This is a genomic window from Streptomyces sp. NPDC037410 (assembly GCF_055602235.1).
The window spans coordinates 52,209-108,485 of record NZ_JBVJWR010000014.1 but is presented as its reverse complement, the minus strand read 5'-3'; the positions used below and the strand labels follow the sequence as shown (position 1 = coordinate 108,485).

The 56,277-nt window shown below is 72.6% G+C and carries 47 protein-coding genes, 1 tRNA gene and 1 pseudogene (1 of these 49 cut by a window edge); 25 read left to right on the top strand and 24 right to left on the bottom strand.

The features are described from left to right. Window positions 1-343 carry the final stretch of an SDR family NAD(P)-dependent oxidoreductase gene (locus tag ACZ7HT_RS23520; RefSeq protein ID WP_471169081.1) on the top strand. The gene continues 407 nt to the left of window position 1, outside the view, so the window shows 343 of its 750 coding nt (coding positions 408-750); the start codon falls outside the window, past its left edge; its stop codon occupies window positions 341-343. A 26-nt stretch (window positions 344-369) separates the two neighbouring features. Beyond that, on the top strand, window positions 370-717 hold the full coding sequence (locus ACZ7HT_RS23515) for a MerR family transcriptional regulator (RefSeq protein WP_471169320.1): 348 nt from the start codon (window positions 370-372) through the stop codon (window positions 715-717). A 156-nt stretch (window positions 718-873) separates the two neighbouring features. On the opposite strand, the gene ACZ7HT_RS23510 is transcribed toward ACZ7HT_RS23515, so the two are convergent. Then, complete coding sequence (locus tag ACZ7HT_RS23510; protein ID WP_471169078.1) at window positions 874-1,503, bottom strand: winged helix-turn-helix transcriptional regulator; 630 nt, start codon at window positions 1,501-1,503, stop codon at window positions 874-876. A gap of 84 nt (window positions 1,504-1,587) precedes the next feature. Here ACZ7HT_RS23510 and ACZ7HT_RS23505 point away from each other — a divergent pair, with 84 nt between their 5' ends. From ACZ7HT_RS23505 to ACZ7HT_RS23495, 3 genes are all read left to right on the top strand, one after another. Continuing rightward, complete coding sequence (locus ACZ7HT_RS23505) at window positions 1,588-2,799, top strand: pyridoxal phosphate-dependent aminotransferase (RefSeq protein WP_471169075.1); 1,212 nt, start codon at window positions 1,588-1,590, stop codon at window positions 2,797-2,799. Between the two features lie 77 nt (window positions 2,800-2,876). Then, window positions 2,877-3,335 carry a hypothetical protein gene (locus tag ACZ7HT_RS23500; protein ID WP_471169072.1) on the top strand — a complete coding sequence of 153 codons (459 nt, stop codon included), beginning with the start codon at window positions 2,877-2,879 and terminating at the stop codon, window positions 3,333-3,335. Window positions 3,336-3,348: 13 nt separating this feature from the next. Next, complete coding sequence (locus ACZ7HT_RS23495) at window positions 3,349-4,038, top strand: DUF2293 domain-containing protein (protein ID WP_471169069.1); 690 nt, start codon at window positions 3,349-3,351, stop codon at window positions 4,036-4,038. 47 nt (window positions 4,039-4,085) lie between these two features. Here the strand turns inward: ACZ7HT_RS23495 and ACZ7HT_RS23490 are convergent, their stop codons facing one another. From ACZ7HT_RS23490 to ACZ7HT_RS23480, 3 genes are all read right to left on the bottom strand, one after another. Further along, window positions 4,086-4,904 carry a chaplin gene (locus ACZ7HT_RS23490; RefSeq protein ID WP_471169066.1) on the bottom strand — a complete coding sequence of 273 codons (819 nt, stop codon included), beginning with the start codon at window positions 4,902-4,904 and terminating at the stop codon, window positions 4,086-4,088. A gap of 208 nt (window positions 4,905-5,112) precedes the next feature. After that, entirely contained in the window at window positions 5,113-6,393 is a 1,281-nt protein-coding gene (locus ACZ7HT_RS23485; protein WP_471169063.1) for an SWIM zinc finger family protein, read from the bottom strand. Further along, complete coding sequence (locus ACZ7HT_RS23480) at window positions 6,390-9,260, bottom strand: DEAD/DEAH box helicase (protein ID WP_471169317.1); 2,871 nt, start codon at window positions 9,258-9,260, stop codon at window positions 6,390-6,392. Before ACZ7HT_RS23480 ends, ACZ7HT_RS23485 begins: the two co-directional genes overlap by 4 nt. A gap of 185 nt (window positions 9,261-9,445) precedes the next feature. Here ACZ7HT_RS23480 and ACZ7HT_RS23475 point away from each other — a divergent pair, with 185 nt between their 5' ends. After that, window positions 9,446-9,781 (top strand): hypothetical protein, encoded by a 336-nt coding sequence (locus ACZ7HT_RS23475; protein ID WP_471169060.1) that lies wholly within the window; start codon window positions 9,446-9,448, stop codon window positions 9,779-9,781. A gap of 95 nt (window positions 9,782-9,876) precedes the next feature. Beyond that, on the top strand, window positions 9,877-10,146 hold the full coding sequence (locus ACZ7HT_RS23470) for a DUF6343 family protein (RefSeq protein ID WP_453219516.1): 270 nt from the start codon (window positions 9,877-9,879) through the stop codon (window positions 10,144-10,146). Between the two features lie 13 nt (window positions 10,147-10,159). On the opposite strand, the gene ACZ7HT_RS23465 is transcribed toward ACZ7HT_RS23470, so the two are convergent. From ACZ7HT_RS23465 to rpsA, 4 genes are all read right to left on the bottom strand, one after another. Beyond that, the gene (locus ACZ7HT_RS23465) at window positions 10,160-10,528 is read right to left on the bottom strand and encodes a tetratricopeptide repeat protein (protein ID WP_471169056.1); all 369 of its coding nucleotides are present in this window, start codon (window positions 10,526-10,528) and stop codon (window positions 10,160-10,162) included. Window positions 10,529-10,590: 62 nt separating this feature from the next. Then, window positions 10,591-11,202, bottom strand: a complete 612-nt coding sequence (gene coaE / locus ACZ7HT_RS23460; protein ID WP_471169053.1) for a dephospho-CoA kinase — start codon at window positions 11,200-11,202, stop codon at window positions 10,591-10,593. Between the two features lie 31 nt (window positions 11,203-11,233). Continuing rightward, window positions 11,234-12,172 (bottom strand): PAC2 family protein, encoded by a 939-nt coding sequence (locus ACZ7HT_RS23455; RefSeq protein WP_471169050.1) that lies wholly within the window; start codon window positions 12,170-12,172, stop codon window positions 11,234-11,236. A gap of 166 nt (window positions 12,173-12,338) precedes the next feature. Beyond that, window positions 12,339-13,850, bottom strand: a complete 1,512-nt coding sequence (gene rpsA / locus ACZ7HT_RS23450; protein WP_471169048.1) for a 30S ribosomal protein S1 — start codon at window positions 13,848-13,850, stop codon at window positions 12,339-12,341. 346 nt (window positions 13,851-14,196) lie between these two features. Here rpsA and ACZ7HT_RS23445 point away from each other — a divergent pair, with 346 nt between their 5' ends. Together ACZ7HT_RS23445 and hrpB are read left to right on the top strand one after the other, a co-directional pair. After that, window positions 14,197-15,036 carry a class I SAM-dependent methyltransferase gene (locus ACZ7HT_RS23445; RefSeq protein WP_471169046.1) on the top strand — a complete coding sequence of 280 codons (840 nt, stop codon included), beginning with the start codon at window positions 14,197-14,199 and terminating at the stop codon, window positions 15,034-15,036. A gap of 127 nt (window positions 15,037-15,163) precedes the next feature. Continuing rightward, entirely contained in the window at window positions 15,164-17,710 is a 2,547-nt protein-coding gene (gene hrpB, locus ACZ7HT_RS23440) for an ATP-dependent helicase HrpB (protein WP_471169044.1), read from the top strand. On the opposite strand, the gene pgfA is transcribed toward hrpB, so the two are convergent. From pgfA to ACZ7HT_RS23425, 3 genes are all read right to left on the bottom strand, one after another. Further along, window positions 17,694-18,689 (bottom strand): cell envelope lipid trafficking protein PgfA, encoded by a 996-nt coding sequence (pgfA, locus tag ACZ7HT_RS23435; RefSeq protein ID WP_471169041.1) that lies wholly within the window; start codon window positions 18,687-18,689, stop codon window positions 17,694-17,696. The two genes, hrpB and pgfA, sit on opposite strands and share 17 nt — an antisense overlap. Window positions 18,690-18,700: 11 nt before the next feature. Beyond that, a complete protein-coding gene (locus ACZ7HT_RS23430; protein ID WP_116161564.1) occupies window positions 18,701-18,841 on the bottom strand; it encodes an SPW_0924 family protein in 141 nt (46 codons plus the stop codon). Window positions 18,842-19,021: 180 nt separating this feature from the next. Continuing rightward, on the bottom strand, window positions 19,022-20,842 hold the full coding sequence (locus tag ACZ7HT_RS23425; RefSeq protein ID WP_471169038.1) for a lytic transglycosylase domain-containing protein: 1,821 nt from the start codon (window positions 20,840-20,842) through the stop codon (window positions 19,022-19,024). Window positions 20,843-21,082: 240 nt separating this feature from the next. Between ACZ7HT_RS23425 and ACZ7HT_RS23420 the strand changes: the two genes are divergently transcribed. Then, on the top strand, window positions 21,083-21,979 hold the full coding sequence (locus ACZ7HT_RS23420) for a DUF4184 family protein (protein ID WP_471169035.1): 897 nt from the start codon (window positions 21,083-21,085) through the stop codon (window positions 21,977-21,979). A 337-nt stretch (window positions 21,980-22,316) separates the two neighbouring features. Here the strand turns inward: ACZ7HT_RS23420 and ACZ7HT_RS23415 are convergent. Together ACZ7HT_RS23415 and polA are read right to left on the bottom strand one after the other, a co-directional pair. Beyond that, window positions 22,317-22,646 (bottom strand): annotated as a pseudogene (locus tag ACZ7HT_RS23415) (serine hydrolase); the annotation flags it as partial. Between the two features lie 597 nt (window positions 22,647-23,243). Continuing rightward, window positions 23,244-25,958, bottom strand: a complete 2,715-nt coding sequence (polA, locus tag ACZ7HT_RS23410) for a DNA polymerase I (RefSeq protein WP_471169033.1) — start codon at window positions 25,956-25,958, stop codon at window positions 23,244-23,246. A gap of 122 nt (window positions 25,959-26,080) precedes the next feature. Here polA and ACZ7HT_RS23405 point away from each other — a divergent pair, with 122 nt between their 5' ends. From ACZ7HT_RS23405 to ACZ7HT_RS23365, 9 genes are all read left to right on the top strand, one after another. Next, window positions 26,081-28,363, top strand: coding sequence for an FdhF/YdeP family oxidoreductase (locus ACZ7HT_RS23405; protein ID WP_471169031.1), 2,283 nt, complete (start codon window positions 26,081-26,083; stop codon window positions 28,361-28,363). A gap of 61 nt (window positions 28,364-28,424) precedes the next feature. Beyond that, window positions 28,425-28,919: a PaaI family thioesterase gene (locus tag ACZ7HT_RS23400; protein ID WP_471169028.1), complete on the top strand. Its 495-nt coding sequence runs from the start codon at window positions 28,425-28,427 to the stop codon at window positions 28,917-28,919. Window positions 28,920-29,079: 160 nt separating this feature from the next. After that, entirely contained in the window at window positions 29,080-29,964 is an 885-nt protein-coding gene (locus ACZ7HT_RS23395; protein ID WP_471169025.1) for a trypsin-like serine protease, read from the top strand. After that, on the top strand, window positions 29,961-30,419 hold the full coding sequence (locus ACZ7HT_RS23390; protein ID WP_471169022.1) for a hypothetical protein: 459 nt from the start codon (window positions 29,961-29,963) through the stop codon (window positions 30,417-30,419). The genes ACZ7HT_RS23395 and ACZ7HT_RS23390 overlap by 4 nt, the downstream gene beginning before the upstream one ends. A 469-nt stretch (window positions 30,420-30,888) precedes the next feature. After that, window positions 30,889-32,127, top strand: coding sequence for a branched-chain amino acid ABC transporter substrate-binding protein (locus ACZ7HT_RS23385; RefSeq protein ID WP_471169020.1), 1,239 nt, complete (start codon window positions 30,889-30,891; stop codon window positions 32,125-32,127). 116 nt (window positions 32,128-32,243) lie between these two features. Next, window positions 32,244-33,176 (top strand): branched-chain amino acid ABC transporter permease, encoded by a 933-nt coding sequence (locus tag ACZ7HT_RS23380; protein ID WP_116161555.1) that lies wholly within the window; start codon window positions 32,244-32,246, stop codon window positions 33,174-33,176. Between the two features lie 5 nt (window positions 33,177-33,181). Then, complete coding sequence (locus ACZ7HT_RS23375; protein WP_471169314.1) at window positions 33,182-34,927, top strand: branched-chain amino acid ABC transporter permease; 1,746 nt, start codon at window positions 33,182-33,184, stop codon at window positions 34,925-34,927. A gap of 5 nt (window positions 34,928-34,932) precedes the next feature. Next, window positions 34,933-36,045, top strand: coding sequence for an ABC transporter ATP-binding protein (locus tag ACZ7HT_RS23370; protein ID WP_471169016.1), 1,113 nt, complete (start codon window positions 34,933-34,935; stop codon window positions 36,043-36,045). Then, on the top strand, window positions 36,042-36,758 hold the full coding sequence (locus tag ACZ7HT_RS23365; RefSeq protein WP_471169013.1) for an ABC transporter ATP-binding protein: 717 nt from the start codon (window positions 36,042-36,044) through the stop codon (window positions 36,756-36,758). Before ACZ7HT_RS23370 ends, ACZ7HT_RS23365 begins: the two co-directional genes overlap by 4 nt. Window positions 36,759-36,825: 67 nt before the next feature. Here ACZ7HT_RS23365 and ACZ7HT_RS23360 read toward each other — a convergent pair whose 3' ends face one another. Then, on the bottom strand, window positions 36,826-37,479 hold the full coding sequence (locus ACZ7HT_RS23360; RefSeq protein WP_351180898.1) for an ANTAR domain-containing response regulator: 654 nt from the start codon (window positions 37,477-37,479) through the stop codon (window positions 36,826-36,828). A 98-nt stretch (window positions 37,480-37,577) separates the two neighbouring features. Between ACZ7HT_RS23360 and ACZ7HT_RS23355 the strand changes: the two genes are divergently transcribed. Together ACZ7HT_RS23355 and ACZ7HT_RS23350 are read left to right on the top strand one after the other, a co-directional pair. Then, window positions 37,578-37,652, top strand: a tRNA-Leu gene (locus tag ACZ7HT_RS23355). Between the two features lie 109 nt (window positions 37,653-37,761). After that, window positions 37,762-38,550 carry a helix-turn-helix domain-containing protein gene (locus ACZ7HT_RS23350; RefSeq protein WP_471169010.1) on the top strand — a complete coding sequence of 263 codons (789 nt, stop codon included), beginning with the start codon at window positions 37,762-37,764 and terminating at the stop codon, window positions 38,548-38,550. On the opposite strand, the gene pyk is transcribed toward ACZ7HT_RS23350, so the two are convergent. Next, a complete protein-coding gene (gene pyk, locus ACZ7HT_RS23345) occupies window positions 38,551-39,978 on the bottom strand; it encodes a pyruvate kinase (protein WP_471169007.1) in 1,428 nt (475 codons plus the stop codon). A gap of 146 nt (window positions 39,979-40,124) precedes the next feature. Continuing rightward, entirely contained in the window at window positions 40,125-40,799 is a 675-nt protein-coding gene (locus tag ACZ7HT_RS23340) for an SIMPL domain-containing protein (RefSeq protein WP_471169004.1), read from the bottom strand. A 114-nt stretch (window positions 40,800-40,913) separates the two neighbouring features. Here ACZ7HT_RS23340 and ACZ7HT_RS23335 point away from each other — a divergent pair, with 114 nt between their 5' ends. Next, on the top strand, window positions 40,914-42,713 hold the full coding sequence (locus ACZ7HT_RS23335) for a bifunctional metallophosphatase/5'-nucleotidase (RefSeq protein WP_471169001.1): 1,800 nt from the start codon (window positions 40,914-40,916) through the stop codon (window positions 42,711-42,713). 23 nt (window positions 42,714-42,736) lie between these two features. Here the strand turns inward: ACZ7HT_RS23335 and ACZ7HT_RS23330 are convergent, their stop codons facing one another. The 6 genes from ACZ7HT_RS23330 to ACZ7HT_RS23305 form a co-directional block, all read right to left on the bottom strand. Continuing rightward, complete coding sequence (locus ACZ7HT_RS23330; RefSeq protein WP_471168998.1) at window positions 42,737-44,149, bottom strand: lysine N(6)-hydroxylase/L-ornithine N(5)-oxygenase family protein; 1,413 nt, start codon at window positions 44,147-44,149, stop codon at window positions 42,737-42,739. Then, complete coding sequence (locus ACZ7HT_RS23325) at window positions 44,146-45,516, bottom strand: pyridoxal phosphate-dependent decarboxylase family protein (RefSeq protein WP_471168996.1); 1,371 nt, start codon at window positions 45,514-45,516, stop codon at window positions 44,146-44,148. The genes ACZ7HT_RS23330 and ACZ7HT_RS23325 overlap by 4 nt, the downstream gene beginning before the upstream one ends. A 101-nt stretch (window positions 45,517-45,617) precedes the next feature. After that, window positions 45,618-48,104, bottom strand: coding sequence for an aminopeptidase N (pepN, locus tag ACZ7HT_RS23320; RefSeq protein WP_471168993.1), 2,487 nt, complete (start codon window positions 48,102-48,104; stop codon window positions 45,618-45,620). A 51-nt stretch (window positions 48,105-48,155) separates the two neighbouring features. Further along, the gene (locus ACZ7HT_RS23315) at window positions 48,156-49,145 is read right to left on the bottom strand and encodes an asparaginase (protein ID WP_471168990.1); all 990 of its coding nucleotides are present in this window, start codon (window positions 49,143-49,145) and stop codon (window positions 48,156-48,158) included. Further along, window positions 49,145-49,477, bottom strand: a complete 333-nt coding sequence (locus ACZ7HT_RS23310; protein WP_471168987.1) for a chorismate mutase — start codon at window positions 49,475-49,477, stop codon at window positions 49,145-49,147. Before ACZ7HT_RS23310 ends, ACZ7HT_RS23315 begins: the two co-directional genes overlap by 1 nt. 11 nt (window positions 49,478-49,488) lie before the next feature. Then, window positions 49,489-50,376 (bottom strand): helix-turn-helix transcriptional regulator, encoded by an 888-nt coding sequence (locus tag ACZ7HT_RS23305; RefSeq protein ID WP_471168984.1) that lies wholly within the window; start codon window positions 50,374-50,376, stop codon window positions 49,489-49,491. An 82-nt stretch (window positions 50,377-50,458) separates the two neighbouring features. On the opposite strand from ACZ7HT_RS23305, the gene ACZ7HT_RS23300 reads away from it, so the two are divergent. Continuing rightward, window positions 50,459-52,249 carry a glycoside hydrolase family 35 protein gene (locus ACZ7HT_RS23300; protein ID WP_471168981.1) on the top strand — a complete coding sequence of 597 codons (1,791 nt, stop codon included), beginning with the start codon at window positions 50,459-50,461 and terminating at the stop codon, window positions 52,247-52,249. A 54-nt stretch (window positions 52,250-52,303) separates the two neighbouring features. On the opposite strand, the gene ACZ7HT_RS23295 is transcribed toward ACZ7HT_RS23300, so the two are convergent. Then, window positions 52,304-53,071, bottom strand: coding sequence for a S1 family peptidase (locus tag ACZ7HT_RS23295; RefSeq protein WP_471169311.1), 768 nt, complete (start codon window positions 53,069-53,071; stop codon window positions 52,304-52,306). Window positions 53,072-53,262: 191 nt separating this feature from the next. On the opposite strand from ACZ7HT_RS23295, the gene ACZ7HT_RS23290 reads away from it, so the two are divergent. Continuing rightward, a complete protein-coding gene (locus ACZ7HT_RS23290; protein ID WP_471168978.1) occupies window positions 53,263-54,147 on the top strand; it encodes a hypothetical protein in 885 nt (294 codons plus the stop codon). A gap of 45 nt (window positions 54,148-54,192) precedes the next feature. Next, window positions 54,193-55,659 (top strand): ankyrin repeat domain-containing protein, encoded by a 1,467-nt coding sequence (locus ACZ7HT_RS23285; protein ID WP_471168976.1) that lies wholly within the window; start codon window positions 54,193-54,195, stop codon window positions 55,657-55,659. A gap of 11 nt (window positions 55,660-55,670) precedes the next feature. Here the strand turns inward: ACZ7HT_RS23285 and ACZ7HT_RS23280 are convergent, their stop codons facing one another. Next, window positions 55,671-56,096 (bottom strand): ribonuclease domain-containing protein, encoded by a 426-nt coding sequence (locus ACZ7HT_RS23280; RefSeq protein WP_471168973.1) that lies wholly within the window; start codon window positions 56,094-56,096, stop codon window positions 55,671-55,673. Between the last annotated feature and the right edge of the window lie 181 nt (window positions 56,097-56,277).

Below are 56,277 nucleotides of genomic sequence, written 5' to 3'. Positions count from 1 at the left end.
GACGACGATCGGTCAGCGCGGCTGGCCCGCCAACTCCGTCTATCCGGCGACCAAGAGCGCCCTGGAGACGCTGACCCGCTGCTGGGCGGTGGAGCTCGCGCCGGCCGGCGTCCGGGTCGTGGCGGTCGCGCCCGGGGCGATCGAGACCCCGATCGCGGACCACATGGGCCTCACCCCCGAGCAGCGGCGGGCGGTGCGGGCGTGGCAGCTCGCGCACACGCCGCTGGGGCGGGTCGGCAGGCCCGAGGAGGTCGCCTGGGCGATCACCGCGCTCGCCGCTCCGGACGCCGCCTTCCTGACCGGCACCGTCCTGCCCGTCGACGGGGGCGCACTGGTGGCGTGATACGACTGCGCGAGGAGGTGGCGCCCTTGCGCATCGGTGAACTGGCCCGGCGGACGGGGGTGTCGGCCCGCGCGCTGCGGCACTACGAGCAGGCGGGGCTGATCGCGTCGGCCCGCGCGGCCAACGGGTACCGGGTGTACGAGGAGATCGCCGTCGCGCGGGTGTCGAACATCCGGTACCTCCTTGACGCGGGGTTCACTCTGGACGACGTGTCGGCGTTCCGCACCTGCCTGGACGGGGACGTCTCGGCGGCCCGGCCGTCCGCCCGCGCCCTGGAGATCGCCCGCGAGCGCCTGGCCGTGATCGACGCGCGCATCGCGGCCCAGACGGCGGCCCGCGACCGCCTGGCGAGGGCGCTGGCCGCGCAGTCGTGACCTGACCTCAGGCCACGCGACCACCGACACCCCACCTCAGGTCCCCGCGACCACCGACACCCCACCTCACGTCCGCGCGACCACCGACACCCCACCTCACGTCCGCGCGACCACCGACACCCGACCTCAGGTCCGCGCGACCACCGACACCCGACCTCAGGTCCGCGCGACCACCGACGCGGCCCGCTCCAACGTGACACGGCCGGACGCCACCGCCTCGTCCAGGGTCAGTTCCCCCGCGGCGAGGGCCCGGCAGGTCGACGCGTCGGTCCGTAGGCGGGCGTCGGGGGCGTCCACCCCTCCGTCGCCGTGGGACACGCTCCCGTCGGCCCCGATCCGTACGTGGAACTCACCCTCGTCGAGGGTCACTTGGACGACCGACGCGCCGAGCTCCGCGAGCACCCCGAGCAGCGGGATCGCGTACCAGTGGGCGCGGACGGCGTCGGTGGGCCGCGGCTCCCCGAGCTCGGGCGCACCCCAGGCGGCGAGGGTGCGCAGGACGGGCAGCAGCTCGCGTCCGCGCGGGGTGAGCTCGTACACGTACGCCGAGGAGGGCGGGGGCAGTCGGCGGCGCGTGACGAGCTCGGCGCCCTCCATGTCCTTGAGGCGGCCCGCGAGCATGTCGGTGCTGACGCCGGGCAGGTCGGCGTGGAGGTCGGTGTAGCGGCGCGGCCCGGCGAGGAGTTCGCGGACGACGAGCAGGGTCCAGCGGTCGCCGACGAGGTCGAGGGCGCGCGCGGCGGCGCAGTGCTGGTCGTAGCTGCGGCGGCGTGGCTGACGTGGCATGCGACGCAGTCTAGACATGTTGTTGGACTTTCCAAGCTCGAACTTGGTAAAACCAAGCATCAACACTTCTGGGGAGGTCGGCGCATGGAGTTCCGGCAGTCGAGCAAGCTGAACGAGGTCTGCTACGAGATCCGCGGCCCTGTCATCGAGCAGGCCAACGCCCTGGAGGAGGCGGGCCACAGCGTCCTGCGCCTCAACACCGGCAACCCCGCGCTCTTCGGCTTCGAGGCGCCCGAGGAGATCGTCCAGGACATGATCCGGATGCTCCCCAAAGCCCATGGCTACACCGACTCCCGCGGCATCCTCTCCGCCCGCCGCGCCGTCGCCCAGCGCTACCAGTCGATGGGCCTGCCGGACGTCGACGTCGACGACATCTACCTCGGCAACGGCGTCTCCGAACTGATCTCGATGGCCACCCAGGCCCTCCTGGAGGACGGCGACGAGGTCCTGGTCCCGGCCCCCGACTACCCGTTGTGGACCGCGGTCGTGACGCTCGCCGGCGGCAAGCCCGTGCACTACCTCTGCGACGAGTCGGCCGACTGGTACCCGGACCTCGACGACATGGCGTCGAAGATCACCGACCGTACCCGGGCCATCGTCGTCATCAACCCCAACAACCCCACCGGCGCGGTCTATCCGAAGGAGATCGTCGAGGGCATCCTCGACCTCGCCCGCCGCCACGGCCTCATGGTCTTCGCCGACGAGATCTACGACCAGATCGTCTACGACGAGGCCGTCCACTACCCGGCCGCCTCCCTCGCCCCCGACGTGGTCGTCCTCACCTTCGGCGGCCTCTCCAAGACCTACCGGGTCGCGGGCTTCCGCTCCGGCTGGCTGGTCGTCACCGGCCCGAAGCAGCACGCGAAGAACTACCTGGAGGGCCTCACGATGCTGGCCTCCATGCGGCTCTGCCCCAACGCCCCGGCCCAGTACGCCATCCAGGCCGCGCTCGGCGGCCGGCAGTCGATCCACGAGCTGTGCGCCCCGGGCGGCAGGCTGCGCGAACAGCGCGACCGGGCCTGGGAGAAGCTCAACGAGATCCCCGGCGTCTCCTGCGTGAAGCCGAAGGGCGCGCTGTACGCCTTCCCGCGCCTCGACCCCGCCGTGCACAAGATCCACGACGACGAGAGGTTCGTCCTCGACCTGCTGCTGCGGGAGAAGATCCAGGTCGTGCAGGGCACCGGCTTCAACTGGCCGCGTCCGGACCACTTCCGCATCCTCACCCTGCCGTACGCCGACGACCTCGACGCCGCCGTCAGCCGCATCGGCCGCTTCCTGAGCAGTTACCGGCAATGACGTCCGGCCCCCTGAGCTGTCATGATCTACGGGTCTGAAGACCTCTGACGGCTGAGGAAACGGGAGGGCGGCCGGTCATGGATGCGGCGCTGATAGCCGTGGCGGGAACGCTGCTGGGCGTGGTCTTCACGCACTGGTTCCAGGCGCGGACCACCGAGCGCACGGCCGCGCTCGCCCGCGGCGAACAGCTCCGGCAGGAGCGGATCGAGACGTACAGCGCCTTCGCGGGCGCGGTCGTCGACTACCGGCACAGCCAGAACGACCGCTGGTTCCGGACCCGCACCCATCCCGGTTCGGAGGAGGCGGAGGAGTCCCGCCACGCCTCCTACCGGCAGCGGACCGCCGCCCGACAGGCCCTCTTCCGCGTCCAGTTGGTCTGCGACGACCCGGAGACCCGGCGCCTCGCCGAGGCGGCCTTCGTGGAGTCCCACTGCATGCACGAGGCCGTCGACGAGGCGGACCGCGCGCGCCGGTCCGAGCAGGCCAAGGAGGCGCTCGCCCTGTTCATCGCCGCCGCCGCGCCCGGCGTCCGCTGAGCGGGGACCGGCCGTGGACCTCGTCGCGCCCGTCGTCGTCGAGCCGCTCCGGCGCCGCCGCTGCTCGGAATGCCACCGGGGGCCGCTGGAACGGATGATCGTCGAGTTCAACGCGCCGGTCTGTCTGGACTGCGCCGACCTCGGCCATCTGGTCTTCCTCCGCCGGGGCGACACGGCCCTCACCCGCCGTGCCCGGGAGGCCAGCACGCTCTGGGCCGTGGTCGTACGGCACAACCGGCGCCGTACCCGGTACGAGCGTCAGGGCCTGCTCGTCGAGGAGGCCGCCCTCGCCGAGGCGGAACGCGCCTGCCTGGCGGACGCCGAGGCGCGGGCCGCGCGGCGGGCCCGGGACGCGGTGCGGCGGGCGGCCCTCGACGCCGAGATCACCGCGGTCCTCCTGGCGGAGATCCTGCGGCTCTTCCCGTCCTGCCCGGTGGACCGGGCCACGGAGATCGCCGTCCACGCCTCGGCGAAGGGCAGCGGACGGGTGGGGCGCACGGCCGCGGGCCGCTCGCTCGACCCCGGCGCGGTCACCGCCGCGGTACGAGCCTCCGTACGGCACGTCGACACGCCGTACGACTCCCTGCTGATGCAGGGGGTCGCCCGGCACCAGGCCCGGACGAGGATCGCGCCCGCCATCGAGGCGGTGCTCCGGACCTGGCGCCAGGACGTCGGGACCGCGAGCGGCCTGGAACGCGGCTGACGGCTCGGGCGTCGGCCCACGTCCACCGGGCCGCCGGGTCCCGGTCCTCAGATCTGGTCGCCGGAGCGGCGTCCACGGCGGTACAGCAGGGCGCCGCCGAGGAGCAGCGCGGCGCTCACGGAACCGGCGTAGCCCATGGCGTCCGAACCCGTGGAGGCCAGCGAGGCCGTGCTCGCCTCGCCCTGCGGCGCGGGGGCCGGGGCGGGGGTCACGGTCTCGGCCTGCGGCACCGGCACGTTCCGCACGGGGGTCTGCGGGCGCGGCGTGGGCGTCTCGATCGGCTGCTGGGGCTTGGCCGGGCCGTTCACCGAGGTGTTGCCGAAGACCGGGTTGAGGATGCCGACCACGTTGACCGAGTTCCCGCTGACGTTGACGGGGAGGTCGACGGGCAGCTGGAGGCCGTTCCCGGAGAGGACGCCGGGGGATCCTCCGGCATGGGTCTCGGCGGTGGCCCCGCCGCCGTTGGAGGAGCCGCCGTGCGAGGAGCCGCCCTGCGAGGAACCGCCGTGGGAGCCGCTCTGGGTGCCGCCGGCCTGCTCGCCGCCGCGCGGGGTGGCGGGCTGGTCCTTGTGGGAGCGGACGCCGCCGCTCTCGTCCCCGTAGCCCCCGGTCTCGCGCTCGGCGGAGCGGTTGGCACAGCTGTTGCCCATGGCCGGGTTGAGCAGGCCGACGACGCTGACCGTGTTGCCGCAGACGTTGACCGGCACGTGCACCGGCAGCTGAACCGTGTTGCCGGAACCGACTCCCGGCGAACCGACCGCGGCGCCCTGGGCGCCGGCGTCGGCGTGCGCGGCGCCCGCCGAGAGGGCGAGCGCGCCGCCCGTGACCAACAGTGTGGCCAGACCACTTCGGCGAATCTGCCTCATGGCTTCCTGCCTTCCGGAGGTGTGCACGGGCAAGTGCCCGTACCGGAATCAACGCGACAAACGTGCGTGCCGGATCCGCCCGTTGACGGGTTTCACCCCATCGAGTGGGAATCCGATCGAGTGTCTGGTCAACCCCGGTCGACGCCCGTCAGCACATGTCGACGCGTCCCTCGACCCTTTCAACGCCCTTCAACGCCCTCAACGCCCTTCAACGCCCCAGGAGATCGGTGAGGGCGCCCACCGGGTCCGGGTCGGGGGCACCGCGCGGCCACCAGTCCTCGCGGCCGGCGTCCGACTCGTACCCGTACCAGAGACCGTCCCGGCCGAGCCGGAGCTGGAGGGACTCCCCCGAGAGCCGGTTGCGCCAGGGCCGGAAGGCGGGGAAGTCGGCGGCGAGCAGTGCCGGTCTGGCCCGGTCGAACGGACCGGCCGGCGGATCCCACGGCTCCTCCAGGACGGCGAGGCCCGCCGCGCCGCCCTGCCGCCAGGCGGCGACGGCGCGGGCGAGGTCGGTGGGGGTGCGGTCCAGGGCGTACGCCAGGTCGCGGTAGAGCGCGCGCGACGAGGCCGTGAGTCCGGAGCCGGGGTGCGCGGCGGCCAGCCGGACCGCGTCCTGCCAGGGGGTGAGCGCGGCGACCGGGTCGTGGCCGGTGGCGAGGAAGGCGTGGGCGCGGGCGGCCGCTTCGGTGGCGAGGAGGTCGAGGGCGAGCGGATCCGGGGCGTCCGGGTCCGGCGGGAAGACGGCCGGGCGGCCGGGCCGGTCCGGGACGGGCAGTTCGGGCGGCAGCGGCGGGAGCCCGGGCCCGGTGGCCGCGTCGAGCGCGATGCGGGCGGGGACCGTGGGCATCGGCGGGGCGGCGGCACCCGTCTCCGCGGCGGCCCGGGCGGCGTTGCGCCGGGTCAGCTCGGCGAGGAGCTCCTGCTCGCCACGGCCGCGCATCAGGAAGAGGACGAACGGGTCCTCGTCGAGGAGGCGGGCGGCCTGGTAGCAGAGGGCGGCGGCGTGCTTGCAGGGGTATCCGTCGTCCGGGCAGGAGCAGTCGGGGACGAGGTCGCCCGGCGCGGGAAGCAGTCCGGTGACCGCCTCCAGGGCGTGCGGCACGTCCTTGTCGAGGAGGGCGGCGATGTGGTCGGGGCGGGCGGCGGCCTCGTCGAGGAACCTCTCCCAGCCGTCGTCGCCGAGGGTCCGCATCCTGATCTCGGTGCGGTACGGGCGGGGCCGGCTGCCGTGGACGTAGGCGACGACCCGGCCCGGGGTGACCGTGATCGCGTCGACGTGGCCGCGCCCCGCGTACGCCTTGCCGCGCGCGAGGCGGGCCGCGTCCAGGGCGGTGTTCTCCAGGGCCGTGACCCAGGCGTTCCCCCACCAGGTGGCGGCGAACCGGCCGTCGGGGGCCGAGCGTGGCGCGAGCTGCGGGAAGGTGCGGCGGCGGTCGTCGTGGCGGGGAGCGGCGCCCCGTGCGCCCCGCGCGCCCCAGGGGTGGTTCACGAGGGCCTCCTGAGGGACACCAGGTCGGCGAGCTCCCGGTCGGTGAGTTCGGTGAGGGCGGCCTCGCCGGAGCCGAGGACGGCGTCGGCCAGGGCCCGTTTGGCGCGGAGCATCTCGGCGATGCGGTCCTCGACGGTGCCCTCGGCGACGAGCCGGTGGACCTGCACCGGCTGGGTCTGCCCGATGCGGTAGGCCCGGTCGGTGGCCTGCTCCTCGACGGCCGGGTTCCACCAGCGGTCGTAGTGCACGACATGGCCGGCCCGGGTGAGGTTGAGGCCGGTGCCCGCGGCCTTCAGGGAGAGCAGGAAGACGGGGACCTCGCCGGCCTGGAAGCGGTCGACCATCCGCTCCCGCTCGGCCACCGGGGTGCCGCCGTGCAGGAGTTGGGCGGGGATGCCGCGCGCGGCCAGGTGGTCGGCGAGGAGCCGCGCCATCGACACGTACTGCGTGAAGACGAGCACGGACCCGTCCTCCGCGAGGATCGTGTCGAGGAGCTCGTCGAGCAGGGCGAGCTTCCCCGAGCGGCCGGCGAGCCGAGCGGTGCCGGTGCCGCGCGGGGCCTGCTCCTTGAGGTACTGCGCGGGGTGGTTGCAGATCTGCTTGAGGGAGGTCAGCAGGCTCATGACGAGGCCGCGGCGGGCCATGCCCTCGGCTCCCTCGATCCGGGTCATGGTCTCGCGGACGACCGCCTCGTAGAGCGAGGCCTGTTCCCGGGTGAGGGCGACGGGATGGTCGGACTCGGTCTTCGGCGGGAGCTCGGGGACGATGCCGGGGTCGGACTTGCGGCGGCGCAGCAGGAAGGGCCGCACGAGCCGGGCGAGCCGCTCGACGGCCTCCTCGTGCTCGATCTCCTCGTGGTTCTCCACGGCCCGGGCGTGGCGGGAGCGGAAGGCCTTGAGCGGACCGAGGAGCCCGGGGGTGGTCCAGTCGAGGAGCGCCCAGAGCTCGGAGAGGTTGTTCTCCACGGGAGTGCCGGTCAGGGCGACCCTGGCGGGTGCGGGAATCTCGCGCAGCGCCTTCGCGGTCGCGGAGAACGGGTTCTTGACGTGCTGCGCCTCGTCGGCGACGACCATCCCCCACTCCCGCTCGGCCAGCCGGGCGGCGCTGGTGCGCAGGGTGCCGTAGGTGGTGAGGACGAAGCCTCCCTCGGTGCCGTCCAGGTCCCGGTCCGTGCCGTGGAAGCGGCGGACGGGCACGTCGGGGGCGAACTTCCGCACTTCCCGCTGCCAGTTGCCGAGGAGGGAGGCCGGGCAGACGACGAGGGTGGGGGCGCGGCGGGCGCGGCGCAGGTGGAGGGCGATGAGGGTGACGGTCTTGCCGAGCCCCATGTCGTCGGCGAGGCAGCCGCCGAGGCCGAGGGAGGTCATGAGGTCCAGCCAGGCGAGGCCGCGGAGCTGGTAGTCGCGCAGGGTGGCGGTGAGGCCGGGCGGGGCCTGCACGTCCTCGGGGCCGGCCAGGAGCCGGTCGCGGAGCGCGGCGAGGGCCCCGACGGGGACGGCGGGGACGGACTCGCCGTCCACCTCGGCGGTGCCGGTGAGCGCGGCGGCGAGGGCGTCGACCGGTTCGAGCAGGCCGAGTTCGCGCTTGCGGGCCTTGCGGACGAGGGCGGGGTCGATGACGACCCACTGGTCGCGGAGGCGCACGATCGGCCGGTGGGCCTCGGCCAGGAGGTCCATCTCGCGCTCGGTGAGCGGATCGCCGTCGAGGGCCAGCTGCCAGTTGAACCGCAGGAGCTCCTCGCTGTCGAAGAAGGAGGTGCCGTCGGTGGCGGAGCCGGGCGCGGCATGGGCGGGGCGGACGACGGCGGAGGCGCTGAGCGAGCGGGCCAGCTCGCGCGGCCAGTGGAGGGCGACCCCGGCGTCGGCGAGCCGGGCGGCGGCCGGGCCGAGCAGTTCGTACAGCTCGTCCTCGGTGACGGCGAGGACGTCGGGCACGTCCCGCTCCAGGAGCCGGGAGAGCGGGGGCCAGACGCGGGCGGCCCGGCGCAGGGCGAGGACGGCGTCGATCCGGGCGCGGGGCCCGAAGTGCTCGCCTTCGCCCGCCCACAGCTCCGCGGCGTCGATGACGAGGGTGGGGTCGGCGAGGCTGTGGATCTGGAGGAGCGCGGCGGCGGCGTGCCGCTCCCCGCCCTCCGCCGCACCGCTCGGGGCGTCCGGGGCGTCCGGGGCGTCTGCGGTGTCTGCGGTGTCTGCGGTGTCGAAGAGCTCGTACGGCGAGAGGTCGAGGCGGAGCGAGACCCGCACCCCGGCGTCCATCCCGGCCGCCGCCTCGGCGGCCCAGGCACGCGCGCGGGGCAGGTGCTGCGGGGCGCGCGCCGCGAACGGCGCGCCGACCGCGTGGGCGGCGGCCGGGGTGCGGGGCAGGACGTCGGCGACGGCGTCGAGGAAGGCGCGCACGAGGGCCTCGGGCTCGGGCAGCCGCAGCGGACCGCGCCCCGGCACCGGAACGGCGTACCCCTCGTACGGCAGGGCGGCGGCGACGGCCCGCATATGGGCGATGTCCTCGGCGTCCAGCGGTCCGGCGCGCCAGGCGTCCAGGTCGTCGGGGGTCAGCCCGGGCAGCATCCGCCCGCGCGCGGCCAGGTGCAGGGCGTGGAGGGCGGCGGCGCCCCAGCCCGCGGTGGCGGGGTGCGCGGCCGGGTGGTGGCGGGCCGCGACGAGGTGCGGCAGGGCGGCTTCGACGGGCAGGGTCACGGCGGGTACGGAACGGGCCCGGGCGCCGCCGCCGTACCGCCGGGCGACGGTCAGCTCGACCCGCTCGGCCCCGCTCCCCTCCGGGTCAGGGAGCGCGCCGCCGTCGGGGGCCCAGAAGGCGACCCGGCCGTCGCGGGGAAGGGCGGCCGGCAGGAAGACGGCGGCGCCGGTCATCCAGGTGTGTGCCACGGCTCGGCCCTCCTTCCGCTGTCCGGCGTTTCCCTACTGGACCTCCGACCTTACGGGTGGGGTCTGACAACGGGCGTCGGCCGGTTCCCCCGGACGGCCCAGCACAGGATGCCGGGAGTCGCCGGGGGCGGCATGGTGGCCTGAAACGACACGACAGAAGAGGATCCGCCATGTCCGTTCGCCGGCGTCTCACGACCGCCACCGGGGCCGTGCTGCTCACCTTCGCCGTCGCGGGCTGCTCGGGCCTCGGCCGCAGCACCGTGGGCACGATCGAGTACGAGACCCAGCGTGAGCTTCTGGTGAGCGTGACAAGCCCCTCCGTGAACGGCTGCCACCGCCTGGCGCCCTCGGGCGTGACCAAGGTCCGGAACAACTCCCTGACCGACATCGTGATGTACCGGACCCGCGACTGTAAGGGCGGGAACTCGATCTACGTGGCCACCAACACCGCGAACTGGATCGCCCCCGACACCCTGCCCTGGCGCAGCTACAGCGTCGTCCACTAGCCGGAGCGGCGTACTGCGAGGCGCGTGTTCCGTTTCCCCCACCCCGGGTACATGCTGGAAGTGGCCTCGGGATTCCGAGGGGAGATGCGACCGCCATGCGTACCGGGAACGAGCCGGTGAACGCGCGGAGCGCTCTGCGCCTGCGGTTCTGGCTGAGCATGTGGGGGCTGCTGTGGGCGGCCTTCGGCACGACCGTGTTCGCCCTGCTTGAGCGTCCCGGCTGGGCGGCGGCCTGCGGAGTGCTGCTCCTGGTGGTCACGGTCGACCTCGCGGTGGTGGTGCACCACCTCCACCAGGGCCCGCACTGGCAGCCGGGCCGGAGCATCCCCCCGTACGAACCCGATCACGGCGGCCCGCGGCGCTGACGGGCCGGCCCGCTCAGTTCCGGGTGTCGAAGCCCGCCGCCTGGAGGTACTCCGGCTTCGGGTCGAGCGCGGCGGCGAGGCGGAAGTGGCGCATGGCCTGGGCGGGGTTTCCGGCCCGCTCGAAGGTGCGGGCCAGCGCGAAGTGCGCGAAGGCGTTGTCCGGCTCGCGCTCCAGGACCAGCTCGAATTCCAGCTGTGCCGGACGGAGCTGGGCCGCGGCGAAGAACGCCCGGGCGCGCAACAGGCGCGCCGCCGTGTTCTCGGGGTGGGCGGCGATCACCGAGTCCAGCAGCTTCACGGCCCCGCGAGGGTCCCGTGCGGCCAGCAGGTGCTCGGCGGCGCGGAAGTCGATGACGTGCGTTTCCGGGTTGCTGTCGGCCACGATGGCATCCTTCCCCTCGATCGGGTGGTTGAACACCGGATCGAGGCGACCGCATTCCGCCGCTACTCCCCGGCGGCGGCCTTCGCGCGGCGCTCCAGTTCCTCCCAGACCTTCCGCACCTGGGGCTCGAGCGTGTCGAGCGGTCCGTCGTTGTCGATCACGAGGTCGGCGACGGCCAGCCGCTGCGCGCGCGTGGCCTGGGCCGCCATCCGGGCCTCGGCCTCGGGCGCGGCCATGCCGCGGAGCCGTACGAGCCGGTCGAGCTGGGTCTCCGGGGCCGCGTCCACGACCACGACCAGGTCGTACAGCGGCGCGAGCCCGTTCTCGGTGAGCAGGGGTACGTCGTGGACGACGACGTCGCCGGCGCCCGCGCGGCTCTCCAGCTCGGCCGACCGGGCCCCGACCAGCGGGTGCACGATGGCGTTGAGGGTGGCCAGGCGGTCGGCGTCGGCGAACACGATGGAGCCGAGCCTGGGCCGGTCGAGCGTCCCCTCCTCGGTGAGGACGCCCTCCCCGAAGGCCGCGACGACGGCCGCGAGCCCCGGGGTCCCGGGCTCCACGACCTCGCGCGCGATCCGGTCCGCGTCGATCAGCACGGCCCCGTACGAGACGAGCAGCCGCGACACTTCGCTCTTGCCGGCGCCGATCCCGCCGGTCAGGCCCACCTTCAGCATGAGCGGCAGCTTAGGCCCTGCGCCGGCGGGGCTAGGCGTCGCCCTCCCGCTCCGCGAGGAAGCGCTCGAACTCACGGCCGAGCTCGTCGGCCGACGGCAGGTCGACCGGCTCGGCGACCAGGCTGCCGCGGGTCTCGGCACCGGCCGCCGCGTCGTACTGGTGCTCAAGGCCCTGCACGAGCGCGACCAGCTCCTCGTCGCCCTCGCCGATCTGGCGGTCGATCTCGGTCTGGGTGCGGCGGGCCTCGGTCCGCAGGGAGTGGGCGACGCCCGGGAGGACGAGGCCGGTGGCGGCGGTGACGGCCTCCAGGGCGGTCAGGGCCGCGTCCGGGTACGGGGAGCGGGCCACGTAGTGCGGGACGTGGGCGGCGACGCCGAGCGTGTCGTGGCCGGCTTCGGTGAGCCGGTACTCGACGAGGGACTCGGCGCTGCCGGGGACCTGGGCCTCGTCGAAGGGGCTGCGGTGGCCCGGCATGAGGTCGGTGCGGCTGCCGTGCGGGGTGAGACCGACCGGGCGGGTGTGCGGCACTCCCATGGGGATGCCGTGGAAGTTGACGGAGAGGCGCACCCCGAGGCGCTCCACGATCTGCCGGACGGCGACGGCGAAGCGCTCCCACTCGACGTCCGGCTCGGGGCCGGAGAGGACGAGGAAGGGCGCGCCGGTGGCGTCCTGCACGAGGCGGACCTCGATGGACGGCGTCTCGTACGCGGTCCAGCGGTCGCGCCGGAAGGTCAGCAGGGGGCGGCGGGCGCGGTAGTCCACGAGCCGGTCGTGGTCGAAGCGGGCCACCAGCTGGTGCGGAAGGGTGTCGAGCAGGCCTTCGATGATCTGCTCACCGGTCTCGCCCGCGTCGATGTAGCCCTCGAAGTGGTACAGCATGACCAGCCCGGCCGACTCCTGCGCCAGGGCCAGGTCGACGACGGCCACGCCCTTCGGGTCCCATTCGTACAAATCCTGGGGATCAAGCACGATTACCGCTCCTCCTCGTGTTCTCTCTGGAAACGCCGGGCGCGGCACGGCCATTCCCGGGTCGCGCGATCTTCCGGGGAACGAGCGGGGAAACGACCGAGGCCCGCTCCCCCGAAGGGGAGCGGGCCTCGATTCGCTAGCGGCTAGCGCTCAGCGGAGAGCCTGTTCAGCTCTGGCCGCCGGCCAGCTTCTCGCGCAGGGCGGCGAGGGCCTCGTCCGACGCCAGGGCGCCGGAGTTGTCGTCCGACTCCGAGGAGTACGAACCACCCGAGATGCCCGCACCGGCGTTGCCGGCGGCCGGGGCGGCAGCGCCCTCGGCAGCGGCGGCCTCGTCGGCCTCGCGGGACTTGATGACCTGAGCCTGGTGCTGCTCGAAGCGAGCCTGCGCCTCGGCGTACTGGGTCTCCCAGGCCTCGCGCTGAGCCTCGTAGCCCTCGAGCCAGTCGTTGGTCTCGGGGTCGAAGCCCTCGGGGTAGATGTAGTTGCCCTGGTCGTCGTAGGACGCGGCCATGCCGTACAGGGTCGGGTCGAACTCGACCGAAACCGGGTCGGCACCGAAGGACTCGTTGGCCTGCTTCAGCGAGAGGCTGATGCGACGACGCTCGAGGTCGATGTCGATGACCTTGACGAAGATCTCGTCGTTGACCTGGACGACCTGCTCCGGGATCTCCACGTGGCGCTCGGCCAGCTCGGAGATGTGGACCAGACCCTCGATGCCCTCGTCCACGCGGACGAACGCACCGAACGGAACCAGCTTGGTGACCTTACCCGGGACGACCTGGCCGATCTGGTGGGTCCGGGCGAACTGCTGCCACGGGTCCTCCTGCGTCGCCTTCAGCGACAGGGAGACACGCTCGCGGTCCATGTCGACGTCGAGAACCTCGACGGTGACCTCCTGGCCGACCTCGACAACCTCGGACGGGTGGTCGATGTGCTTCCAGGACAGCTCGGAGACGTGGACGAGACCGTCGACGCCACCCAGGTCCACGAAGGCACCGAAGTTGACGATCGAGGAAACGACGCCGGAGCGGACCTGACCCTTCTGCAGGGTGGTGAGGAACGTCTGGCGAACCTCGGACTGGGTCTGCTCCAGCCAGGCGCGGCGGGACAGGACCACGTTGTTGCGGTTCTTGTCCAGCTCGATGATCTTCGCCTCGAGCTCCTTGCCCACGTAGGGCTGGAGGTCGCGGACACGACGCATCTCGACGAGGGAGGCCGGCAGGAAGCCACGGAGGCCGATGTCGAGGATGAGACCACCCTTGACGACCTCGATGACGGTACCGGTGACGATGCCGTCTTCTTCCTTGATCTTCTCGATCGTGCCCCAGGCACGCTCGTACTGAGCGCGCTTCTTGGACAGGATCAGACGGCCTTCCTTGTCCTCCTTCTGGAGGACCAGGGCCTCGATCTCGTCGCCGACCTTGACGACCTCGTTCGGGTCGACGTCGTGCTTGATCGAGAGCTCGCGGCTCGGGATGACACCTTCGGTCTTGTAACCGATGTCGAGCAGGACCTCGTCCCGGTCGACCTTCACGATGACGCCGTCGACGATGTCGCCGTCGTTGAAGTACTTGATCGTCTCGTCGATCGCGGCGAGGAAGGCTTCCTCGTTACCGATGTCGTTGACCGCAACCTGCGGGGTGGTGCTGGTGGCGGTGGTCTCGGTGCTGCTCGTCATGTGGGAAAGGGCTCCGGTTACGGACAGAAAGTCGTAGGTACTGCTACGCCGAGAGCCCGTATCGCACCAAGAAGCCGGACAGCCAATGAAGCACCCTTCCGCGAACGGGAGGGAGCCTCGAAAACCGAGGGGACATACAACAGGTACGAGCGCGGCCTGCTCCGTCTGAGGCGCGCAGGCCCGCAGCGCAACCTTTAGCATACGGGGGCGGCCGGACAGGGTCAATGCGCGAAGCGCGCACCCGGGGCAGATCTGAGCAATTCCGGCACCAGTCATGCCTCTTGCGCCACCACGGCGGGGGTCCGCCGCACGCCGGCACTGAGCGCAAACTACATCGGCGGGCGAGATGAACCAAGAGTACGGACACGAAGACGCGGTCGACGGGGACGACGACGGGGCCGAGGCGACCCGGCGTGACGCGGGGGAAGCGGAGAGCAGCCGGGCGAGCCGGGGCTGGTGGGACCGGAACGCCGACGAGTACCAGAGCGACCACGGCTCCTTCCTGGGCGACGACCGGTTCGTGTGGGGTCCCGAGGGGCTCGACGAGGCCGAGGCCGGGCTCCTCGGGCCGGCCGCCTCGCTGAAGGGCCTCGACGTCCTGGAGATCGGCGCGGGCGCGGCACAGTGCTCGCGGTGGTTGGCGGCCCAGGGGGCGCGGCCGGTGGCCCTCGACCTCTCGCACCGGCAGCTCCAGCACGCGCTGCGGATCGGCGGGGAGGTGCCGCTGGTGGAGGCGGACGCGGGGGCGCTGCCCTTCCTGGACGGCTCCTTCGACCTGGCGTGCTCGGCGTACGGCGCGGTGCCGTTCGTCGCCGACCCGGTGCGGGTCTTCCGCGAGGTGCGCCGGGTGCTGCGGCCGGGCGGCCGCTGGGTGTTCTCGGTGACGCACCCGATCCGCTGGGCGTTCCCGGACGAGCCGGGCCCCGAGGGCCTCTCGGTCGCCGCCTCCTACTTCGACCGCACGCCGTACGTCGAGCAGGACGAGCGGGGGCGGGCCGTGTACGTGGAGCACCACCGGACCATCGGGGACCGGGTGCGGGACGTGGTGGCCGGCGGCTTCCGGCTCCTTGACCTGGTCGAGCCGGAGTGGCCCGACTGGAACAGCCAGGAGTGGGGCGGCTGGTCCCCGCTGCGGGGGAACCTGATCCCGGGGACGGCGATCTTCGTCTGCGAGCGGGACGACTAGCGGTCTGCCGGCGGGACGGCTAGCGGTCTGCGAGCGGGACGACTAGCGCCGCTCGCTCGTCCTACTTATGGAGGGCCCTGTGGATAACGGGGCCCTCCTTTTTCTGTGCGCGTACGAGACTGAGTGCGTGATCCGAAACGACGCTCTCGACCGTCTCCCCGTCCGCCATGCCGTCCCCGAGCTGCTCGCCGCGCTCGCGGAGCGCGGCACGGCGGTGCTGTCCGCTCCTCCCGGTACCGGCAAGACGACGCTGGTGCCGCTGGCGCTCGCGGGGCTCATAGGGGACGGACCGGCGCGGCGGGTGCTGGTGGCCGAGCCGCGGAGGATGGCGGTGCGGGCGGCGGCCCGGCGGATGGCCTGGCTGCTGGGCGAGGAGGTCGGCGGTGCGGTCGGCTTCTCGGTGCGCGGTGAGCGGCGGACCGGTGCCGCGACGCGGGTCGAGGTGGTGACGACGGGCATCCTGCTCCAGCGGCTCCAGCGCGATCCGGAGCTGGCGGGCGTGGACGTGGTGCTGCTCGACGAGTGCCATGAGCGGCATCTCGACGCCGACACGGCCCTGGCCTTCCTGGTGGACGTCCGGGCGACGCTGCGGCCGGAGCTGAAGCTGATCGCGGCCTCCGCGACGAGCGACGCCGAGGCGTGGGCGGAGCTGCTCACCGCCCTGGACGGCGGCGGGCCCGCGCCGATCGTGTGGAGCAGGGGCGAGGGCCATGGGTACGCGGTGAGGTTCGCCGCGCCGCCGGCCGGGATCAGACCGGCGCACGGCACCTGGGTGGATCCGGCCCTGCTGCGGCATGTGGCGTCGACGGTTCGGCTCGCGCTGGAGCGGCACCGGGGCGACGTCCTCTGTTTCCTGCCGGGGACGGGGGAGATCGCGCGGACGGCGGGGCTGCTCGACGGCGTCGACGCGGAGGTGCTCCAGCTGCACGGTCGGGCTCCCGCCGCCGTGCAGGACGCGGTGCTGCGGGGTGCGGGGCCGGACGGGCGGAGGCGGGTGGTGCTGTCGACGTCGGTGGCGGAGTCGAGCCTGACGGTTCCGGGGGTGCGGATCGTGGTGGACTCGGGGCTCGCCCGGGAGCCCCGGACGGACCATGCCCGGGGTCTCGGCTCCCTCGCGACGGTGCCGGTGTCGACCGCGGCGGCGACCCAGCGGGCGGGGCGCTCGGGCCGTGAGGAGCCCGGCGTGGTCTACCGCTGCTGGACCGAGGCGGAGGACGGCAGCCGGGCGCGGTTCCCCTCCCCCGAGATCAGGATCGCCGACCTCGCGGACTTCGCGCTGCGGGCCGCCTGCTGGGGCGACCCGACGGCGGAGGGACTCGCGCTGCTCGACCCGCCGCCGGCCGGGGCGATGTCGGCGGCCCGTGCGGTGCTCGCGTCGATCGGGGCGGTGGACGGGGACGGCCGGGCCACGGAGCGGGGCGTACGGATGTCCCGGCTGGGGCTGCACCCGCGGCTGGGGCGCGCGCTCCTGGACGGTGCGCCCGAGGTCGGGGTGCGGCGGGCGGCGGAGGTGGTGGCACTGCTCAGCGAGGAGCCGCCGCGCGACTACGGGGACGACCTGGCGGCGGCCTGGCGCACGGCCCGCCAGGGCACCGACGGGTACGGCGCCCGATGGAGGACGGAGTCCCGCCGCCTGGAGCGGTCGGCGGGCGGAGCGATGAGCGGGGACACCGCCGTGGCGGAGCGGGAGGGCGACGATGCCGTGGCCGGGCTGGTGACGGCGTTGGCGTTTCCCGAGCGGGTGGCCAGGGCTCGGGAGCAGGGCGGGTATCTCATGGTGTCGGGGAGCGGGGCGCGGCTGGCCGAGGGGTCCCGGCTGCGGTCCAGCCCGTGGCTCGCCGTGGCGGTGGCGGACCGCACGGCACGGGACGCCACGGCGCGGGTGCGGCTCGCGGCCGTGGTGGACGAGGCCATGGCGCGGCGGGCGGCGGGGCATCTGCGGAGCACCGGCGAGGAGGTGCGCTGGGAGGACGGGGACGTGGTCGCGCGGTCCGTGGACCGGCTGGGGGCGGTCGAGCTGACGGTCCGCCCGCTGGGTGCGGGGGCCGGGCCGGCTCTCGTGCGGGAGGCCCTTCTCGACGGCCTGCGGCGCGAGGGGCTCGGGCTGCTGCGGTGGCGCAAGGAGGCCGGGGAGCTGCGCGAGCGGCTCGCCTTCCTCCACCGGGAGCTGGGCGAGCCCTGGCCTGACGTGTCGGAGGGGACTCTGGTCGACCGGGCCGCGGAGTGGCTGGAGCCGGAGCTGTCGAGGGCGTCGCGTCGGGCCGATCTGGGGCGGATCGACGCCGGGGAGGCGCTGAAGCGGCTGCTGCCGTGGGCGTCGGGCGAGGCCGTGCGCCTCGACGAGCTGGCGCCGGAGCGGATCGAGGTTCCGAGCGGTTCGCGGATACGGGTCGAGTACGGGGGTGAGCGGCCGGTGCTCGCCGTGAAGCTCCAGGAGATGTTCGGGCTGGCCGAGACGCCCAGGGTGGCGGGGGTCCCGGTGCTCGTCCACCTCCTCTCCCCCGCCGGCCGGCCTGCGGCCGTGACGGCCGACCTGGCGTCGTTCTGGCGGGAGGGCTACCGCGCGGTGCGGGCGGAGCTGCGCGGGCGGTACCCGAAGCACCCGTGGCCGGAGGATCCGTCGGCCGCGGTGCCTACCCGGCACACCAGCGCGCGGCTCAGAGGGGAGCGCTGACCAGGGCCGGGGCGGGGGCGGCGGGCGGCTCGGGCTCGCGACGCCGCGAGCGGGCCTCCAGCCAGAGGGAGAGGGCGAGGAGGGCCAGTGCCAGGAAGGTGAGGGTCCACGGGACGTAGGAGACGAGCATGAGGACCATCAGGCGATTGGAGGAGACCATCGCGCCGACGCTCTCGAGGTAGTCCTCGCGCATCTTCACGTGCCCCGCGAAGACCGTGAGGGTGTCCTGCCCCATGAGCTTCCTGGCGTTGCGGAGCTCCTCCTTGTGGATCTCCTCGCCGTTGACGGGGGCTCCGGTGACCGGCTCGATCCAGAACATGCGCTTGGTCGTGTACCAGCGGGTGAGACCGGAGTCGGCGAGGATCTTCGGGGTGATGCCCTTGACGGGCATGGTCTTGGGCATGGGGACCTTGGTCCAGGGGATGGTCTGCTCGAAGTAGTAGACCTCCATGCCGCGGAAGGTCCGGGTGCCCTTGTAGTGGATGGGGGCCGCGGTGCGGGTCTGGGCGTCGAAGTACTGGTAGTCGCGCTTCTCGGTCAGGAAGGGGAACTTGAACTCGATGCCCTCGCGCCGGACGGGGTCGCCGTCGACCGATTCGCCGGTGGCGTGGACGGGGTCCTGGGTGTGGGCGTCGAAGACGTACCGCTCCGGGACCTTGGAGACCATCTTGCCGTCGGGCCCGGTGACGTAGGCGAGGGCGTCCCAGACGACGACGTCGCGCCCGGCGTCGCGTTCGATGCGCCGCGACTCCTCCACGTTGCCCTTGAGGGTCTGGATGATCGTGATCTTGTCGACCTTCTCGGCCTTGAGCGTCGAGTAGTCGAGGAGGGTCGCGGGCCGCGCCTCCAGGACGGTCTCCTGGTACTGGTTGGCCGGGATCTTCGCCAGGCGGGGGAAGGCGTACCAGCGCAGGGTCGGGGCCATCGCGGCGCAGAAGACGGCGAGGGCGAGCAGGACGAGGCTGGCTCGGCGGCGCACGGTCCGGCCCCCTACTTCTTGACGCCGGGATCGGCGGTCAGGAGGGGCTTGGGCGAGGTGGGGCCTTCGGGCGGCAGATCGACCACGGAGAGGAGCAGGACGAAGAGGAGGACTGGGGCGAGTCCGATGGCGGCGGCGACGAGGGCGCGCATGGTCGGCCTCCCGGGTGCGATCTGATAGGTCGTCAGGGCGGGGGCACCGTAGCAACGCGGCCGCGAGATGAGAACACGTTGCACCCGGGTAACGCGAAGCGCCGTCCCCCCGCCCGGTGCGGACTGGGGGACGGCGCGGAGATCGCGGCGCGGAGGGGCGGGGCGCGAAGGCCCCGGCCGTCAGGCCGAAGGGGAGGTGCTGGGCGAGGGGGTGGCCTCGGGCGTACCGCTGCCGGAGGGCGTCGGCTCCGGGGTCGGCTGCGGGGTCGGCTGCGGGTCCGTCGTCGCGGGCGCGGTGACCGTCAGGTCGATGAAGGTCGTGCCGCCGCCCGGTGCGGTCAGCTGGAGGTAGTACGTGCCCGCCGTGGCACCCGCGAGGAGGTCGCCGGAGGCGAAGGTGAGCTGTCCGTCCGCCCTGGTCTTGAGGGTGACGGTACGGACCGTGGTGCCGTCCGCGGTCTTGAAGGACGGGCCCTCGGTGCTCTCCTTGGGGTCCGTCTTCGAGGTGACGATCACCGCGGTGACGGTCACACCGGGGGCGAGGGCACCCTTGTCGGTGGCCTTCACCTGGATCTCCTGGGCGAAGGAGCTGCCGGTCGTGGCCGTGAGCGGGTCGCCGGCGACCCGCGTGAGCGTGTCCGCCGTGCGCTCCTTGACGGTCGCGGCGAACTTGGCCGCGTCCAGGGTCCGGCCGACGACGGTGGCCTTCACGGTGAAGGAGCCCGTCTTCTCGCCGGCCCGGAGGACGGGCGAGGCCGCGAGGCCGGTCGAGCCGGTGGTGACGGTGGCGGTGGTCCCGCCGCCGGCGAAGCGGGTGTCGGTGGCGCCGAAGATCTCGAAGCGGACGCTCACGCCGGAGACCGGCTTGCCCGAGGCGTCGAGCGCCGCGACCCGCGGGGATCCCGCGAAGGCGCTGCCGGTGGTGGTGGTCAGCTCCTCGTTGGCCACGATCGCGAGCCGTGCGACCTGGGCCGCCGGCGGGAGGGTGGGCGGCGTCACCGGCGGGGTGACCGGGGGCTTGGTGGGGACCGTCGGCGGCTTGGGCGTGACGGGGCTGGTCTCCGAGGGCTTCGGCTTCGGCGAGACCGGGGTCGGCGACGGAGTCGTGGGGTGCGTCGGGAGCGGCGTGGCCGGGTGGAGGCCGTTGCCCGTGTTGCCGCCGTCGCTGCGCGAGCCCGGCAGCACGCCCGTGCCGTCCGGGATCTGGTGGGTGCCGCGCTCGTAGAAGGCGACCCAGGACATGACCGTGTTCAGGTACTCCCTGGAGTGGTTGTAGCTGAGGATCGCCTGGTCGAGGTCGGCCTGGAGCGCGAGGTTGCGGTCGTTCGCGCAGAGGTAGAGGCCGGCGGCCTGCGCCGCGTCGTAGATGTTGTTCGGGTCCTTCTTCCCGTCGCTGTTGGCGTCCTGGCCCCAGGTGGCCCAGGTGGACGGGATGAACTGCATCGGGCCGACGGCCCGGTCGTGGACCCTGTCGCCGTCGAAGGCGCCGCCGTCGGTGTCGGTGATCCTGGCGAAGCCGACGCCGTCGAGGACGGGGCCGAGGATCGGCGGGGACGCGGTGCCGTTGGCGTCGACCCGGCCGCCGCGCGCCTGCCCGGACTCGACCTTGCCGATGCCGGCGAGCACCTGCCACGGCAGGTTGCAGCCGGGGTCGGTCGAGCGTATCGAGAGCTCGGCCCGCTTGTAGGCGGCGTAGACGGACGCGGGTATGCCGGCCTCGGCGGGGCCGGTGATGACCGGCAGACTGGTGCCCGCCCCGGGCTTGTTGGGCGTGGTCAGCGGCGGCAGGTCCGTGTAGTACGGGGAATTGCCCGTCACCGAGCCGTCCGGGGACGGCGATGCCGAGTCACCGGCGCCGACGGCCTGGTCCCCGCCGGTGTTGTCCGCGGCCGGCGTGGTCGCCTCCGGCGCCTGTGAGGCGGCGAGCGCCGCGACCGCCGCGGCCACCACCGCACCGCTGGTGGCTCCCCTGCGCAGTCGGCGGCCGATGTGCGCTGACATATCCGTCGTCCCCTCCCCATCGACGCGGTCCCACGCTCCCCGCGTGAGACCTCAGGCGACCCTATGCCAACTCCGGACCACCGGACACCGGCCCCTGACCGTGTTTCACGGTTTCGTCACCTCTTGGCCGCCTGCCGACCAGGTGCGTCAGGGAACCGACCGGAGCGTCTCGTCCCTCTTGCACTCCGGCGGCCACACGCTCCGGCCGCCGTCATCACCCGAACCCTGGGGGAACTCCCGTTGCCGTTCACGCTGAGCCACGCCGCCGCCGTGCTGCCCGCCCTGCGCCGGGACGGAACCGCGCGCGGACCGCTGGTCGCGGCCGCCCTCGTCGCCGGGTCCTTCTCGCCCGACATGACCTACTTCGCCGCGACCGCGTTCCCCGGGGCCATGGTCTTCGGGGACGTCACCCACTCCCCCGTCGGGGTCGTCACGGCCGACGTCCTGATCACCGCCGCGCTCGTGGCCCTGTGGCTGACGGTGCGCGAGCCGCTCGTCGCGCTGCTGCCCGCACGGTGGCGCGGCCGGGTGTACGGGCTCGTCCGGGGCCGCCCGTGGCGGGATCGGCATCCGGCCGCGCTCGCCGGATGGTTCTGCCTCTCGGCGGTGCTCGGCGCCACGACCCACGTCGTCTGGGACTCCTTCACCCATCTCGACCGCTGGGGCACCCGTGCGATCCCCGTCCTCGGCGAGGTCGTCGCCGGGTTCCCGGTCTATCTCTACGCGCAGTACGGGGGTTCGGCGCTGACCCTCGGCCTCCTCGGCTGGTGCACGGCGCGGGCGCTGCGCTCGGGCGCCCCGGAGACGGAGCTGCCGTCCGGGGTGGCGGTGCCCGGCCGGCGCGGCCGGCTCCTCGCCGCCGGGCTGATCGGCGGCTGCGTCCTCGCGGGTGTCGCCCACCGGGTGCTGCGCTGGGCCGCGTACTGGGGATGGGGCCGGATCGAGACGCCCCTCGACGTCATCCCGACGGCCTGCTTCGGCGCCGGCGCGGGGCTCGCCGTCGGGCTCGTGCTGTACGGGACGGGAGTGCGGCTCCTCGGATCGTCGCGGGCCCGGACGGCTCCGGCCGCGCCGGTCCACCGGGAGCTCCCGGATCCGGCACCCCGGCGGGAACGCTCCCGTCCGGAATCTCGGTGATCTTCTCCGGCGGGGTGTAGCCACGGGCGGCCGCGCCGCCGGAGAGCCTGCGGTGCACGACGAGGGCGATGCTCTCCAGGGTGCGGACGCCGTACTTCATGGTGGGGTTGTCGTGGCTGAGGAGGGCGATCCGGTAGTCGACGGCGGGGGTCTCCGCGCCGGTGTCCGCGGCGGTTTCTGCGGTGGTTTCTGTACCGGTGCCTGTGCCTGTGCTCGTGCCGGCTTCTGTGCTCGTGTCTGTGGCGGTGTTCGTGGTCCCGTTGGCGTCCGTGGTGGTCTTCGTGCCCGTGCCCGTGCCCGTGCCCGTTTCCGGGGTGGGTGCCGCCGGGCGCACGATGCCGATGCTGTGCACCCGCCACGCGTGGGTCGCCCGGGACAGCCAGCCGTTCTTCAGGTGGACCTTGACCCTGCGCGGCGCGCCCGCGGTGACGCCCCAGGCCTGCGAGCGGACGACCTGCCCCATCAGGGACAGCGCCTCGGTGCGCCGTGACACCGCGGCGAGGAGGGCGAGTTGGTCGCGTGCGGTGGTGCGGGTGAGGCCCCAGTAGTTGCCGCGGCCGAGGACGGTGTCCTGGGCTCCGGCCTCCCGCAGCACCCTGTTCAGCCGGGCGCGGGACAGGCCCTCCCACAGCTCGGTGGCGGCCTTGTTGTCCGAGCGGGTGATCATCGCCTTCAGCCGGCGCGCCTCAAGGCGCGTCGGCGCCCGGCCGAGCTCCTCCGCACGCCCGAGGACGGCCTGCATGATCAGGACCTTGGCGATGCTCGCGGAGTCGTACGCCAGGGTGTCGGCGAGCCGGCAGCGCAGGCCGCGCCCGGGGTCGTGGATCGCGAGGGAGACCGTGCCCTCGCGGTCCTTGAGCGCCGTCGCGATGTCCTGGGACAGGCGGGCGGCGAGGGTCGGCTCGCGGGACGAGGTGCAGAGGGCGGGCGCCGGGTGTGCCCCGTGGGCTTCGGCGGGCCAGGGCCAGGCGGTGCCCGAGGCGCCGAGCAGGGCGGTGAGGAGGGCCCAGGTGGGGAGGGCGGAGCGGCGGCGCGGGATCATGCTCCCCAGTTTCGGGAGCGGGGGCGCGGTGGCGCGCCTGGACTGGTCCGAGTGGCGCACACGCTGCCGGTGGTGGGGGACCCGCACCGCGAGGGCATCGTCCTCGGGGTGCGGGTCCGGGCGCGGAAGCCTTAGGGCCTGTCCGGCGGATCATGGCCGGGGCCGCGCCTGATCCGCCGGACAGGCCCTAGGCCCGGCAGGGGGCGCCGCCCCGCAACGGCGTCAGTGCGCTGCCGAGTCCCAGTTCGGGCCTACGCCTACCGAGACGTCCAGGGGGGCTCGGAGGTCGGCGGCTGCGGACATCTGTTCGCGGACCAGGGACTCGACCTGTTCGCGCTCGCCGGGGGCGAGTTCGAGGACGATTTCGTCGTGGACCTGGAGGAGCATCCGGGAGGCGAGGCCCCGGTCGGTGAGGGCGCGGTCCACGTTGAGCATGGCGACCTTGACGATGTCGGCGGCCGTGCCCTGGATGGGGGCGTTGAGGGCCATCCGCTCGGCGGCCTCGCGGCGCTGGCGGTTGTCGCTGTTGAGGTCCGGGAGGTAGCGGCGGCGGCCGAGCATCGTCTCGGTGTACCCGGTGGCGCGGGCCTCGTCGACGACGCGGCGCAGGTAGTCCCGTACCCCGCCGAAGCGCTCGAAGTAGGTGTCCATCAGGCCCCGCGCCTCGCCCGGGTCGATGTTCAGCTGCTGGGAGAGGCCGAACGCGGACAGGCCGTAGGCCAGGCCGTACGACATGGCCTTGATCTTGCGGCGCATCTCGGCGTCGACGGCGGTCCGCTCGACGCCGAAGACCTGGGAGGCGACGGTGGTGTGCAGGTCCTCGCCGGAGGTGAACGCCTCGATGAGGCCCTCGTCCTCGGAGAGGTGGGCCATGACGCGGAGCTCGATCTGGCTGTAGTCGGCGGTCATGAGGGCCTCGAAGCCCTCGCCGACGACGAAGCCGTGCCGGATGGCGCGGCCCTCGTCCGTGCGGACCGGCACGTTCTGCAGGTTCGGGTCGGTGGAGGAGAGGCGGCCGGTGGCGGCGACGGTCTGGCTGAAGGTGGTGTGGATGCGGCCGTCCGCGGCGACGGTCTTGATCAGGCCCTCGACCGTCGAGCGCAGTCGGGCCTGCTCGCGGTGGCGGAGCATGATCACCGGCAGTTCGTGCTCGGTCTGGCCGGCCAGCCAGGCGAGCGCGTCGGCGTCCGTCGTGTACCCGGTCTTGGTCTTCTTCGTCTTCGGCAGGTTCAGCTCGCCGAAGAAGACCTCCTGGAGCTGCTTGGGCGAGCCGAGGTTGAACTCGTGGCCGACGGAGGCGTGGGCCTCCTTCACGGCCTGCTGCACCGCGCCGGCGAACTGCTGCTCCATGGCCTCCAGGTGGTCGCGGTCGGCGGCGATGCCGTGCCGCTCCAGGCGGGCGAGGAGGACGGAGGTGGGGAGCTCGACCTCGTGGAGGAGCTCGCGGGCGCCGACCTCGGCGAGCCGCTCGTCGAAGGCTCCGCCGAGGTCGAGGACGGCCCGCGCCTGGCTCATGAGGGCCTCGGCCTCGGCGGTGTCGTCGGCGCCGAAGGCGAGCTGGCCGTCGGTGGCGGCCGCCGCCGGGGCGAGCTCGCGGCCGAGGTACTCGACGGTGAGGGCGTCGAGGGCGAAGGAGCGCCGGCCGGGCTTGACCAGGTAGGCGGCGAGGGCGGTGTCCATGGTGACGCCCGCGATGCTCCAGCCGTGCTCGGGGAAGACCCGCATGGCGCCCTTGGCGTTGTGCATGATCTTCGGCCGCTCGGGGTCGGAGATCCAGGCGGCCCAGGCCTGCTCGTCGGCCTCGTCGAGCGCGCTGGGGTCGAACCAGGCGGCGGCTCCCCCGGCGGCGGCGAGGGCGATCTCGCTGACGTTCCCCGTGCCGAGGGCCCAGGTGTCGACGGTGGCGATGCCGAGGGGCTCGCCGGCGTGCTCGGCGATCCAGGGGGCGAGCTCGCCGGCGCCGAGGACGGTGAAGTCGAGCTCGACGCCCGCGGCGGGGGCGGGCGCGGCCTCCTCGGCGGCGCCCGGGTCGACGGCGAGGAGCCGCTCGCGGAGCGAGGGGTTGCGGATCTCCAGGGTGTCGAGGACGAGGGCGACGGCCGTGCGGTCGTACGGCTCGCGGGCGAGGTCGGTGACGGTCTTCGGCAGCTCGACGTCCCGGACCATCTCGGTCAGGCGGCGGTTGAGCTTGACCGACTCCAGGTGGTCGCGGAAGTTCTGTCCGGCCTTGCCCTTGACCTCCTCGGCGCGCTCGACGAGCTCGGCGAAGGAGCCGAACTGGTTGATCCACTTGGCGGCCGTCTTCTCGCCGACGCCGGGGATGCCCGGGAGGTTGTCGGACGGGTCGCCGCGCAGGGCGGCGAAGTCGGGGTACTGCGAGGGGCTCAGGCCGTACTTCTCCTGGACCTTCTCCGGGGTGAAGCGGGTGAGCTCCGAGACGCCCTTGGTCGGGTAGAGCACGGTGGTGTGGTCGGTGACGAGCTGGAAGGAGTCCCGGTCGCCGGTGACGATGAGGACCTCGAAGCCCTCGGCCTCGGCCTGGGTGGCGAGGGTCGCGATGACGTCGTCGGCCTCGAAGCCGTCGACGGCGAAGCGCGGCGCGTGCATCGCGTCGAGGAGCTCGCCGATCAGCTCGACCTGCCCCTTGAACTCGTCGGGGGTCTTCGAGCGGTTCGCCTTGTACTCCGGGAACTCCTCGGACCGCCAGGTCTTGCGGGAGACGTCGAACGCGACCGCGAAGTGTGTGGGCGCCTCGTCGCGGAGCGTGTTCGCCAGCATCGACGCGAAGCCGTAGATCGCGTTCGTCGGCTGCCCGGTCGCGGTGGTGAAGTTCTCCGCGGGCAGCGCGAAGAACGCCCGGTACGCGAGCGAGTGCCCGTCCATGAGGAGCAGGCGGGGGCGGGTGTCTACGGGGTTCTTCGATGCTGTCTCGGCCACACGACGATCCTGCCACGGCCCGCTGACAATCCCGTCCACACCGGCCGGGGTGCCGGGTTGTCGGTGCCGCGTGACAGGATCGGAGACGTACGCCAGAGGATTACCGCTCAAGGGAGAGCGCGATGGTCAGCAAGCCGCCCGCCGGTGACCCGGTCCAGGACGCACCGCAGGTCACGCCGCCGCAGCACGCCGCCGCGGGCCTGCCCGCCATCGGGCACACCCTGCGGATCGCGCAGGAGCAGATGGGTCTGCGGCGCACGGCGCGGACCCTGCTCAAGGTCAATCAGAAGGACGGCTTCGACTGTCCCGGCTGCGCCTGGCCCGAGGGCGACAAGCGGCATGTGGCGGAGTTCTGCGAGAACGGCGCGAAGGCGGTCGCCGAGGAGGCGACGCTGCGCCGGGTGACCCCGGAGTTCTTCGCCGCGCACCCGGTGGCGGACCTGGCGACCCGCAGCGGGTACTGGCTGGGCCAGCAGGGCCGGATCACGCAGCCGATGCTCCTGGACGAGGGCGGCGAGCGGTACGAGGCGGTGACCTGGGATCGGGCGTTCTCGATCATCGCGGAGGAGCTGAGGGCCCTGGCCTCCCCGGACGAGGCTCTCTTCTACACCTCGGGGCGGACGAGCAACGAGGCGGCGTTCCTGCTCCAGCTCTTCGCGCGCGAGTTCGGCACGAACAACCTGCCGGACTGCTCGAACATGTGCCACGAGTCCTCGGGCTCGGCGCTGACGGAGACGATCGGCATCGGCAAGGGCAGCGTCTCCCTGGAGGACCTGCACCGGGCGGACCTGATCATCGTCGCCGGGCAGAACCCGGGGACGAACCATCCTCGGATGCTGTCGGCCCTGGAGAAGGCGAAGGCCTCGGGCGCCCGGATCATCTCGGTGAACCCGCTGCCGGAGGCGGGCCTGGAGCGCTTCAAGAACCCGCAGACCCCCCAGGGCATGCTCAAGGGCGCCGCGCTCACCGATCTCTTCCTGCAGATCCGGATCGGCGGCGACCAGGCCCTCTTCCGCCTGCTCAACAAGCTGGTCCTGGAGACGGCGGGGGCGGTCGACGAGGACTTCGTACGCGAACACACCCACGGGTACGAGGAGTTCGCCGCGGCGGCGAAGGCGGCCGACTGGGACGAGACGCTCGCCGCGACGGGCCTCGACCGCGCCGAGATCGAGCGGGCCCTGGAGATGGTGCTCGCCTCGGAGCGGACGATCGTCTGCTGGGCGATGGGCCTCACCCAGCACAAGCACTCCGTGCCGACCATCCGCGAGGTGGTCAACTTCCTGCTGCTGCGCGGGAACATCGGCCGTCCGGGCGCGGGCGTGTGCCCGGTGCGCGGCCATTCGAACGTGCAGGGCGACCGCACGATGGGCATCTTCGAGCGCCCCGCGCCGGCCTTCCTCGACGCCCTGGACAAGGAGTTCGGGATCGTCTCGCCGCGGCACCACGGCTTCGACGTGGTGCGCTCGATCCAGGCGCTGCGCGACGGCGAGGCGAAGGTGTTCTTCGCGATGGGCGGGAACTTCGTGGGGGCGACGCCCGACACGGAGGTGACGGAGGCGGCCATGCGGAACGCGCGGCTGACCGTGCACGTCTCGACGAAGCTGAACCGCTCGCACGCGGTGACGGGCACGCGCGCGCTGATCCTGCCGACCCTCGGCCGCACCGACAAGGACGTGCAGAGGAGTGGCAAGCAGTTCGTGACGGTCGAGGACTCGATGAGCCTGGTGCACGCCTCCCGGGGCAACCTGCCGCCGGCGAGCCCGCACCTGCTGTCCGAGCCGGCGATCGTGGCGCGGACGGCCCGGGCCGTGCTCGGCGAGGGCTCGGCCACGCCCTGGGAGGAGTTCGAGGCGGACTACGCCCGGATCCGGGACCGGATCGCGCGCGTGGTGCCCGGTTTCGAGGACTTCAACGCCCGTCTCGCGGCGGACCCGGGCGGTTTCGCGCTGCCGCACGGCCCGCGTGACGAGCGCCGCTTCCCCACGAAGACCGGCAAGGCCAACTTCACGGCCGCCCCCGTCGAGTACCCGGAGGTGCCCGAGGGCCGGCTGCTGCTGCAGACGCTCCGGTCGCACGATCAGTACAACACCACGATCTACGGTCTGGACGACCGCTACCGGGGGATCAAGGGCGGCCGCCGGGTCGTCCTGGTGCACCCGGAGGACGCGGCGGCGCTCGGCTTCGCCGACGGGCAGTACGCGGACCTGGTGAGCGAGTGGGCGGACGGCACCGAGCGGCGGGCGCCCGGCTTCCGGGTGGTGCACTACCCGACGTCCCGGGGGTGCGCGGCCGCCTACTACCCGGAGACGAACGTACTGGTCCCGCTGGAGTCGACGGCGGACATCAGCAACACCCCCGCCAGCAAGTCCGTGATCGTGCGTCTGGAACAATCACAGTCCGCCTAAGCGTTTGCTCAGGCGTCCTGAACGCGACACGCAGCCGTACGAAGACGAACGGAGCCGGCCCATGGGTGAGCAGCAGCACGTGAAGTTCCCGCAGGAGGTCATCGACGAGTACGCGGCGCTGGGCGTCGACCTCCCGGCGCTCTTCTCGGCCGGGCACCTCGGGAACCGGATGGGTGTCCAGATCGTGGAGGCCTCGGCCGAGCGGGTCGTCGGCACCATGCCGGTCGAGGGCAACACCCAGCCGTACGGGCTGCTGCACGGCGGGGCGTCGGCGGTGCTCGCCGAGACGCTGGGCTCCGTCGGCTCGATGCTGCACGGCGGGGTCTCGAAGATCGCCGTCGGCGTCGACCTGAACTGCACCCACCACCGCGGGGTGCGCAGCGGCCTGGTGACCGGCGTGGCGACCCCGGTACACCGCGGGCGGTCCACCGCCACGTACGAGATCGTGATCAGCGACGAGCAGGGCAAGCGGGTGTGCTCGGCGCGGCTGACGTGCCTGCTGCGCGACATCGACGCGAAGGACGCGGGGAACCTGCCGACGGCGGGCCGGTCCTGACCGGAGCCCGCGCGGGCGATCACGGCGAAGGGGGCGGAGCGCACGGCGCTCCGCCCCCTTCGTGGGCTCCGCCCTCTTGTCGCGCAGCGGGCGCAGCCGCTTCACTGGCGACCTCCCCGCAGGAGAACACCTGATCCATTCACCCATCGAGGGGTTCTTCGTGACAGCCGTACGCACCACCACCGCGATGACCGCCGTCACCGCCGCAGCCTGCGCCGCCGTGATCGCCACCGCGATCCCGTCCTCGGCCATCAACTCGTACAACGCGGCCCCCGCCCCCGAGCGCACCGAGGTCGGCGCGCTCGTCGCGACCTGGGACGACGACGCCGACCCGGCGACGCCCGACCGGGTCGACTGGGTCTGCTCCGGCACCATGATCGACGCGGACACCTTCCTCACGGCCGCCCACTGCACGACGGACTGGCCGGCGAACGTCCGCTTCTACGTCTCGCTCGACCAGGACGTCCAGGCCGGCCTGGACCAGGCGGCCGCCGCGCACTCGGGCGACCCCGCCGCCGTTGCACGGAGCGTGGCCGTCGAGGGCACCGCCCACAGCCACCCCGCCTACCCCGGCCCGGCCTCCGACAGCCATGACATCTCGGTGATCGAACTGCCGGCGAAGGCGGTGAAGGACCGCTGGTCCTTCACCCCGGCGACACTGCCGACGGCGGGCGCGCTGGCCGCGCTCGGCCCGCGGGGGCTGAACTCCACGGCGTTCCTCGTGTCCGGATACGGCACACAGGAGGCGGAGCGCGGACCTGGCGGCCAGACCCACCCGGGCGGCGGGGTCCGCATGAAGGCGCCGGTCTCCTTCGACGCCCTCAACGACGCCTGGGTCCGGCTCGCCATGACCGCGCCCCAGGGCAACGGCGGTGCCTGCTACGGCGATTCGGGCGGCCCCAACTTCGCGACGCTGAACGGGAAGCTGACCCTCGTGGCCACCACGATCACCGGCGACACGCCCTGTTACGCCACGAACGTCACGTACCGCCTGGACACTCCCGGCGCGCGCGACTTCCTGAAGCCGTTCGTCCAACTCCCGTGACACGCCCACGTTTACGGCCGGTCGGGGCCGCCCTGGCGGCGGCCCTGGCCGGGTGCGCGCTCGCCCTGTCCGCCGGCTGCGGCCGCGCTCCGGACCCGCACCCCGCACCGTCACCCGCGCCCCGGACCAGTACGCCCGCCGACGTCTGCGCGAACCTGGTGTCGTACTGGGTGAAAGAGGCGCTCAAAGGGTCCAAGTGGGCGGGGCTCGACTGGGAGCAGAAGGGGCTCTCCAACGAGCAGTACGAGATCCACGACGCGGTGCTCGCGGCCGCCCGGGCCGAGGAGCGGCGCGCGGGACGGAAGGCCGCCGAGGCACTGGCCGACCGGGAGTCGCGACGGCGTTGCGAGGCGGCGAAGGGGGCGACGGGGAGCTCGGAGAACTGGCGTCCGCCCGACGAGTGGACCACTGCCCCGACCCCTTCCGGGACCTCCGGCGCCTCCCCCAGCGCATGATCCCGGCCGTGATCGCCGTAACACTGCGTGACATTCAAGCCATTCGGGAGCGGAATGGCCGGGTCGACACACGACCTGCTCTCCGTCCGCTGGCAAATGAGGTGGTGTCCGATATCCGGAGACCCTCACAGGTGGGCCGTCAGGACCGTGATCCCCTCAAGCCCCTTAGCGGAACTGCGGGTTCTCAGTATGTGAACACCGCACTACCGACCGTTGCGTCCGGGTTTGCACCCCGCGCGCACACCGTCTCCACCCGTCGGCATAACAAGACAGTCACATCCTGACCTGGGCGCTCCCCGCCGTTCCCCACCTGCGCCTAGAGTCACGGCCAGTCACCGCGCCGCCGGGCGCTTCCACTGCACGGCCTGCTCGACCCAGTACGGCCCGGCATCGAAAACGGCACCTCTAGCTTCACAGCTTCACGGCACCGCCTCAGCTTGAGGGGGCCGCGCCAGGGAAAGGATTCTTCGTGCGACACCGTTCACTGTTCATCCTCACCAGCGTGCTCACCACCGGAGCGCTCACCCTCACCGCCTGCGGTTCGCGCGACGACAAGGGTGGCAGCGACAACAACGCGAGCGGTGACAACGTCACCGTCGTCATCGGCGTCGACGCACCGCTGACCGGCTCCCTCTCGGCGCTCGGCCAGGGCATCAAGAACTCCGTGGACCTGGCGGTCCAGACCGCCAACAAGAACAAGGAAGTCCCCGGCGTCACCTTCAAGATCGAGGGCCTCGACGACCAGGCCGTCCCGGCCTCCGGCCAGGCCAACGCCACCAAGCTCGTCGGCAACAAGGACGTCCTCGGCGTCGTCGGCCCGCTGAACTCCGGCGTCTCCCAGCAGATGCAGGGCGTCTTCGCCTCCGCCAACCTGGCCCAGGTCTCCCCGGCCAACACCAACCCGGCGCTCAGCCAGGGCGACAACTGGGGCAAGGGCGAGTTCAAGCGCCCCTTCAAGACCTACTTCCGCACCGCCGCCACCGACGTGGTCCAGGGCAAGTTCGCCGCCCAGTACCTCTTCAAGGACGCCGGCAAGAAGAAGGTCTTCGTCGTCGACGACAAGCAGACCTACGGCGCCGGCCTCGCGGCGATCTTCTCCGACGAGTTCAAGCGCCTCGGCGGCACCGTCGTCGGCACCGACCACGTCACCGTGAAGGAGACCGACTTCTCCTCCACCGCCGACAAGGTCAAGTCCTCCGGCGCCGACTCCGTCTACTTCGGCGGCCAGTACCCCGAGGGCGGTCTGCTCTCCGACCAGATCAAGAAGACCGGCGCCAAGATCCCCGTCATGGGCGGCGACGGCATCTACGACCCGGCCTTCATCAGCGCCTCCGCCGAGGCCAACGACGGTGACCTGGCCACCTCGATCGGCTACCCGGTCGAGAAGCTCGACACCGCCAAGAAGTTCATCGCGGACTACAACGCGGGCGGCTACAAGGACCCGTACGCGGCCTACGGCGGCTACTCCTACGACGCCGGCTGGTCCATCATCCAGGCCGTCAAGGCCGTCGTCGCCGCCAACAACGGCAAGCTGCCGGCCGACGCCCGCGCCAAGGTCACCGAGGCCCTGGGCAAGGTCTCCTTCGACGGTGTGACCGGCAAGGTCTCCTTCGACGAGTACGGCGACACCACCAACAAGCAGCTCACGGTCTACAAGGTCGAGGGCGGCAAGTGGGTCGACGTCAAGAGCGACACCTTCAACCAGTAATCCCCCGCACCACCGGCACCCGTGAGGGAGCCCGCTCCACCTGAACCAAGCCGCGCGAGGGCGCAAACAGCGCCCTCGCGCGGAGTCATATCCGACAAGCTCATCGGAGGCCTGCGGTGCACGAACTGCCGCAACAGCTGGCCAACGGCCTGGCCCTCGGTGCCCTCTATGGCCTCATCGCCATCGGGTACACCATGGTCTACGGCATCGTTCAGCTCATCAACTTCGCCCACGGCGAGATCTTCATGATCGGGGGCTTCGGCGCCCTCACCACCTACACCGCTCTCCCGAGCGGCACCTCCCTGCTGGTGGCGATACCGCTCATGATCGTCGGTGGCGCGATAGCCTCCGTGGCGGTCGCGACCGCCGCCGAGCGGTTCGCCTACCGTCCACTGCGCAACGCGCCCCGACTGGCCCCGCTCATCACGGCGATCGGTCTGTCCATCGCGCTCCAGCAGCTGGTCTGGCAGTTCTACCCGGACGCCAAGAAGGCCGTGAGCTTCCCGGAGATCCCGGGCGAGGCGTTCGAGATCACCTCGAACCTCTCGATCCAGCGCTCCGACGCCTTCGTGCTCATCCTCGCGCCTCTGTGCATGCTCGCCCTCGGCCTCTTCGTCTCCAAGAGCCGCAGCGGCCGCGCCATGCAGGCCACCGCGCAGGACCCGGACACCGCGAAGCTGATGGGCATCAACACCGACCGCATCATCGTCATGGCCTTCGCCATCGGTGCCGCGTTCGCCGCCGTGGCCGCCGTCGCCTACGGCGTCGACAAGGGCCAGATCAACTTCGAGATGGGCTTCATCCTCGGCCTCAAGGCCTTCACCGCGGCCGTCCTCGGCGGCATCGGCAACATCTACGGCGCCATGGTCGGCGGCGTCGTCCTCGGCATCGCCGAGTCCCTCTCGATCGCCTACATCGAGGACATCCCCGGCATGCAGCAGCTCGGCGGCGGTGCCTGGTCCAACGTGTGGGCCTTCGTCCTCCTCATCCTCGTGCTCCTCGTACGGCCGCAGGGCCTGCTGGGCGAGCGCGTCGCGGACAGGGCGTGAGCACCATGACCGACACCACCCTCGACCAGACCGTCTCCAAGGCCCCGGCCACCCCCGCGACCCTGCTCTGGACGGTCGTCGCCGGCAGCGTCGCCACCGTCGTGAGCACCTTCCTCGCCTGGACGTGGACCACCGCGTTCCCCGGCAACCTCACGATCTACGGCAACCCCGCCCCGCTCCAGGTGCTCACGCTGATCGGCGCGATCCTCACCGGACTGCACGCGCTGTCCGCACTCGGCGTGAAGGGCCTCGGCTGGCTGACGCCGACCGGCGCCCGCAAGGCCGTGTGGATCCTCGCCCTCGGCACCTTCGCCACCACCCTCTTCACCGCGATCTCGATCATCGTGGAGCTGGGCGCCCTGGTGGACCTGGAGCCCGGCGCCGGCATCGCCGTCCTCGCCGCTGCCGCCCCGGCCGTCGCCGCGTACCTGCTGCCCGACGACACCCGCAAGGCCGCCCCGGCCAAGCAGCTGCCGTCCTGGGCCGAGATCCTGATCATCGTCGCGGTCTTCGCCCTCGGCCTGTACGTCGTCACCTTCGGCATCGACACCGACGACTCCGAGCCGCAGCTCTTCATCGCGTACCTGATCCTCGTCGCCTTCTCCGCCACCGCGCTGGTCAAGTCCGGGCTGACCCGGCGGCTCTCCGCGATCACCGCGCGGAACCGGCAGGTGACGGTCACGGCCGCCATCGTCATGGCGATCGCCTTCCCGTTCATCCAGCAGAGCGGCGACACGTACACGCTGATCGCGGTCAACATCCTGATCTTCGCGACCGTCGCCCTCGGCCTGAACATCGTCGTCGGCCTCGCCGGTCTCCTCGACCTCGGTTACGTCGCCTTCCTCGGCGTCGGCGCGTACACCGCGGCCCTCGTCTCCGGCGCCACCAGCTCCGCGTTCGGCGTCCAGTTCCCCTTCTGGGCGGCGGCGCTGACCGGCATGGCGGCCTCGCTGGTCTTCGGCGTCGTCATCGGCGCGCCGACCCTGCGCCTGCGCGGCGACTACCTCGCCATCGTGACCCTCGGCTTCGGTGAGATCTTCCGCATCGCCATGGGCAACCTCGACGGCACCTCGGGCCCGCAGATCACCAACGGCCCGAACGGCATCCCGAACATCCCGCAGCTGGAGTTCTTCGGGTACAACTTCGGCGAGTCGCACACCGTGTTCGGCATCGTGCTCGGCGCCTACGCCAACTACTACCTGCTCATGATCCTCATCATGGCGCTGGTCGTGGTCGTCTTCTCCCGCGCCGGCAACAGCCGCATCGGCCGCGCCTGGGTCGCCATCCGCGAGGACGAGACCGCCGCCACCGCGATGGGCATCAACGGCTTCCGGGTCAAGCTGGTCGCCTTCGCCCTCGGCGCTTCCCTGGCCGGCCTCGCGGGCACGGTGCAGGCGCACGTCAACACCACGGTGGTCCCGGAGAACTACGTCTTCGCCGGTCCCGTCCCGCCGAACTCCGCGTTCCTCCTCGCGGCCGTCATCCTCGGCGGCATGGGCACGATCACCGGCCCGATCGTCGGCTCCGCCCTCCTCTTCCTGATCCCGGCCAAGCTGTCGTTCCTCCAGGACTACCAGCTGCTCGGGTTCGGCATCGCCCTGATCCTGCTCATGCGCTTCCGCCCCGAGGGCCTCATCGCCAACAAGCGGGCGCGGCTGGAATTCCACGAGAACGACGACGACCAGCAAGTCGTGCCGGAGCAGCGGCAGTCCGAGGACGCGGGCGTCGGCACGGCGAAGGCAGGGGCGTGAAAGCCATGACGACCACCACCACCGACACCGTCACCGGCACGACGACGGCCTCCCCGGTCCTGGAGGCGAGCGGCGTCACGATGCGCTTCGGCGGTCTGACCGCCGTGCGCGGGGTCGACCTGACGGTCCGCGAGGGCGAGATCGTCGGCCTGATCGGCCCCAACGGCGCCGGCAAGACCACGTTCTTCAACTGCCTGACCGGTCTGTACGTCCCGACCGAGGGCCAGGTCAGCTACAAGGGCACGGTCCTGCCGCCGAAGCCGCACCTGGTGACCCAGGCCGGCATCGCGCGTACCTTCCAGAACATCCGTCTCTTCTCCAACATGACGGTCCTGGAGAACGTCCTCGTCGGACGGCACACCCGGACCAAGGAGGGCCTGTGGTCCGCGCTCCTGCGCGGCCCCGGCTTCAAGAAGGCGGAGGCCGCCTCCCGCGACCGAGCCATGGAACTCCTGGAGTTCGTGGGCCTCGCGAACAAGGCGGAGCACCTGGCGCGCAACCTGCCGTACGGCGAGCAGCGCAAGCTGGAGATCGCCCGCGCGCTCGCCAGCGACCCCGGTCTGCTGCTGCTCGACGAGCCGACGGCCGGCATGAACCAGGCCGAGACCCGCACCACCGAGGAGCTGGTCTTCGCGATCCGCGACCTCGGCATCGCGGTCCTGGTCATCGAGCACGACATGAAGTTCATCTTCAAGCTGTGCGACCGGGTGGCCGTCCTCGTCCAGGGCGAGAAGCTCGTCGAGGGCACGGCCGAGGTCGTCCAGGGCGACGAGCGCGTCGTGGCCGCGTACCTGGGCACGCCGTACGAGGACGCGCCCGGCGCGGAGGAGGCTGCCGAGGTCGAGGCCGCGGAGCAGGCTGCCGTGGCCGAGAACGCCGAGGCCGCGGAAGAGTCCGCCAACGAGGCCGACGAGGCGCCTACCGACGCGGCTCCCGAGGCCGAGGCCGAGGAGGCGGAAGAGACCGCCGACGAGGCGCCCCAGGCCGAGGTCGACGAGGCCCCCGCCGACGACGCTTCCGAGGCCCCGGCCGACGAGGCCCCGGAGGCCGACGACACCCCCGCCGACGGGGCTCCGGCCGCCGACGCGGACAGCACCACCGAAGGAGACTCCAAGTGACCGCACTTCTGGAGGTCGAGGACCTCAGGGTCGCCTACGGCAAGATCGAGGCCGTCAAGGGCATCTCCTTCTCCGTCGAGGCGGGCCAGGTCGTCGCCCTGATCGGCACCAACGGCGCCGGCAAGACCACGACCCTGCGGACCCTCTCGGGCCTGCTCAAGCCCACCGCGGGCAAGATCACCTTCGACGGCCAGGTGCTCGACGGCATCCCGGCCCACAAGGTGGTGTCGCTGGGCCTCGCGCACTCCCCCGAGGGCCGGCACATCTTCCCCCGGCTCACCATCGAGGAGAACCTCCGCCTCGGCGCCTTCCTCCGCAAGGACAAGGACGGGATCGAACGGGACATCCAGAAGTCCTACGACCTCTTCCCGATCCTGGGCGAGCGCCGCAAGCAGGCCGCGGGCACCCTCTCCGGCGGTGAGCAGCAAATGCTGGCGATGGGCCGCGCCCTGATGTCCCAGCCGAAGCTGCTGATGCTGGACGAGCCTTCGATGGGTCTCTCCCCGATCATGATGCAGAAGATCATGGAGACCATCGCGGCGCTGAAGTCCGAGGGCATGACGATCCTGCTCATCGAGCAGAACGCGCAGGCCGCGCTGTCCCTCGCGGACTACGGGTACGTGCTCGAGGTCGGCACGATCAAGCTGTCCGGCACCGGACAGGACCTGCTCGTGAACGACGACGTGCGCAAGACGTACCTCGGCGAGGACTGAGCACCCAGAACGGAAGGCCCGCCCCACAGCGACGTGGGGCGGGCCTTCTTTCGTATAAAAGCGGGGGCTACTGCCCCTTCGCCGCCTTCTTCTCCTCGGCGTCCTCGATGACGGCCTCGGCGACCTGCTGCATCGACATGCGGCGGTCCATCGAGGTCTTCTGGATCCAGCGGAACGCGGCCGGCTCCGTCAGGCCGTACTGGGTCTGCAGGATCGACTTGGCGCGGTCGACGAGCTTGCGGGTCTCCAGGCGCTGGGAGAGGTCGGCGACCTCCTTCTCCAGGGCGCGGAGCTCGGCGAAGCGGGAGACGGCCATCTCGATGGCCGGCACGACGTCGCTCTTGCTGAAGGGCTTCACCAGGTACGCCATGGCGCCGGCGTCCCGGGCCCGCTCGACGAGCTCGCGCTGTGAGAAGGCGGTGAGCATGAGGACCGGGGCGATGGACTCGCCGGCGATCTTCTCGGCGGCGGAGATGCCGTCGAGGACGGGCATCTTCACGTCGAGGATGACGAGGTCGGGGCGGTGCTCGCGGGCGAGCTCGACGGCCGTCTGGCCGTCCCCGGCCTCGCCGACGACCGTGTAGCCCTCTTCTTCCAGCATCTCTTTGAGGTCGAGGCGGATGAGGGCCTCGTCCTCGGCGATGACGACGCGGGTCGTCAGCGGCGGAACGTGCGACGGCTCGGCGTCGTCGGCGGGCTGGGGCGACTCGGGGGCGGTCACGCGGGCTCCTCGTTGCGGGGCAAGTACTGCTCCCCTGAGCCTACCTAGCTCCTGTAAGGTGGTGCTCCGCAGGGGCTGTAGCGCCCTCGCTTTCTAAGGCCCCAGTACTCCAACTGGTCAGAGAGGCCGCTCTCAAACAGCGGACAGTGTGGGTTCGAATCCCACCTGGGGCACTTTTCCTTTGATTCCAAGGTGATCGATCAATGGGTGGCTGTCACCCACATGCGTGAAGCCTGATCATCTGCGCCATGCGGCCAGTACGAGCCCGTCACGATCGATCGTATGCACTTCCATGGAACTGAGGTACGGGAGCGGGCGCTCACGCTCCTGCGCGGCGGCGCGAAGAACGCTGACGTCGCCCGCAAGCTCAATGTCCCCGTCGGCACGATCAGCTACTGGAAGCACGAGGATCGCGCGAAGCGCGGAGAGTGCCCAGGCAGGCCTGGCCCCAAGTGTCCCCGCTGCGACGGCCGGGAATTGGATGCGGCAGCGTACGCGTACCTCCTGGGCCTCTATCTCGGCGACGGGCACATCAGCGACTACTGGGCCCACCGGGCACCGAGCCTCATGATCGCACTCGATGACGCCTGGCCAGGGGTACAGGACGAGGCCGAGACGGCCATGCGCCGGGTGTTCCCGGACAACGCCACATGCCGCGTGCGCAGGAAGGGCTGCCACAACGTCAAGGTGTACTCGCTGCATTTGGCATGCCTCTTCCCCCAACACGGCCCCGGCAAGAAGCACGAGCGACGCATCGCGCTCGAAGCTTGGCAGCAGAAGATCATCGATGCGCACCCCTGGGGGTTCATCCGCGGCCTCATCCAGTCCGACGGGTGCCGGATCACCAACTGGACCACACGCCTCGTCGGAGGAGAGCGCAAGCGGTACGAGTACCCCCGGTACTTCTTCACCAACAAGTCGGACGACATCCGGAAGCTGTGCGGTGACGCCTTCACCAGGGTCGGTGTCGAGTGGACGACCACCGCCCGAGGCACCGACCCGTACAACATCTCCGTCGCCCGCAAAGCCTCCGTCGCGCTGATGGACCTGCACGTGGGGCCCAAGCACTGACTAGTTCAGCGGGTCTCCGATGTGGTGCACCCGGACCAGGTTCGTGGAGCCCGCGACGCCCGGTGGGGAGCCGGCCGTGATGACCACGATGTCGCCGGGGCGGCAGCGGCCGATGCGCAGGAGCTCCTCGTCGACCTGGGCCACCATCGCGTCCGTGGAGTCCACGGACGGGCCGAGGAAGGTCTCGACGCCCCAGGTGAGGTTGAGCTGGGAGCGGGTGGCCGGGTCCGGGGTGAAGGCCAGGAGGGGGATCGGGGAGCGGTAGCGGGACAGGCGCTTGACGGTGTCGCCGGACTGGGTGAAGGCCACGAGGAACTTGGCGCCCAGGAAGTCGCCCATCTCGGCGGCCGCGCGGGCCACGGCGCCGCCCTGGGTGCGGGGCTTGTTCCGCTCGGTCAGCGGGGGCAGCCCCTTGGCGAGGACGTCCTCCTCCGCGGCCTCGACGATCCGGCTCATGGTGCGGACCGTCTCGATCGGGTGGCGGCCGACGCTGGTCTCGCCGGAGAGCATCACGGCGTCGGTGCCGTCGATGACCGCGTTCGCCACGTCGCTCGCCTCGGCGCGCGTGGGGCGGGAGTTGTCGATCATCGAGTCGAGCATCTGGGTGGCGACGATGACCGGCTTGGCGTTCCGCTTGGCCAGCTTCACCGCGCGCTTCTGGACGATCGGCACCTGCTCCAGGGGCATCTCGACGCCCAGGTCGCCGCGGGCGACCATGATGCCGTCGAAGGCGGCGACGATCTCGTCGATGTTCTCGACGGCCTGCGGCTTCTCGATCTTGGCGATGACGGGGAGCCGGCGGCCCTCCTCGTCCATGATCCGGTGCACGTCGTCGATGTCGCGGGCGCTGCGGACGAAGGAGAGGGCGATGACGTCGGCGCCGGTGCGCAGCGCCCAGCGCAGGTCCTCGATGTCCTTCTCGGAGAGGGCCGGGACGGAGACGGCGACGCCGGGCAGGTTGAGGCCCTTGTGGTCGGAGACCATGCCGCCCTCGATCACCCGGGTGTGCACGCGGGGGCCGTCGACGGAGGTGACCTCCAGGGTGACGCGGCCGTCGTCGACGAGGATCCGCTCGCCGGCGGTCACGTCCCCGGCGAGGCCGGAGTAGGTCGTGCCGCAGCGGTGGCGGTCACCCTCCACCGGCTCGACGGTGATGGTGAACTCGTCGCCGCGTTCAAGGAGTACGGGACCCTCACGGAAGCGGCCGAGGCGGATCTTCGGGCCTTGAAGGTCGGCGAGGACACCGACGCTCCGGCCGGTCTCGTCGGCGGCCTCGCGCACGTGCTGGTAGCGCTTCTCGTGTTCGGCGTAGCTGCCGTGGCTGAGGTTGAAGCGGGCCACGTCCATTCCGGCCTCGATCAACGCCTTGATCTGGTCGTATGTTTCGGTGGCGGGCCCAAGGGTACAAACGATTTTCGCTCGGCGCATGAGGCGAGCCTAGGGCTTACCAGTGGGTAGCGAAGGCGCCCACCATGACAAGCCAACAACCTTTCCGTGAAAGGTTGTTGACAAGTCTTGAATCTGTGCGGCGGGTTGCTCCGATGAGCGGGTTACGGACCGAAAAGCCGTTCGTCTCAGAGTGCGGGCGGCGCCATCGTGAACCGTGCCGCGACCTCCGCCGTGACCGTCTGCCGCTGGGGTTCCAGGTCCAGCGGAGCGGGTGCCTCCACCGACTCCGCGGCGAAGGCCATGCGCATCCCGCCGGCCGGAGCCGGCATGCCGGGGGCGATTCCGGTGTCGGAGAGTTCGAGCAGCGCCACCAGGGAGGTGCCGAGCGCCTCCGCGTACTCGCGCGCCCGGCGCACCGCGTCCCGTACGGCCTGCCGGCGCGCCTCCGCGTGCGCCGGGGAGTCCGGGCGCAGCGACCACCAGGGGCCGTCCACCCGGGTCCACTCCAGGTCCGCGAGGTGCGTGACGAGTTCGCCGAGCGCGGTGAAGTCGGTCAGTTCGGCCGACAGGTGCACCCAGCCCTGGTAGCCGCGCACCCGCTCGCCGCGGCCGTGCCGGGCCGGCTCCGGGGTGACGGACAGGGCGCCCGTCTCCAGGGCGGCGACGGCCTCCCCGTACGACTTCACGAGGGCGATCGCCTCGGCGTTACGGCTCGTCAGGGCGGCGAGCACCGCGGCCCGGTCGGTGCCCCTGGCGCGTACCGAAACGCCGATCCGGGCCAGTTCCGGCTCCACCTCCAGGCGGCCCTCGCCGCGGACCGTCACCTGGGGTGCCTCGGGGGTGGGGTGGGGGTGTGTCATACCGAACACTTTCCCACTCCGTAACCCGAAAGGTCTGTTGCGACGGTGCGTTCCAGGCCAGAATCTACGCGCGTTGTGCGCCATGGCAGGCGCCGAGTCAATGGGGAGAACCAAATGCCGCTGAACCGCCGCGCCTTCTTGGAGGCCTCCGCCGCCGTCGGAGCCGGAGCCGCCGCCCTCACCGCCGGGGTCGCCGCCCCCGCCGAGGCCCACGAAGCCCGCCCCCGGCCGGCCAAGCGGTACTCGTTCACCGTGATGGGCACCACCGACCTGCACGGCAACGTCTTCAACTGGGACTACTTCACGGACAAGGAGTTCGACGACAAGGCGCACAACGACGTCGGCCTCGCCAAGATCTCCACCCTGGTCGGCCAGGTCCGCGCGGCCAAGGGCGAGGAGAACACGCTCCTCATCGACGCCGGCGACACCATCCAGGGCACCCAGCTGTCCTACTACTACGCCAAGGTCGACCCGATCACGCAGACCGGCGGCCCGGTCCACCCGATGGCCCAGGCCATGAACGCCATCGGCTACGACGCCGCCGCGCTCGGCAACCACGAGTTCAACTACGGCATCCCGGTGCTGCGGAAGTTCGAGGAGCAGTGCGACTTCCCGCTGCTCGGCGCCAACGCGCTCGACGCCAAGACGCTGCGCCCGGCCTTCGCCCCGTACAGCATGCACTGCCTGCGCACCCCGCACGGCCGGGACGTCAAGGTCGCGGTCCTCGGCCTGACCAACCCGGGCATCGCCATCTGGGACAAGGCGAACGTCACCGGCAGGATGGTCTTCCCCGGTCTGGAGGAGCAGGCCGCGAAGTGGGTGCCGAAGCTGCGCTCGATGGGTGCCGACGTCGTGATCGTCTCGGCGCACTCCGGCTCCTCCGGCACCTCCTCGTACGGTGACCAGCTCCCGTACGTCGAGAACGCCGCCGGGCTCGTCGCCGAGCAGGTGCCCGGCATCGACGCGATCCTCGTCGGCCACGCGCACACCGAGATCCCCGAGTACCGGGTGAAGAACAAGGAGACCGGCAAGGACGTCGTCCTGTCCGAGCCGCTGAAGTGGGGCCAGCGCCTCACCCTCTTCGACTTCGACCTGGTGTGGGAGAAGGGCCGCTGGGTGGTCGAGAAGGCCGGGGCGCAGGTCCTCAACTCCAACACGGTCGCCGAGGACCCGGAGATCACCGGGCTGCTCGCGGACGAGCACAAGAAGGTCGTCGCGTACGTCAACCAGGTCATCGGCACCTCGACCGCCGCCATGACCACGGCCGACGCGCCGTGGAAGGACGAGCCGATCATCGACCTGATCAACGTCGTCCAGGCCGAGACGGTGAAGGCGGCCCTCGCGGGCGGCGCGTACGCCGGCCTGCCGGTCCTCTCGCAGGCCTCCTGCTTCTCGCGCACGGCCCGGATCCCCGCCGGCGAGATCAGCATCAAGGACGCCGCCGGACTCTACCCCTTCGAGAACACCCTTGAGGCGCGTCTGATGACGGGCGCCCAGCTGAAGGACTACCTGGAGTACTCGGCGAAGTACTACGTCCAGACCGCGGCCGGCGCGCCCGTCGACACCGCGAAGCTCACCAACGCGGAGAACACCCCCGACTACAACTACGACGCCGTGTCTGGCCTGACGTACGACATCGACATCGCCCAGCCGGCCGGCCGGCGGATCACCGGCCTGTCCTTCCAGGGCAAGCCGCTCGACCCGGCCGCGCAGTTCGTCCTCGCGGTGAACAACTACCGGGCCAGCGGCGGCGGCGCGTTCCCGCACGTCGCCAAGGCCCAGCAGCTGTGGGCGAACTCGGACGAGATCCGCAACACGATCATCGGCTGGGTGAAGGCGAAGGGCACGGTCGACCCGGGCACCTTCGCGTCGGTGGACTGGAAGCTGACCCGGGACGGCGTGCCGGTCTTCTAGTTCCTCCTGCCGTACGAGAGTTCCTACTGCTGTACGAGAGGCGTCAGCTTCCGGTCCTGGGCCGGGATGCTCGGCGCCTCTCGCGCGTCCAGGCCGAAGGTGGTGAAGGCGGTGCGGCGGGGCAGCGGGTACGACTCCTTGCCGGTGACCGAGTTGAGGATGACCGCGCTGCGCCAGGCCGCGAGGCCCAGGTCGGGGGCGCCGACGCCGTGCGTGTGGCGCTCGGCGTTCTGGACGTACACGGAGCCGGTGACGGACGGGTCGAGCACCAGGCGGTACCGCTCGTCGATCCGCGCGCGCCCGGCCGAGTCGTGCCGCAGGTACGGGTCGAGCCCGGCGAGCATCCGGTCCACCGGGCGCTCCCGGTAGCCGGTCGCGAGGACGACGGCGTCGGTGGTGAGCCGGGAGCGGGTGGACTGCTGCACGTGCTCCAGGTGCAGCTCGACCCGGGTGGTGGCGACCCGGCCGGCGGTGCGGACCCGGACGCCGGGGGTGAGGACGGCGTCGGGCCAGCCGCCGTGCAGGGTGCGGCGGTAGAGCTCGTCGTGGATGGCGGCGATGGTGTCCGCGTCGATGCCCTTGTGCAACTGCCACTGCCGGGGCATGAGTTCACCGCGCACGGGCTCGGGCAGGGCGTGGAAGTAGCGGGTGTAGTCGGGGGTGAAGTGCTCCAGGCCGAGCTTGGAGTACTCCATGGGGGCGAAGGCCTCGGTCCGGGCCAGCCAGTGGATCCGCTCGGCCCCGGCGGGGCGGGCGCGGAGCAGGTCGAGGAAGATCTCGGCGCCGGACTGGCCGGAGCCGATGACGGTGACGTGCCCGGCGCGCAGCAGCGACTCGCGGTGGGTCAGGTAGTCGGCCGAGTGGAAGACGGGCACGCCGGGGGCGTCGGCGAGCGGCCGGAGCGGCTCGGGGACGTACGGCTCGGTGCCGACGCCCAGGACGACGTTCCGGGTGTAGGCGCGGCCCAGGGCCTCGGCCTCGCCCTCCGGGTCGACCTGGGTGAAGTCGACCTCGAACAGGCGCCGCTCGGGGTTCCAGCGGACGGAGTCGACCTGGTGGCCGAAGTGGAGGCCGGGGAGCCGCTCGCTGACCCAGCGGCAGTAGGCGTCGTACTCGGCGCGCTGGATGTGGAACCGCTCGGCGAAGTAGAAGGGGAAGAGGCGCTCGCGGCTCTTCAGGTAGTTGAGGAAGGTCCAGGGGCTCGCGGGGTCGGCGAGGGTCACCAGGTCGGCGAGGAAGGGGACCTGGAGGGTGGCGCCGTCGAGGAGGAGCCCGGGGTGCCAGTGGAAGGCCGGCCGCTGTTCGTAGAAGGTCGCGGCGAGACCGCCGGGGACGCCGTGCGCGAGGGCGGCGAGCGAGAGGTTGAAGGGGCCGATGCCGACGCCCACCAGGTCGTGGGGCTGATCGAGGTCCTGCTGGGGGGTGCTGCCGGTCATCGGTGCGTGCTGCCTTCCACGAGGGTGAGGATGTCTGCCAGGTCGCCGGGGGTGGTGTGGGGGTTGAGCAGGGTGGCCTTGAGCCAGAGGCGGCCGTCGGCGGCGGCCCGGCCGAGGACGGCGCGGCCCTCGGTGAGGAGGGTGCGGCGGATCGCCGCGACGGTCTCGTCGTCGGCTCCGGCGGGGCGGAAGAGGACGGTGGTGAGGGTGGGGCGGCTCTTGAGGTCGAGGCCGGGGGTCTTCTCCACCAGGTCGGCGAGCTCCTGGGCGAGGTCCATGCACCGGTCGACGAGCGCGCCGAGGCCCGTGCGGCCGAGGGCCCGGAGGGTGACGGCGGTCTTGAGGACGTCGGGGCGGCGGGTGGTGCGCAGGGAGCGGCCGAGGAGGTCGGGGAGGCCCGCCTCGGTGTCGTCGTCGGCGTTGAGGTAGTCGGCGGTGTGGCCGAGGACGGCGAGGTCGGCGGCGTCGCGTACGGCGAGGAGCCCCGCGGCGGCCGGCTGCCAGCCGAGTTTGTGCAGGTCGACGGTGACGGTACGGGCCCGGTCGAGGCCGTCGAGGAGCCGGCGGTGGGTGCGGCTGAACAGGACGGGGCCGCCGTACGCGGCGTCGACGTGGAGCTCGGCGCCGGAGCCGGCGCAGACGTCGGCGATCTCCGGGAGCGGGTCGATCAGGCCCTCGTCGGTCGTGCCGGCGGTGGCGGCGACGAGGACGGGCCCGGCGGTGCGGGTCAGGGCCTCGTGGAGGGCTTCCGGGTCGATCGTGCCGCCCGGGGTGGGCACGACGACCGGCTCGGGCAGGCCGAGGAGCCAGGCGGCGCGGCGGAAGGAGTGGTGGGCGCTGGCCCCGACGACGGTCGTGACGCCGCCGTGCCGCTCCCGGGCGAGGAGCAGGGCGAGCTGGTTGGACTCGGTGCCGCCGGTGGTGACGAGCGCGTCGGCCGCTCGCGCGGCGGGGAACACCTCGGCGGCCAGGGCGGCCGTCACCTCGGCCTCCAGGGCGGAGGCCGCGGGCGCCTGGTCCCAGGAGTCCATGGACGGGTTCAGCGCGGAGGCGGCGAGATCGGCCGCGGCGGCCAGCGCGAGGGGCGGGGTGTGGAGGTGGGCGGCGCACCGGGGGTCCGCCGGGTCGGCTGCGCCCTCGGCCAGGACCCGGACGAGGGTGCGGAGCGCCTCCGCCTCCCCTCTCCCCGTCTCCGGGAGCGGCTCCCCGAGCGCCTCGCGCACCCGCCGCGCCACGGCCTCGGGACCCCCCGCCGGGAGCGGCCCGCCCCTGGCCTGCGCCCCTTCGCTCAGGGCGTCGAGGGCAGTGCCCAGGAGCCGGCTCAGGGCGAAGACGTCGGCGGCGAGGGGTGGGGGTGCGGCACGCATGGACGACAGGGTGGCGCGGCTTGTCGGGGTTTGTCCGGGGAGTCGGGTCCTGTGACCCGAACGAGGGACGGCGCCCTGGAACCAGGGCGCCGTCCCCGTGGCTACGCGCCGCGTGCCGCCAGCGCCCTGCGCAGGTCGTCCAGTTGGTCGACGAGCTTGCGGTGGAGGGCCGGGATCATCGTGTCGGACGTGAGGTGGGACTCGCCCAGGGCCAGGGAGTCCGCGTCGACCGCGTGCTCCGGGAAGGCGTAGCGCCCGGCGGCCTCGGCCATCGCGGGGCCCCGGCGGTCGCCGAGGGCGACGGCCGCCTCGTAGAAGCGCGGCACGTACTCCCGTACGAGCTCGGCCTGTTCGGGCTGCCAGAAGCCCCGGGCGGTGGCGGTGAAGAGGTAGTTGGAGAGGTCGTCGGAGGAGAACATCGCCGACCAGGCGGCGGCCTTCGCCTCCGGGGTCGGGAGGCCGGCCCGGCAGCGGGCGGCACCCTCCTGGCCGGTGGCGCTCGGGTCCCGCTCCAGCTCGGCGGCGATCACGGTCTCGTCGGTGGCGCCGAGGACGGCGAGGCGGGCGAGGATCCTCCAGCGCAGCTCGGGGTCGAGCTCGGGGCCGCCGTGGACGGTGCCCTCCTCGAGCCAGGAGGCGATCTTGTCGGGGGTGGTGGCGCTGTCGACGCAGGCGCGGACGGCGGTGAGGCGCAGGCCGGGCTCCTCGCCGTCCTCGGTGCGGCGCAGCAGGGCGCGGGCGATCTCGCCGATGGTGGCGAGGGCGGCCGGGCGCTCCTCCTCCGTCACGTACCGGTCGGCGATCTGGGTGCGCGCGAAGCCGAGGACGCCCTGGACGAGGGCGAGTTCGGTCTCTTCGGGCAGGTGGGCGTGGGCGACCTCCAGGTACGCGGCCGGGGCGAGGGCGCCGTCGCGGACCATGTCGCGCAGCGCGTTCCAGACGACGGCCCGGGTGAGGGCGTCGGGGATGCGGGCGAGGCCGCGCAGGGCGGATTCCTCGGAGACTTCGTCGAAGCGGAGCTTGGCGTAGGTGAGGTCGCCGTCGTTGAGGACGACGAGGGCGGGGCGCGGGCCGCCCAGCTCGGCGGGTGCCTCCTGGGGGACGTCGAGCTCGCGGCGCTCGCGCAGGGCGAGTTCGCCGTCGGGCTGCCGGTCGTAGATCCCGGCCCGGATGCGGTGCGGGCGGCTGCCGTCGCGGTCGACGTGGAGCAGCCAGTGGGTGCCCTCGCCTTCGAGGCGGGGCGTGAGGGTGTCGACGCCGGTGGTGCGCAGCCACTGCTCGGACCAGGCGTGGACGTCGCGGTCGGTGGCGGCGGCGAGGTTGTCGATGAAGTCGGCGAGGGTGGCGTTGCCGAACTTGTGGCGCTTGAAGTGGATGTTGATGCCGGCGAGGAAGTCCTTCTCGCCGAGCCAGGCGACGAGCTGGCGGAGCGCGGAGGCGCCCTTGGCGTAGGAGATGCCGTCGAAGTTGAGGAGGGCGGAGGCGGTGTCGGGGACGGCTTCCGGGTCGGGGGCGACGGGGTGGGTGGAGGGGCGCTGGTCCGCCTCGTACCCCCAGGCCTTGCGGGTGACGCCGAAGTCGATCCAGGTGTCCGGGAAGAGGTCGGAGCAGGCCTCGTTGAGGGTCTGGTAGCCCATGTACTCGGCGAAGGACTCGTTCAGCCAGATGTCGTCCCACCAGCGGAGGGTGACGAGGTCGCCGAACCACATGTGGGCCATCTCGTGGGAGATGACCATGGCGCGGGTCTGGCGCTCGGTGATGGTGACGGCGGAGCGGAAGACGAACTCGTCGCGGAAGGTGACGAGTCCGGGGTTCTCCATGGCGCCCGCGTTGAACTCGGGGACGAAGGCCTGGTCGTACGAGTCGAAGGGGTAGGGCTCGTCGAACTTCTCGTGGTAGCGGTCGTAACAGGCCTTGGTGACGGCGAGGATCTCGTCGGCGTCGGCGTCGAGGTGGGCGGCGAGGGAGCGGCGGCAGTGGATGCCGAAGGGCAGGCCGGCGTGCTCGGTGCGGATGCTGTGCCAGGGGCCGGCGGCGACGCAGACGAGGTAGGTGGAGAGCAGCGGGGTGGCGGCGGCCTGCCAGTGGCCGTCGGGCCGCTGCTCGGTGATGCCGTTGGAGAGGACGGTCCAGCCCTCGGGGGCCTTGACGCCCACCTCGAAGACGGCTTTGAGGTCGGGCTGGTCGAAGGCGGCGAAGACGCGCTGGACGTCCTCCATGAACAGCTGGGTGTAGGTGTACGACTCGCCGTCGGTGGGGTCGGTGAAGCGGTGCATGCCCTCGCCGGTGCGGGAGTACCGCATGGTGCTGCTGAGGCTGAGGGTGTGCTCGCCCTCGGTGACGGTCAGCGGGAGCCGGTTGCCGTCGAGGGTGGTGACGTCGAGGGGCTCGTCGTCGAGGAGGGCGGAGTGCAGGGTCTCGGGCTTGAGCTCGACGAAGGTGTCCCCCGCGGCGCGGGCCGTGAAGCGGATGAGGCTGCGTGACCGGAAGGTCTCGTCGCCGGTGGTGAGGTCGAGGTCCACGCGGTAGTGGTGGACGTCGAGGAGCTGGGCACGGGTCTGCGCTTCGTCGCGCGTCAGTACGGACATGGGCCCTATGCTGCCCGATCACTCCGTCCCCGGGCAGGGGGTATCGGGACCTCAGGCCAGGCCGGAACCGTTCAGGTGGGCGAAGGCGGCGGTGATCCGGGGCCGGTCGTAGCCGGTCGGGCCCGCGGCGCCGCTGGAGATCAGGGTGTGGAGCAGGATCCGGGCCTTGGCGGGGTCGAGCGGGCCGGCGGGGATCAGTCCGTGGTGCAGGAGGTCGTGCTCGGAGCCGGGGCTGCGGTAGGTGTCCGTGAGGGTGGCGCCGCCGCCGGTGCGGGAGGCCAGGACGACGGGGATGCGCCGGGCGATCCCGGCGAGGGGCTCGACGAGCGGGGCGGGGGCGTGCCCGCCGCCGAAGGCGGCGACGACGAGGCCCTGGAAGCGGTCGTCGACGGCGTCGAGGAGTTCGCCGCGGTCGCCGAGGGAGAGGGTCACCAGGGCGACGCGCACCGACGGGTCGAGCTTCAGCCGGCAGAGCGCGGCGGGGACGGCGGGGCGGAGCAGGATCCGGGGTTCGCCCTCGACGACGGTGCCGAGGGGGCCGGCGCCGGGCGAGGCGAAGGTGGTGATCGAGATGGTGTGGGTCTTGCGGGCGAGCCGGGCGGCGTGGATCTCGTCGCCGAGGACGACCAGGACGCCGAGGCCGCGGCAGCCGGGGTCGGCGGCGACCGCGAGGGCGGCGGCGAGGTTGGCGGGGCCGTCGGCGCCCGGCAGGTCGGGGCGGCGCATCGCGCCGGTGACGGCGATCGGCGCCTGCTCGGTGGAGCAGAGCAGGTCGAGCAGGAAGGCGGTCTCCTCCAGGGTGTCGGTGCCCTGGACGACGACGACGCCGGAGCCTTCGGCGACGGCCGCCCGGACCTCGTCCGCGAGGGCGGCGAGGTCCTCGAAGGAGAGGGTGGAGCTGGGGACCCGGCGGAAGTCGCGCAGGACGACGTCCTCGGGGGCGCCGAGCTCGGCGAGGACCTCCTGGCCGGTCATGCGGGCGGCGTCACCGCCTCGGGCGGAGATGGTGCCTCCGAGGGTGAAGACCGTGACGCGCGCCATCAGCGTGCTCCGTCCGCAATCGTCTCGTGGTGCCGGATGACCTCGGCGATGATGAAGTTGAGGAGTTTCTCCGCGAAGGCCGGGTCCAGTTTCGCGCTCGCCGCGAGTTCCCGCAGCCGGGCGATCTGGCGGGCCTCGCGGGCGGGGTCGGCGGGCGGGAGCTGGTGCTCCGCCTTGAGGACGCCGACCTGCTGGGTGCACTTGAAGCGCTCGGCGAGCATGTGCACGACCGCGGCGTCGATGTTGTCGATGCTTTCGCGCAGCCGGGTCAGCTCGGCGAGGACGGAGGGGTCGATGTCACTGGTGCCGCTGGTGTCGCTGGTGTCGCTCATGATCTGCGAGCTTAGACGGATCTCGGGAGGATCGTGGGCGGGTGTTCGGGATCCGGAACGCTGGTGCTCCAGCCGCCGTGCACGGACCGTCCCTGCTGCTCGCGGAAGCGGATGGGCGCGGTGCCGACCCGGCGGGTGAAGAGCCGGGAGAAGTAGGCCGGATCGTCGTAGCCGACGCGGCGGGCGACGGCGGCGACGGGCAGCTCGGTGGCGGCGAGGAGCTCCTTGGCGCGGCCGAGGCGGACGGTGAGCAGATAGTCCTTGGGGCTGCACCCGGCGGCGCGGCGGACGGCGCTGCGCAGTTCGGCGGGGGTCATGCCGTGCCGGGCGGCGTGGTCGGCGACGGACAGCGGCTGGAAGGCGTCGCGGGCGAGGGCGGCGAGGACGGGGTCGCCGTCGGCGTTGGTGTCGGCGCGGGCCCGGCGCAGGGCGACGAGCAGCTCGTGGACGGCGGCGCCGGTCTCGACCTCCAGGAAGGGGTTGCCGGGGCGGGCGGCGCGGGCGATCCGGCCGATGGCGGCGCGGGCGGGGGCGGCGTCGGAGAGGGGGACGACGGGCCGGTCGGGCTCGATGTAGCCGAGTTCGGTGTACGTGGCGGTGGCGGGTCCGGTGAAGTCGACGAAGGCCTCGTCCCAGCCGGTGCCGGGGTCGGCGGCGTAGTGGTGGGGGGTGCCGGGGGTGAGCCAGAGGAGGGCGGGGGCGGTGACGGTGGTGCGGCGCCCGTCGGCGCCCCGGTACCAGCCGCTGCCGGCGGAGACGAGGACGGCGACGTGGTGGTCGAGGGTGCGGGGGCCGACGGTGGGCAGGGTGCCGTGCTGGAGTCCGACGCCGAGGCAGACGAGGCCGAGGCGGTGGTGGACGGGTCCGGGCGTGAAGTAGCGCATCCAGGTGTGGTACATGCCGCGGGCCCTTCCGTAACGTCCAAACTGCGACGATCTTTGTCCATGGACCGCGCCGCCGCCAGAGGGTGAGGGTGAGGCCATGAGCACGTTCGCTGTGGGTGACTTCGCTGTGGGTGACTTCGCTGTGGGCGACTTCGCCGTGGGTGACGAGGACTTTCTGCTCGACGGGCGGCCGGTGCGGCTGCTCTCGGGGGCGCTGCACTACTTCCGGGTGCACGAGGGGCACTGGGAGCACCGGCTCGGGATGCTGCGCGCGATGGGCCTGGACTGCGTCGAGACGTACGTCCCGTGGAACCTGCACGAGCCGGAGCCCGGCCGGTACGCGGACGAGGGCGCGCTCGGGCGGTTCCTGGACGCGGTGGGGCGGGCCGGGATGCGGGCGATCGTGCGCCCGGGTCCGTACATCTGCGCCGAGTGGGAGAACGGCGGGCTTCCGCACTGGCTGACCGGGCCGCTCGGGCGGCGGGTGCGGACCTTGGACCCGGGGTTCCTGGCGCCGGTGGAGGCCTGGTTCCGGCGGCTGCTCCCGCAGGTGGTGGAGCGGCAGATCGACCGGGGCGGTCCGGTGGTCCTCGTACAGGTGGAGAACGAGTACGGGAGTTACGGCAGCGACCGGGGCTATCTGGAGTGGGTGGCGGGGCTGCTGCGGGACTGCGGGGTGAGCGTGCCGCTGTTCACCTCGGACGGGCCCGAGGACCACATGCTGACGGGCGGTTCGGTGCCGGGGGTCCTCGCGACGGCGAACTTCGGATCGGGGGCGCGGGAGGGCTTCGCGACGCTGCGGCGGCACCAGCCGTCGGGGCCGCTGATGTGCATGGAGTTCTGGTGCGGCTGGTTCGACCACTGGGGCCGGGAGCACATGGTGCGGGACGCGGCGGACGCGGCGGCGGCGCTGCGGGAGATCCTGGAGTGCGGGGCCTCGGTCAACGTGTACATGGCGCACGGCGGGACGAACTTCGGCGGCTGGGCGGGCGCGAACCGGGACGGCGCACTGCACGACGGTCCGCTGCGGGCGACGGTGACCTCGTACGACTACGACGCGCCGATCGACGAGGCGGGACGGCCGACGGAGAAGTACCGGGCCTTCCGCGAGGTGCTCGCGGAGTACGCGGAGGGGCCGCTGCCGGAGGTGCCGGAGCCGCCGGCCCGGCTCGGGGCGCCCGTGTCCGGGGGGTTCGACGGCTGGGCACCGCTGGACGGGGTCCTGGAGGTCCTCGGCGGCGAGGAGACCGAGACGCCGGTGCCCCCGACGTTCGAGGAGCTGGGCGTGGACCGGGGTCTGGTCCGCTACCGGGTGGCGGTGCCGGGTCCCCGGCAGCCGTACCCGCTGGGGGTGACGGGGCTGCGGGACCGGGCGGTGGTGTACGTCGACGGACGCCCGGCGGGGGTCCTCGACCGGGAGGACGCGGTGCTTCCCGAGCCGGTGGCGGGTCCGGCGCTCGTGGACCTGTGGGTGGAGTCCCTCGGCCGGGTCAACTACGGGCCGCGCCTCGGGGAGCCGAAGGGGATCACCGGGGGCGTACGGCACGAGCGGCAGTATCTGCATGGAGTACGGGCCCGGGCCCTGCGCCTGGACGCCTTCGGCACGGAGACGGTCGCCAAGGTGCCCTTCGGCCCCGTCACGGAAGCCCCGGGCCTGTACCGGGGGGTCCTTGCCGTGGCCGGGGCCGGGGACGCCCGGCTGCGGCTGCCGGGCGCGACCCGGGGCTTCGTGTGGGTGAACGGCTTCTGCCTGGGCCGTTACTGGTCGGCGGGCCCGCAGGAGTCGCTGTTCGTGCCGGGGCCGGTGCTGCGGGAGGGCGCGAACGAGGTGTGGGTGCTCGAGCTGGAGGGCGGTCTGGGGACGGGACCGGAGCTCGTCCCGGCGTGAACGTGAAGGCGCCCCGGAGCCGAGGCCGCTCCGGGGCGCCCGTTCACAGGGCCGCTACAGGGTGGCGGCGGCGGACTTGATGGCGGCGGCGAAGGTGGAGACCTCCGTGTAGACGCCGGGGAAGCCGGGCCGCGCGCAGCCCTCGCCCCAGCTCACGATGCCGACCTGGATCCAGGCTCCGGTGTCGTCCTTGCGGAACATGGGGCCGCCGGAGTCGCCCTGGCAGGTGTCGACGCCGCCCTGGCTGTAGCCGGCGCAGATCTCGTCGCTCGGGACGAGGTCGCTGCCGTAGGCGGTCTGGCAGGAGGCGTCGGAGACGAAGGGGACGTTCGCCTTGAGGAGGTAGCGCTGCTGCGCCCCGCCCTCGCGGGCGGCGCCCCAGCCGGCGACGGTGAAGGTGCCGTTGTTGTAGGCGGTGGTGTCGGCGATCTTGAGGTTGGCCAGCGAGGTGATCGGGCTGGCGAGCTTGATCAGCGCCCAGTCCTTGCCCTGGCCGTTGTAGCCGGGGGCCTGGAGGACCTTGGTCGACCGGACCTTGATGGCGCTGCCGGACTGGAGGTCCACGACTCCGGCGGTGGCGGTGATGCCGGTGTTGTTGCCGGAGCCGCTGACGCAGTGGGCGGCGGTGAGGACGATCTGAGGGCTGATCAGGGAGCCGCCGCAGCCCATGGAGAGCCTGACCATCCAGGGGAACTCTCCCTGGGCGGCGCGGGTGCCGCCGACGACGGGGGCGGGGGCGGCGGAGGCGGTGGTGGGCTGGAGGCTGACGGCCGCCAGGACGACGGCGCCTGCGGCCGCCAGCTTCTGGAGGGCACGGACCATGCGGTTCTGCTTCACGTGTCTTCCTTCACTCGTGGGGGGTCGGCCTCGACAGAGGGATGACATGTACGCGATGACATGCGCCCGTCAAGGCATGTCCGGATTATGAGCAGCGCCCAACTGAGGCCACAAGAAAGCCTTTTCGGCCAGACCCGGTGGAGGGACCGTACAGTGGACGGGAGGGGGGATCCGGCATGCCGAACCGTGATGGGGCCGACCGTGTCATCCACGGCTTCCCGCACCGCGCCGCCGTGCGGGCCTCGCTCACCGCGCTCTACCGCCGCCTCTCCCCCGACGGGGTGCACCGCTACCCCGCCAGCGTCACCGCCGCCGACGTGGCCCTCGGCGACGACGAGGACCTCCACCTCGGCACCCAGCGGGTCGCCCGCGCCCTCGTCCGGCACCTGCTGCTGCCCGAGGCGCGCATCGTGGTGAGCTTCCGCCCCATGGAGTACGCGGCGGCCGTCGAGCTCACGGCGGGGCCCGAGTACTTCGTGGAGCTCAACGACCGCTTCCGTACCCGCCGCAGGGACATCGGCGCGGCCCTGGCCCACGAGATCACCCACGTCCTGCTGCACCGGCTCGACCTCGGCTTCCCCTCCACCGCCGAGAACGAGATCCTCACCGACGTCACCACCGCCTACCTGGGCGCCGGCTGGCTGCTGCTCGACGCCTACCGGCGGGACGGCGTCGAGAGCCAGAAGCTCGGCTACCTCACCCCGGAGGAGTTCGGCTACGTCCTCGCCAAGCGGGCCGAGGTCTTCGGCGAGGACCCCTCGCCGTGGTTCACCAGCGCCGTGGCGTACGAGGCGTGGGTACGGGGCCGGGCGGAGGCCGCGCGGGAGCGGAACGCGCCGCCGCTCGCCGGGGCGGGCTGGGCCGAGCGCCGCCTGTACGCCCTCCAGCGGCGCAGGGGCCGGGCCGCCGAGGACGCCCCGTACGCCTTCGAGGGCGGGGCCCCGGCGACCGGCGTCTCCTTCCTCTGCCCGGTCTGCCGCCAGCGCCTGCGGGTCCCGGCGGGGCGCGCGCTGCGGGCCCGGTGCGGGGTGTGCGGCTCGGTCCTGGAGTGCGCGGGCTGACACATCGATTTGCGCCATGGGCCGACGGGGGGTCAGGGTCGGGGCATGAGCACGCTGTTCGACGCGATCCGGGACGGGGACGAGGACGGGGCCGTGCGCGCCCTGCGGGGCGGGGCCGACCCGGAGGGCCGGGAGGACGGGGAGACCGCCCTGTACCGGGCGGCCGTCGGCGACGAGGCCGGGATCGTGCGGGTGCTGCTCGCCGCCGGGGCCGACCCGGGCCGGGGCAGCGGCGAGGACGACGGCGACCTGCCGCTGTGCGGGGCGGCCTGCGGCGGGCACACCGACGTCGTGCGGGCGCTGCTCGCGGCGGGCGCGGCCGCCGACCAGGAGGAGGCGTACGGCTTCACCGCCCTCGCCTGGGCCCTGCGCCTCGGTCACGCCGGGACGGCCCGGGTGCTCCTGGAGCACGGCGCCCACCCGGACCGGCCGGGACCCGACGGCGTCCTCCCGCTCGTCGCCGCCGCCCGGCGCGGCTCCACCGGCTGCGTGCGGGCGCTCCTCGACCACGGGGCGCAGGCCCGGGAGGCCGCGCTGCGGGAGGCCCGGCGGTGGATCGGCGCGGACATCGCGGCCGAGCTGCGGCGCGGGCTCGTCGCCGGGAACGAGGGCGGGCAGACGTACGAGGCGGCCGTCCGGCGGGTCCGGGAGGACGGCGGGATCACGGTCGTCGTCGAGCTGCTGCGGGAGGACGGCGCCCCCGGGCGCGGCGACGACCGGGGAACCGGTCACGCGGCGATCGCCACGCTCCTGGAGGCGGCGATCGGCCTGCGCACCCCGCACGAGGAGCTCGCGGCGCGGGCGCTGCGCTGCGGCGACCCCGAGCTCGACGACTGGACGACGGCTGTGGCCGAACTGGCGGGCCGGGCCGACGAGGAGACCTTCGTGGCGGCGGCCGGCTGGTGCGCCTACCGCGATCCGCTGCGCCGGGCGCTCGGCGCGCGGGTGCTCGGCGCGCTGCCCGGCTTCGGCCCGGGCGCGGTCCCGGTCCTGCGGCGGCTCGCTACGGAGGCGGTGCCGCCGGCGCGGGAGCCGCTGCTCTCGGCGGTCCTCGCGCTCGGGGAGTGCGCGGACGCGGCCGCCGTGCCGGAACTGCTCGCGGCGGCCGGGCATCCCGACCCGGTGGTGCGGCGGGCGGTCGCGGCCGCCCTGGCGGGGATCGTGCCGGCCGGGCACGTCGAGGCGCTCGGGGTGCTGCTGACACTGAGCCGGGACGGCGACGCCCGGGTGCGGGACTGGGCGACGCTGGCGCTCGCCGAGCTGCCCGACGACACCCCGCTCGTACGGGAGGGTCTCGCGGAGCGGCTCGGCGACGCCGACCCGGAGACGGCGGCGGAGGCGGCGCGGGGGCTGGCGCTCCGTCAGGATCCCCGCGCCGTCGACGCGCTGGCGTCGATCCTCGCGGACGGGGAGGCGGACGGCGCACCGCGCGAGACGGCGCTCGCCGCCCTGGAACACGTCCGCGACCCGCGGGTCAGGACCCGCCTGGAGTGGACGACCCCGCGCCGCTGACCGGCGGAACGTCAGCAGGCGTAGTCGATCAGGTCGAACGTGGCGTAGTGGTCGGAGGTGTAGTAGTCCTCGTCGAGCGCCTTCCCGGTCACGATCCGGCGGGCGCCGCGGGTGGAGACGCCCGGGGTCTTCACCGTGTACTCGTGGTAGTAGCCGTAGGTGTGGGCCGGCAGGACGCCCTCCCGGTTCTGGAAGACGATCCCGTCCTGGCTGAACGGGAACGGGCCGCCGGCGTCGATCAGACGCAGGGTGTCGTACGCCTGGGTGGGCAGGTCCGAGTAGCAGATGTCCCCGACGGACGAGATCGCCGCGATCGAGGAGACGGAGGCGACGGGCGCGGGGGCCGGGGCGGCGGTGGCCGGGGCGCCGAGGAGGAGGGAGGAGAGGAGGGCGGCGGCGACACCGCCGGCGAGGGTGATTCGAGGGGGGATTCGCATGCCTGCGATGATGACGCGCGTAGATCGCCGTCGGGAACCCCAACAGCCTTCAATTCCCCGGACGTTCACCGAAGTCTCCCCCACGTGCGGATCCGATGGACGACACGGCGGGGGGGGGGGGGGGGGGGGGGGGGGGGGGGGGGGGGGGGTGTGGTTGTCCTTCGCGGGGGTTGACGACCCC

Excerpts from the sequence above, each read along its gene's own strand:
- rpsA (WP_471169048.1), bottom strand. The coding sequence starts at position 13,850 with ATGACGAGCAGCACCGAGACCACCGCCACCAGCACCACCCCGCAGGTT.
- ACZ7HT_RS23445 (WP_471169046.1), top strand. The coding sequence starts at position 14,197 with ATGAACCAAGAGTACGGACACGAAGACGCGGTCGACGGGGACGACGAC.
- ACZ7HT_RS23285 (WP_471168976.1), top strand. The coding sequence starts at position 54,193 with ATGAGCACGCTGTTCGACGCGATCCGGGACGGGGACGAGGACGGGGCC.
- ACZ7HT_RS23500 (WP_471169072.1), top strand. The coding sequence starts at position 2,877 with ATGGATGCGGCGCTGATAGCCGTGGCGGGAACGCTGCTGGGCGTGGTC.
- ACZ7HT_RS23475 (WP_471169060.1), top strand. The coding sequence starts at position 9,446 with ATGTCCGTTCGCCGGCGTCTCACGACCGCCACCGGGGCCGTGCTGCTC.
- ACZ7HT_RS23330 (WP_471168998.1), bottom strand. The coding sequence starts at position 44,149 with ATGACCGGCAGCACCCCCCAGCAGGACCTCGATCAGCCCCACGACCTG.
- pepN (WP_471168993.1), bottom strand. The coding sequence starts at position 48,104 with ATGTCCGTACTGACGCGCGACGAAGCGCAGACCCGTGCCCAGCTCCTC.
- ACZ7HT_RS23350 (WP_471169010.1), top strand. The coding sequence starts at position 37,762 with ATGCACTTCCATGGAACTGAGGTACGGGAGCGGGCGCTCACGCTCCTG.
- ACZ7HT_RS23290 (WP_471168978.1), top strand. The coding sequence starts at position 53,263 with ATGCCGAACCGTGATGGGGCCGACCGTGTCATCCACGGCTTCCCGCAC.
- ACZ7HT_RS23505 (WP_471169075.1), top strand. The coding sequence starts at position 1,588 with ATGGAGTTCCGGCAGTCGAGCAAGCTGAACGAGGTCTGCTACGAGATC.
- ACZ7HT_RS23280 (WP_471168973.1), bottom strand. The coding sequence starts at position 56,096 with ATGCGAATCCCCCCTCGAATCACCCTCGCCGGCGGTGTCGCCGCCGCC.
- ACZ7HT_RS23490 (WP_471169066.1), bottom strand. The coding sequence starts at position 4,904 with ATGAGGCAGATTCGCCGAAGTGGTCTGGCCACACTGTTGGTCACGGGC.
- ACZ7HT_RS23310 (WP_471168987.1), bottom strand. The coding sequence starts at position 49,477 with ATGAGCGACACCAGCGACACCAGCGGCACCAGTGACATCGACCCCTCC.
- ACZ7HT_RS23370 (WP_471169016.1), top strand. The coding sequence starts at position 34,933 with ATGACGACCACCACCACCGACACCGTCACCGGCACGACGACGGCCTCC.
- ACZ7HT_RS23405 (WP_471169031.1), top strand. The coding sequence starts at position 26,081 with ATGGTCAGCAAGCCGCCCGCCGGTGACCCGGTCCAGGACGCACCGCAG.
- ACZ7HT_RS23315 (WP_471168990.1), bottom strand. The coding sequence starts at position 49,145 with ATGGCGCGCGTCACGGTCTTCACCCTCGGAGGCACCATCTCCGCCCGA.
- ACZ7HT_RS23305 (WP_471168984.1), bottom strand. The coding sequence starts at position 50,376 with ATGTACCACACCTGGATGCGCTACTTCACGCCCGGACCCGTCCACCAC.
- pyk (WP_471169007.1), bottom strand. The coding sequence starts at position 39,978 with ATGCGCCGAGCGAAAATCGTTTGTACCCTTGGGCCCGCCACCGAAACA.
- ACZ7HT_RS23400 (WP_471169028.1), top strand. The coding sequence starts at position 28,425 with ATGGGTGAGCAGCAGCACGTGAAGTTCCCGCAGGAGGTCATCGACGAG.
- ACZ7HT_RS23300 (WP_471168981.1), top strand. The coding sequence starts at position 50,459 with ATGAGCACGTTCGCTGTGGGTGACTTCGCTGTGGGTGACTTCGCTGTG.
- ACZ7HT_RS23335 (WP_471169001.1), top strand. The coding sequence starts at position 40,914 with ATGCCGCTGAACCGCCGCGCCTTCTTGGAGGCCTCCGCCGCCGTCGGA.
- ACZ7HT_RS23325 (WP_471168996.1), bottom strand. The coding sequence starts at position 45,516 with ATGCGTGCCGCACCCCCACCCCTCGCCGCCGACGTCTTCGCCCTGAGC.
- ACZ7HT_RS23470 (WP_453219516.1), top strand. The coding sequence starts at position 9,877 with ATGCGTACCGGGAACGAGCCGGTGAACGCGCGGAGCGCTCTGCGCCTG.
- ACZ7HT_RS23480 (WP_471169317.1), bottom strand. The coding sequence starts at position 9,260 with ATGACCGGCGCCGCCGTCTTCCTGCCGGCCGCCCTTCCCCGCGACGGC.
- ACZ7HT_RS23510 (WP_471169078.1), bottom strand. The coding sequence starts at position 1,503 with ATGCCACGTCAGCCACGCCGCCGCAGCTACGACCAGCACTGCGCCGCC.
- ACZ7HT_RS23375 (WP_471169314.1), top strand. The coding sequence starts at position 33,182 with ATGACCGACACCACCCTCGACCAGACCGTCTCCAAGGCCCCGGCCACC.
- ACZ7HT_RS23295 (WP_471169311.1), bottom strand. The coding sequence starts at position 53,071 with ATGGTCCGTGCCCTCCAGAAGCTGGCGGCCGCAGGCGCCGTCGTCCTG.
- ACZ7HT_RS23430 (WP_116161564.1), bottom strand. The coding sequence starts at position 18,841 with ATGCGCGCCCTCGTCGCCGCCGCCATCGGACTCGCCCCAGTCCTCCTC.
- coaE (WP_471169053.1), bottom strand. The coding sequence starts at position 11,202 with ATGCTGAAGGTGGGCCTGACCGGCGGGATCGGCGCCGGCAAGAGCGAA.
- ACZ7HT_RS23340 (WP_471169004.1), bottom strand. The coding sequence starts at position 40,799 with ATGACACACCCCCACCCCACCCCCGAGGCACCCCAGGTGACGGTCCGC.
- ACZ7HT_RS23425 (WP_471169038.1), bottom strand. The coding sequence starts at position 20,842 with ATGTCAGCGCACATCGGCCGCCGACTGCGCAGGGGAGCCACCAGCGGT.